The 57671-nt window shown below is 35.6% G+C and carries 48 protein-coding genes and 1 tRNA gene (1 of these 49 running past the window's edge); 32 read left to right on the plus strand and 17 right to left on the minus strand.

The window, feature by feature from the left end:
* Positions 1-449 precede the first annotated feature (449 nt).
* Positions 450-1121 carry a DUF4294 domain-containing protein gene (locus tag SK086_RS12820; RefSeq protein WP_324692123.1) on the minus strand — a complete coding sequence of 224 codons (672 nt, stop codon included), beginning with the start codon at positions 1119-1121 and terminating at the stop codon, positions 450-452.
* Between the two features lie 80 nt (positions 1122-1201).
* Here SK086_RS12820 and SK086_RS12825 point away from each other — a divergent pair, with 80 nt between their 5' ends.
* Positions 1202-2290 (plus strand): M42 family metallopeptidase, encoded by a 1089-nt coding sequence (locus SK086_RS12825; RefSeq protein ID WP_290876805.1) that lies wholly within the window; start codon positions 1202-1204, stop codon positions 2288-2290.
* 66 nt (positions 2291-2356) lie between these two features.
* On the opposite strand, the gene SK086_RS12830 is transcribed toward SK086_RS12825, so the two are convergent.
* The 3 genes from SK086_RS12830 to SK086_RS12840 form a co-directional block, all read right to left on the minus strand.
* A complete protein-coding gene (locus SK086_RS12830; RefSeq protein ID WP_290876807.1) occupies positions 2357-2833 on the minus strand; it encodes a hypothetical protein in 477 nt (158 codons plus the stop codon).
* Between the two features lie 388 nt (positions 2834-3221).
* Entirely contained in the window at positions 3222-4169 is a 948-nt protein-coding gene (locus tag SK086_RS12835) for a phosphoribosylaminoimidazolesuccinocarboxamide synthase (RefSeq protein ID WP_290876809.1), read from the minus strand.
* Positions 4170-4412: 243 nt separating this feature from the next.
* Positions 4413-5366, minus strand: a complete 954-nt coding sequence (locus tag SK086_RS12840) for a PhoH family protein (RefSeq protein ID WP_324692128.1) — start codon at positions 5364-5366, stop codon at positions 4413-4415.
* 123 nt (positions 5367-5489) lie between these two features.
* Between SK086_RS12840 and SK086_RS12845 the strand changes: the two genes are divergently transcribed.
* The 5 genes from SK086_RS12845 to dnaN all read left to right on the plus strand — a co-directional run bounded on the left by SK086_RS12845 (position 5490) and on the right by dnaN (position 10289).
* A complete protein-coding gene (locus SK086_RS12845; RefSeq protein WP_324692130.1) occupies positions 5490-6314 on the plus strand; it encodes an SAM hydrolase/SAM-dependent halogenase family protein in 825 nt (274 codons plus the stop codon).
* Positions 6315-6322: 8 nt separating this feature from the next.
* The gene (locus SK086_RS12850) at positions 6323-6619 is read left to right on the plus strand and encodes a putative quinol monooxygenase (RefSeq protein ID WP_295334525.1); all 297 of its coding nucleotides are present in this window, start codon (positions 6323-6325) and stop codon (positions 6617-6619) included.
* Between the two features lie 81 nt (positions 6620-6700).
* Complete coding sequence (gldF, locus tag SK086_RS12855; protein WP_324692134.1) at positions 6701-7426, plus strand: gliding motility-associated ABC transporter permease subunit GldF; 726 nt, start codon at positions 6701-6703, stop codon at positions 7424-7426.
* The gene (gene gldG, locus SK086_RS12860; RefSeq protein WP_290877387.1) at positions 7426-9108 is read left to right on the plus strand and encodes a gliding motility-associated ABC transporter substrate-binding protein GldG; all 1683 of its coding nucleotides are present in this window, start codon (positions 7426-7428) and stop codon (positions 9106-9108) included. Before gldF ends, gldG begins: the two co-directional genes overlap by 1 nt.
* Before the next feature lie 62 nt (positions 9109-9170).
* A complete protein-coding gene (gene dnaN / locus SK086_RS12865; protein WP_290877390.1) occupies positions 9171-10289 on the plus strand; it encodes a DNA polymerase III subunit beta in 1119 nt (372 codons plus the stop codon).
* A 52-nt stretch (positions 10290-10341) separates the two neighbouring features.
* Here dnaN and SK086_RS12870 read toward each other — a convergent pair whose 3' ends face one another.
* Complete coding sequence (locus SK086_RS12870; RefSeq protein ID WP_324692137.1) at positions 10342-11175, minus strand: universal stress protein; 834 nt, start codon at positions 11173-11175, stop codon at positions 10342-10344.
* A gap of 134 nt (positions 11176-11309) precedes the next feature.
* Here SK086_RS12870 and mnmE point away from each other — a divergent pair, with 134 nt between their 5' ends.
* Together mnmE and SK086_RS12880 are read left to right on the plus strand one after the other, a co-directional pair.
* On the plus strand, positions 11310-12710 hold the full coding sequence (gene mnmE, locus SK086_RS12875; protein WP_324692139.1) for a tRNA uridine-5-carboxymethylaminomethyl(34) synthesis GTPase MnmE: 1401 nt from the start codon (positions 11310-11312) through the stop codon (positions 12708-12710).
* 69 nt (positions 12711-12779) lie between these two features.
* Entirely contained in the window at positions 12780-14747 is a 1968-nt protein-coding gene (locus SK086_RS12880) for a PAS domain S-box protein (RefSeq protein WP_324692141.1), read from the plus strand.
* Positions 14748-14796: 49 nt separating this feature from the next.
* Here the strand turns inward: SK086_RS12880 and SK086_RS12885 are convergent, their stop codons facing one another.
* A complete protein-coding gene (locus tag SK086_RS12885; RefSeq protein ID WP_324692143.1) occupies positions 14797-16758 on the minus strand; it encodes an endonuclease in 1962 nt (653 codons plus the stop codon).
* A gap of 205 nt (positions 16759-16963) precedes the next feature.
* On the opposite strand from SK086_RS12885, the gene SK086_RS12890 reads away from it, so the two are divergent.
* The 9 genes from SK086_RS12890 (at position 16964) to SK086_RS12930 (ending at position 25149) form a co-directional block, all read left to right on the plus strand.
* Positions 16964-17749 (plus strand): sulfite exporter TauE/SafE family protein, encoded by a 786-nt coding sequence (locus SK086_RS12890; protein WP_290876559.1) that lies wholly within the window; start codon positions 16964-16966, stop codon positions 17747-17749.
* A gap of 64 nt (positions 17750-17813) precedes the next feature.
* The gene (locus SK086_RS12895) at positions 17814-19226 is read left to right on the plus strand and encodes an MBL fold metallo-hydrolase (RefSeq protein WP_324692145.1); all 1413 of its coding nucleotides are present in this window, start codon (positions 17814-17816) and stop codon (positions 19224-19226) included.
* Between the two features lie 82 nt (positions 19227-19308).
* Positions 19309-20052, plus strand: coding sequence for a DUF4369 domain-containing protein (locus tag SK086_RS12900; protein ID WP_324692147.1), 744 nt, complete (start codon positions 19309-19311; stop codon positions 20050-20052).
* A 5-nt stretch (positions 20053-20057) separates the two neighbouring features.
* On the plus strand, positions 20058-20465 hold the full coding sequence (locus tag SK086_RS12905) for a peroxiredoxin family protein (protein WP_324692239.1): 408 nt from the start codon (positions 20058-20060) through the stop codon (positions 20463-20465).
* A gap of 153 nt (positions 20466-20618) precedes the next feature.
* A tRNA-Tyr gene (locus SK086_RS12910) sits at positions 20619-20700 on the plus strand.
* 273 nt (positions 20701-20973) lie between these two features.
* Positions 20974-22209, plus strand: coding sequence for a site-specific integrase (locus SK086_RS12915; RefSeq protein ID WP_324692149.1), 1236 nt, complete (start codon positions 20974-20976; stop codon positions 22207-22209).
* A gap of 149 nt (positions 22210-22358) precedes the next feature.
* Complete coding sequence (locus SK086_RS12920; protein ID WP_324692151.1) at positions 22359-23234, plus strand: helix-turn-helix domain-containing protein; 876 nt, start codon at positions 22359-22361, stop codon at positions 23232-23234.
* A 66-nt stretch (positions 23235-23300) separates the two neighbouring features.
* Positions 23301-24773: a MauE/DoxX family redox-associated membrane protein gene (locus SK086_RS12925; RefSeq protein WP_324692153.1), complete on the plus strand. Its 1473-nt coding sequence runs from the start codon at positions 23301-23303 to the stop codon at positions 24771-24773.
* A gap of 109 nt (positions 24774-24882) precedes the next feature.
* Positions 24883-25149: a hypothetical protein gene (locus SK086_RS12930; protein WP_324692155.1), complete on the plus strand. Its 267-nt coding sequence runs from the start codon at positions 24883-24885 to the stop codon at positions 25147-25149.
* Between the two features lie 39 nt (positions 25150-25188).
* Here SK086_RS12930 and SK086_RS12935 read toward each other — a convergent pair whose 3' ends face one another.
* From SK086_RS12935 to SK086_RS12945, 3 genes are read right to left on the minus strand one after another with little or no spacing between them, the layout of a single operon-like run.
* A complete protein-coding gene (locus SK086_RS12935; protein ID WP_324692157.1) occupies positions 25189-27738 on the minus strand; it encodes an alpha/beta hydrolase family protein in 2550 nt (849 codons plus the stop codon).
* Positions 27738-29132: a RagB/SusD family nutrient uptake outer membrane protein gene (locus SK086_RS12940; RefSeq protein WP_324692159.1), complete on the minus strand. Its 1395-nt coding sequence runs from the start codon at positions 29130-29132 to the stop codon at positions 27738-27740. Before SK086_RS12940 ends, SK086_RS12935 begins: the two co-directional genes overlap by 1 nt.
* A 17-nt stretch (positions 29133-29149) precedes the next feature.
* Positions 29150-32191, minus strand: a complete 3042-nt coding sequence (locus SK086_RS12945) for a SusC/RagA family TonB-linked outer membrane protein (protein WP_324692161.1) — start codon at positions 32189-32191, stop codon at positions 29150-29152.
* A 936-nt stretch (positions 32192-33127) separates the two neighbouring features.
* Here SK086_RS12945 and SK086_RS12950 point away from each other — a divergent pair.
* The 3 genes from SK086_RS12950 to SK086_RS12960 all read left to right on the plus strand — a co-directional run bounded on the left by SK086_RS12950 (position 33128) and on the right by SK086_RS12960 (position 35202).
* Positions 33128-33376, plus strand: a complete 249-nt coding sequence (locus SK086_RS12950) for a helix-turn-helix domain-containing protein (RefSeq protein WP_324692163.1) — start codon at positions 33128-33130, stop codon at positions 33374-33376.
* A 253-nt stretch (positions 33377-33629) separates the two neighbouring features.
* Positions 33630-34154, plus strand: a complete 525-nt coding sequence (locus SK086_RS12955) for a hypothetical protein (RefSeq protein WP_324692165.1) — start codon at positions 33630-33632, stop codon at positions 34152-34154.
* A gap of 178 nt (positions 34155-34332) precedes the next feature.
* Complete coding sequence (locus tag SK086_RS12960; RefSeq protein ID WP_324692167.1) at positions 34333-35202, plus strand: hypothetical protein; 870 nt, start codon at positions 34333-34335, stop codon at positions 35200-35202.
* A 76-nt stretch (positions 35203-35278) separates the two neighbouring features.
* Here the strand turns inward: SK086_RS12960 and SK086_RS12965 are convergent, their stop codons facing one another.
* Positions 35279-35824 (minus strand): hypothetical protein, encoded by a 546-nt coding sequence (locus SK086_RS12965; protein ID WP_324692169.1) that lies wholly within the window; start codon positions 35822-35824, stop codon positions 35279-35281.
* Positions 35825-35826: 2 nt separating this feature from the next.
* Positions 35827-37020, minus strand: a complete 1194-nt coding sequence (locus SK086_RS12970) for an ImmA/IrrE family metallo-endopeptidase (protein ID WP_324692172.1) — start codon at positions 37018-37020, stop codon at positions 35827-35829.
* Between the two features lie 1285 nt (positions 37021-38305).
* Between SK086_RS12970 and SK086_RS12975 the strand changes: the two genes are divergently transcribed.
* The 7 genes from SK086_RS12975 (at position 38306) to SK086_RS13005 (ending at position 43374) form a co-directional block, all read left to right on the plus strand.
* Positions 38306-38827, plus strand: a complete 522-nt coding sequence (locus SK086_RS12975) for a hypothetical protein (protein WP_324692173.1) — start codon at positions 38306-38308, stop codon at positions 38825-38827.
* Positions 38828-38829: 2 nt separating this feature from the next.
* A complete protein-coding gene (locus SK086_RS12980; protein ID WP_324692175.1) occupies positions 38830-39219 on the plus strand; it encodes a helix-turn-helix domain-containing protein in 390 nt (129 codons plus the stop codon).
* Between the two features lie 116 nt (positions 39220-39335).
* Positions 39336-39671 (plus strand): hypothetical protein, encoded by a 336-nt coding sequence (locus SK086_RS12985; RefSeq protein ID WP_324692178.1) that lies wholly within the window; start codon positions 39336-39338, stop codon positions 39669-39671.
* 530 nt (positions 39672-40201) lie between these two features.
* Entirely contained in the window at positions 40202-40702 is a 501-nt protein-coding gene (locus SK086_RS12990; protein ID WP_324692180.1) for a hypothetical protein, read from the plus strand.
* 166 nt (positions 40703-40868) lie between these two features.
* A complete protein-coding gene (locus tag SK086_RS12995; protein WP_324692182.1) occupies positions 40869-41558 on the plus strand; it encodes a hypothetical protein in 690 nt (229 codons plus the stop codon).
* Positions 41559-42166: 608 nt separating this feature from the next.
* Positions 42167-43075, plus strand: coding sequence for a hypothetical protein (locus tag SK086_RS13000; protein WP_324692184.1), 909 nt, complete (start codon positions 42167-42169; stop codon positions 43073-43075).
* 26 nt (positions 43076-43101) lie between these two features.
* The gene (locus SK086_RS13005; protein ID WP_324692186.1) at positions 43102-43374 is read left to right on the plus strand and encodes a hypothetical protein; all 273 of its coding nucleotides are present in this window, start codon (positions 43102-43104) and stop codon (positions 43372-43374) included.
* A 521-nt stretch (positions 43375-43895) separates the two neighbouring features.
* Here the strand turns inward: SK086_RS13005 and SK086_RS13010 are convergent.
* From SK086_RS13010 to SK086_RS13030, 5 genes are read right to left on the minus strand one after another with little or no spacing between them, the layout of a single operon-like run.
* Positions 43896-44780: an HNH endonuclease gene (locus tag SK086_RS13010; protein WP_324692188.1), complete on the minus strand. Its 885-nt coding sequence runs from the start codon at positions 44778-44780 to the stop codon at positions 43896-43898.
* Between the two features lie 33 nt (positions 44781-44813).
* Complete coding sequence (locus SK086_RS13015; RefSeq protein WP_324692190.1) at positions 44814-46235, minus strand: DUF2971 domain-containing protein; 1422 nt, start codon at positions 46233-46235, stop codon at positions 44814-44816.
* A 20-nt stretch (positions 46236-46255) separates the two neighbouring features.
* The gene (locus SK086_RS13020; protein ID WP_324692192.1) at positions 46256-48262 is read right to left on the minus strand and encodes an ATP-binding protein; all 2007 of its coding nucleotides are present in this window, start codon (positions 48260-48262) and stop codon (positions 46256-46258) included.
* Positions 48259-49437, minus strand: a complete 1179-nt coding sequence (locus SK086_RS13025; RefSeq protein WP_324692194.1) for a hypothetical protein — start codon at positions 49435-49437, stop codon at positions 48259-48261. Before SK086_RS13025 ends, SK086_RS13020 begins: the two co-directional genes overlap by 4 nt.
* Positions 49430-51304: a hypothetical protein gene (locus SK086_RS13030; protein WP_324692196.1), complete on the minus strand. Its 1875-nt coding sequence runs from the start codon at positions 51302-51304 to the stop codon at positions 49430-49432. The genes SK086_RS13025 and SK086_RS13030 overlap by 8 nt, the downstream gene beginning before the upstream one ends.
* A gap of 375 nt (positions 51305-51679) precedes the next feature.
* Between SK086_RS13030 and SK086_RS13035 the strand changes: the two genes are divergently transcribed.
* The 5 genes from SK086_RS13035 to SK086_RS13055 all read left to right on the plus strand — a co-directional run bounded on the left by SK086_RS13035 (position 51680) and on the right by SK086_RS13055 (position 56968).
* Entirely contained in the window at positions 51680-53860 is a 2181-nt protein-coding gene (locus SK086_RS13035) for an AAA family ATPase (protein ID WP_324692198.1), read from the plus strand.
* Between the two features lie 274 nt (positions 53861-54134).
* On the plus strand, positions 54135-54431 hold the full coding sequence (locus tag SK086_RS13040; RefSeq protein ID WP_324692200.1) for a hypothetical protein: 297 nt from the start codon (positions 54135-54137) through the stop codon (positions 54429-54431).
* The gene (locus SK086_RS13045; RefSeq protein WP_324692202.1) at positions 54421-55164 is read left to right on the plus strand and encodes a zeta toxin family protein; all 744 of its coding nucleotides are present in this window, start codon (positions 54421-54423) and stop codon (positions 55162-55164) included. The genes SK086_RS13040 and SK086_RS13045 overlap by 11 nt, the downstream gene beginning before the upstream one ends.
* A 21-nt stretch (positions 55165-55185) precedes the next feature.
* The gene (locus SK086_RS13050) at positions 55186-55803 is read left to right on the plus strand and encodes an HD domain-containing protein (protein WP_324692203.1); all 618 of its coding nucleotides are present in this window, start codon (positions 55186-55188) and stop codon (positions 55801-55803) included.
* A 274-nt stretch (positions 55804-56077) separates the two neighbouring features.
* Entirely contained in the window at positions 56078-56968 is an 891-nt protein-coding gene (locus SK086_RS13055) for an RteC domain-containing protein (protein ID WP_324692204.1), read from the plus strand.
* 150 nt (positions 56969-57118) lie between these two features.
* Here SK086_RS13055 and SK086_RS13060 read toward each other — a convergent pair whose 3' ends face one another.
* Positions 57119-57671: the 3' portion of a hypothetical protein gene (locus SK086_RS13060; protein ID WP_324692206.1), read on the minus strand. It continues 176 nt past the right edge of the window; 553 of the gene's 729 nt are visible here — the last part of the coding sequence; its start codon lies off the right edge, out of view; it ends in the stop codon at positions 57119-57121.

The raw sequence follows: 57671 nt of genomic DNA on the forward strand, positions 1-57671 counted from the left end.
TGTTATTACTTGATTTTCAAAAAATAAGGGTAGCTAAGATAATTGCTTTTATTAGTTCCCACAAATTTTTTGTAAAAAATCTTGTTTCTTCCTTTTCAAAAAAACTTAAGAACGATGCTTATATTTACTTTAACTGTTGTAATAACTTTTTCAGTAAACAGCCTGTATGGCTTGATTGCGGGTGCAAAAGTACTACAGTTTTCGGCTTTTGCAAATGTTTTCAAATCATTTTTTGAAAGTTTTTTGCAAGTCGTTGGTTTAATGATTTTTGCGGCGAAAGATTTTTTCGGGAAGGTTGCTAAAAGAGACGACCTTTTCTGTTTTAGCCCCGATTGCAGTGGAAATCCTTTTTGGATTCCCCGGCAGCGTAAGCAGATGAGGAATCCAAAAAGATTGAAACGGAAAGCGGGAACAAGGTTTACCGACATGCACTGCCGCTTCGCTCCCTTTTATTTCTTTTGGGCTTTTTGCTCCCAATATTCGGTAAGTTCGTCTATATCTATGGGAGTTGCCGGTTTTTGGCGGGCTAATCTTCCTCGGTTGAAAGCGCGGTCGAGTATAGACTCTATGAGGAAATCTTCGTTTACCTCGTAAGGCTGGTATTTTGCTTTGAGATTTATGTCGAAAAGTTTGGCTGTATTGTTGGACCAGAAGGCTTTCCAACCACTCTTATAATCTTTAATTAATTCGAAAGTGGTAAACCCGGTTTGGCGGTGGATTAATTTGACCAAGATTTGACCTTGTTTGCGGGATAATTTTTTGAGCTGGTCGGTGAATTCACCTTCCATATAGTTTTCGACCAACTTGAAGTATTTCTTTTTTTCTTTATTGGTTTTCATTTTATCCATGTTTTTGTTTAGTGCTGTTAAGCGATCGGCAGCTGTTTTGGCGTAAGGATACACTTTATAGACTCTATTTTGAAGCAAGAGGAATTGTTTTTTTTCTTCCGGACTTAGTTTGCTTCGGTAAACGACTACTTCTTCTAATAATATAGGATCTTTAACCACAGTGTCGTTTTCCTCTTCCGAGAATTCTTTCTTAGCAATAGAATCGGTTGAAACTTGAGCAGTAACCTTAACTGTTAAAAGTAAAATGAAGGTGAAAAAAAATAACTTTCTCATGGATTAAAAATATTAGGGTAAAAATATAGAATATCCTTTACAACTGTAATGCCAAATTTATATTTTAGCAAAAAAAAGATATGGCAACAAAAAGTATATTGAACAAGGCTTCCTTGACCTTTTTAGAAAGTTATTTGAATAACGCATCGCCAACCGGTTATGAATCGAGCGGGCAAAAGCTCTGGATGAATTACTTAAAACCTTATGTAGACACCTTTATAACGGATACCTACGGAACAGCTGTTGGCGTTATTAATCCCGACGCTCCCTATAAAGTAGTGATTGAAGGACATTCAGACGAGATTTCGTGGTATGTGAATTATATTACTGACAACGGTTTGATTTACGTTATTCGAAATGGTGGTTCTGATCATCAAATAGCGCCTTCCAAACGCGTTAACATACATACGAAAAACGGGATTGTTAAAGGCGTATTCGGATGGCCGGCGATTCATACGAGAAATCGCGGTAAAGAAGAATCGGCGACACTCCACAATATTTTTATTGATTGCGGTTGTGCCACCAAAAAAGAAGTTGAAGCATTAGGTGTTCATGTAGGTTGTGTGATTACTTACCCGGACGAATTTATGGTGTTGAACGGCAACAAATTTGTGTGCCGTGCCATTGACAACCGCATGGGCGGATTTATGATAGCGGAAGTAGCTCGATTGCTCAAAGAAAACAAAAAGAAACTACCGTTTGGCCTATACATTACCAACTCAGTTCAAGAAGAAGTAGGTTTGCGTGGTGCCGAAATGATTACCAAAACCATCAAACCCAATGTAGCCATTGTTACTGATGTTTGCCACGACACTTCTACTCCAATGATTGAAAAGAAAATTGAAGGCGATTTGGAAATGGGAAAAGGTCCGGTAATAGCTTATGCGCCTGCGGTACACAATACTTTGAGAGATTTGATTGTACAAACGGCCGAAGACAAAAAGATTCCGTTTCAAAGACATGCCACTTCGAGAGTAACCGGAACAGATACCGATGCCTTTGCGTATAGTAATGGCGGCGTTCCATCGGCTTTGATTTCATTGCCATTGCGCTATATGCATACTACGGTTGAAATGGTACACCGAGAAGATGTGGAAAATGTAATCAAACTGATTTACGAAAGTTTACTGAAAATTGAAAACAACGATTCCTTTTCATATTTCAAATAAACCAACATAAAAAAAGCATCCTAATCAGGATGCTTTTTCATTTGTAGACTAATTAACCCAAAAAAACTACAATTTAATATCAACCGGTATAGCAGTATTATTCAAATTAACTTTGATGCAGGCTGCTGTGCGATTGATTTTCTCAAAATCTAAAGGAAATACTTCTTCTGAAATTGTACTTTCGATGATTTGATTGTCTTCTTGAATTTTATCCTGAACGGACATTTCCAAACACAACGGTTGGTATACTTCTTCATTTGCTTCGGTGATGAGTTTATTCTCTTTCACCGTTTCTTCTACCGTTTTAACCGATGTGGTTTTCAATACTGACTCCGGATTAAAAACAGCGGTGTCTCCGGTGTTATCAATTGTTGCACTTTTTGAAGATTGGACATTGTTAAAAATCAAATCCGCTTTTTGACTTGTTACTGAATTAACTGCAACAGCATCTTGTTGTAATACTTCTTGTTCAAGTAATTGATTTGCTCTAGTATTGGTAACCGTTAATAAAGCAAGGCCTAAAAAAATAATTGTTGATTTCATAATGATTGATGATTTATTGATGATGATTTATTTTGTTATTAATATTCTATGCAAATATATATCTAAAAACAGGTATCTTGTATTGCATAGTACTTAAATTTAACATTATTTTAACTTTTAATATTTTACAAACCATTGTTTTTCAGAAATTAAACTATATAAAGAATTCAAATCAATTAAATATTCAGAAATAACACTTCGGTTTTCAGAAGAATAAAAAGGGTTACTAATAGTATAATTTGGATTCATTATGCTAACAAATGTTTGTTTGACTGATAAGACGACAACAAGCAAACTTTCGTTGCATGAGAAACTGACTATAACAAAAGTTTAACATCGAGCAAAAAAAAAGCCGCGAAATACGCGGCTTTGTATAGGTTTTACTTGTTTATCTTTTTAAAAAATTCAAAACATTTTGCTCAATCCTTTGGTGAATATCGGAAATATCAGCCTTAACGAAAGTTTCTCCGATGATATTTTCGTAGAGTTCTATGTATCTTTCGGAAACAGTTTCAATATAGTTATCAGACATATCAGGGATTTGTTGTCCTTCTTTACCCTGAAATCCATTTTCAATTAACCATCTTCTAACGAACTCTTTGGAAAGTTGTTTTTGTTCTTCCCCATTATTTTGTCGCTCTTGATACCCTTCAGCATAAAAATAACGTGAGGAATCTGGGGTATGAATCTCGTCAATCAAAACAATTTTGCCGTCTTTGGTTTTTCCGAATTCATATTTAGTATCTACTAAAATCAATCCTCTGGCTGCAGCGATTTCAGTGCCGCGTTGGTACAAAGCTCGAGTGTAATGCTCTAGTACATTATAATCTTCTTCAGAAACAATGCCTTTCGCTAAAATGGCTTCTCTTGAGATGTCTTCGTCGTGAGAACCGTTATCTGCTTTGGTGGTCGGTGTTATAATTGGAGTTGGAAACTTATCGTTTTCCTTCAACCCTTCCGGCATGGTAACGCCACAAAGTAGTCTTTTACCACTGGCATATTCTCTGGCCGCATGACCGGACAAATAACCTCTGATGACCATTTCTACTTTAAAAGGTTCGCACAAATGACCTACCGCTACGTTTGGATCTGGTGTAGCAATTAACCAATTTGGAACGATATCGGCCGTGAGTTGCATGAACTTGGTGGCAATTTGGTTTAAAATCTGGCCTTTATAAGGAATTCCTTTGGGCATGACTACATCAAAAGCCGAAAGCCTGTCGGTAGCTATCATAACCAATAATTCATCATTGATGTTGTAGACTTCGCGGACTTTCCCGCGATAAACAGATTTTTGACCGGGAAACCGGAAATTCGTGGCAGTAATTGTGTTCATCGTGTTGTGGTGTTTCTCTTTGATAAACAAAGAATAAATTGTTGTGGTGCAAAAGTAAGGCCTTCTGTTCGTTTGACAAAAAAGAAAATCAATTCAGTCTTTCTTTAATAACTAAATACAGTAAACGAGGATAACTTTACTTTAATTACAAGTAACTATAAAATGCACATTAAAAAAGCGAACAGATAGGTATTAGTTTTACTATAACCAAACTATTCGCTTACTATAAATTTTTGTTAGAATCTAATAATCGTTATTTTCAATACTCTTGTAAGCATCAATTACCCTTTTCACCAATCGGTGTCTTACAATATCTTTATCATCTAAATAAATGATTCCGATGCCATCGATATCTTTCAAAACCAATAGCGCTTCCTTTAATCCGGAAATAGTGCGGCGCGGTAAATCAACCTGGCCCGGATCACCGGTGATGATGAATTTGGCATTTTTTCCCATACGTGTTAAAAACATTTTCATTTGGGAATGCGTGGTGTTTTGAGCTTCATCCAATATTACAAAAGCATTATCCAAAGTTCTACCGCGCATGAAGGCTAATGGTGCTATTTGAATGATTCCTTTTAAAATGTAATCTTCTAAAGTTTGCGGCGGAATCATATCACGCAAGGCATCATATAAGGGTTGCATGTACGGATCAAGTTTCTCCTTCATATCTCCGGGTAAGAAACCTAAATTTTCTCCGGCTTCTACGGCAGGACGTGTTAAAATGATTCGTTTTACTTGTTTTTCTTTTAAAGCTTTCACCGCTAAAGCCACTCCGGTATATGTTTTCCCTGTTCCCGCAGGTCCAACGGCAAATACCATATCATTTTTATTGACAAATTCAACCAGTTTTTGCTGGTTGGGTGTCATGGCCTTGATCAGTTTTCCGCCCAAACCGTGAACCAAAATTTTATCGTGATCCGGCATGCGCTGCTCTTCGCTTGAATTGCTTTGAATGACTCTATCAATAACATTGGCATCAATATTATTGTAACGTGTAAAGTGCAACATCAATCGGTTAAAACGGTTTTCAAACTCATCCAATTCTTCTTTTTCTCCAAACGCTTTCAACGTAGTGCCGCGAGCCACAATTTTGAGCTTCGGATAGTATTTTTTTATGGTTTCAAGATGAGTGTCTTGCGCGCCCCAAAATTCTTTTGGAGCTATGTCGTGTAATTCTATGATACGTTCGTTCAAAAGCAGTAGTTTTAAATTAAAAAAATCGTTGGAGAATTGTTAGCTTTGTATCCAAATTTAGTCAATTAAAAGGTTAGGTTTTATTATTTTTGAGCCCAATTTCAATCAAGTTATAAACAATCTATGTCAATAATTACCTTAACTACCGATTATGGATTAAAAGACCACTTTGTCGGTGCTTTGAAAGGTAAATTATTGTCTGAACATCCCGAGGTTACTGTGATTGATATTTCGCATCACATCGATCCTTTCAACATAGCCGAAGCCGCGTACATCATTGGCGCTGCTTACAGTAGTTTTCCGAAAGGCACAGTGCATCTGATAGGCGTTGATATCGAATTAAATGAAAACAACCAACATATCGCCATGCAATGGAATGACCATTACTTCATTTGTGCTGATAACGGTATCCTGAGCATGTTGGTTCAGAAGATTGTTCCCCAAAAAGTAGTGACCATCAACATCCACGATCGATTGCCGATTGAAGCCACCGATTTGGATGTATTTGTTAAAGTAGCTTGCCATTTGTCTAAAGGCGGTTTGCTGAATGTTATCGGGAAAGAAATCAAAACGATAAAAGAAGTCACCGAATTACAAGCCTTGACGCAAGACAATTTGATTAAAGGTTATATCATTTACATTGATCATTTGGGCAATGCCGTGACCAATATTTCCAAAAAACTATTTTTGGAAATGGGTAAAGGCCGACCTTATGAAATCAAGTTTAAAGGACAAAGTATTAAAACCATATTACCGAAATATTCCGACATCGTAGTGTCTGATAAATATACTTGGAAAGATTATGAAGGTGAAAAACTAGCCCTTTTTAACGAAGCAGGTTTTCTGGAAATCGCCATATTCCGAAGCAATCCGGACACTGTTGGTTCCGCCAGTTCGCTTTTAGGATTACAATACCGAGATTTGATTACCATTGAATTTAAAAATTAAAACGAAAAATGTTTGTCAGAATAGTTAAAATGAGCTTTCACGCCGAAAATATTCCGAAGTTTTTGGAAAATTTCAATTTAATCAAAGAAAAAATACGAAATGCGCCCGGAAACCGTTTCTTAGAATTGTATCAGGACAAAAATAATCCTGAAATCTTCTTCACTTACAGTTATTGGGAAACCGAAGCAGATTTGGAAAACTACCGTCAATCGGCTTTGTTTGATGAAGTTTGGACCTTTACCAAGCAATTGTTCAACGGCAAACCCGAAGCGTGGAGTGTAGATAAAATAGTAAGTTTAAAATAGTTTTAGGTTGTAAGTTCTATGTTGTAAGTCATTACTTTTGCGCAACATAAAACCTACAACTTACAACCCACAACAAAGAATATGAAATCAATCGCATTACGAGAAATAAAATCCTTTTTCGGCTCACCAATCGGCTATTTGGTGATTGCCATCTTTTTGCTGCTCAACGGACTTTTCCTTTGGGTTTTCGATGGAGAATACAATATCCTGCAAAGCGGATTTGCCGATTTGAGTCCGTTTTTCACTTTAGCGCCATGGATTTTAATCTTCCTCATTCCGGCAGTGACTATGCGCAGTTTCTCGGATGAAAAAAAGCAAGGGACTATCGAGTTATTGCTGACCAAACCTTTATCGATTTGGCAAATCGTAAACGGCAAGTTTTTAGGGTCATTTTTATTGATTGTAATCGCCTTACTGCCAACCTTGGTTTACGTTTATGTGATTGCTTCCTTAGGGTCGCCCGAAGGCAATATCGACATGGGAAGCACTATGGGTTCGTACTTCGGATTGCTGTTTTTAGTAGCCTCGTATACCGCCATCGGTGTCTTCACTTCTACCCTTTCGGAAAATCAAATTGTGGCTTTTCTGATAGCGGTAATGCTGTGTTTTTTGTTCTATTACGGCTTTGAAGGCCTATCAAATTACGTTAGCGGTTTTGAAGATTTGGTTGCCAAATTCGGCATGGATTACCACTTTAAAAGTATGGCCAGAGGCGTTTTAGACACTCGTGATATTCTCTATTTTGTTAGCGTTGCTTTCGTATTCTTGTCGTTCACCGTATACCAATTAAAATCTTTGAAATCGTAATGAGTAAGCCGAAAAACAACTTCAAGAACATAGCACTCACTGTACTTTTTGTAATTGTGCTCAACTTTGCCGGTCATTTTGTGTTTCACCGATTTGACTTGACGGCGGATAAAAGATATACGCTATCCGAAACGTCTTTAACCATTGTAAATGAAGTTAAAGAACCGTTGTATATTGATGTTTTTTTGGAAGGCGAATTCCCGGGCGAATTCAAAAAATTGCAAACGGAAACCCAACAATTATTGGAAGAATTCAAAGCGCAAAACTCGAATGTTATTTTCCAATTTGTAAACCCTTTAGAAGAGGAAGAACAACGTGAAAATACCATTCAATCTTTCTTAGAACGGGGCTTGACTCCGGTTAATGTAACCGTAAACGATAAAGGACAGCAAACTCAGGAAGTGGTTTTCCCATGGGCTGTGGCGACTTGCGGTGATCGCTCGGTCAAAGTGCCTTTGCTGAAAAACATGATGGGCGCTTCTACAGCCGAAAAAGTAGTGAGTTCAGTACAACACCTGGAGTACGCTTTTGCTAATGCTATCAATACGGTTGCGAAAGAAAAACAAAAGAAAGTGATTATACTGAATGGCAACGGCGAATTGGAAGATCGTTATATCGCCGACTTCATCAAATCGGTTAGGGAAAATTATTTTATTGCGCCTTTCACCTTAGATTCGGTTCCAACCAATCCGACCGGAACTTTGGAACATATCAAAAAATACGATTTGGCCGTTATTGCCAAACCTACCGAAGCTTTTAGTGATGCCGAAAAACAAGTACTCGATCAATTTATCATGAATGGCGGTAAGACGCTATGGCTGGTAGATCAAGTGGCCATGGAAATGGACAGTTTATACAACGAAACCGGCGCCAACCTAGCCTTTCCGAGGGATTTAGGATTGAACGACATGTTCTTCAAATACGGGATTCGCATGAAGCCGGACTTGATTTTCGATTTGCAAAATACACCCATAGCTTTGGCCACCGGCGAGCAAGGAAGTGCCACGCAATACACCCAATATCCTTGGTTTTATGCACCCCTGATTTATCCAACCAGCAAAAACCCGATTGTTACCAATTTGGACGGCATTAAATTTGATTTTGCCGGTCCGATTGAGCTTTTGGGTAACGATATTAAAAAGACTGTTTTACTACAATCCTCCCAAGTTTCCCGTTTGGTTGGCACACCTACAGAGGTGAATTTAAACATCGTTTCACTGCGCCCTGAACAAAAAGAATTTGCCGGCAAAGGCAATTATCCGGTAGCGGTTTTATTGGAAGGAAATTTTCATTCGATGTACGAAAACCGCATTTTACCATTTAAAGAGGCAAACTTCCAAAAAACAGGCAAAACCAATAAAATGATAGTCGTTTCCGACGGCGATATCATCAAAAACCAATTTGACAAAAACGGAACTCCATTGGAATTGGGTTTTGACAAATGGACGAATAATTTATACGCCAACAAAGAGTTTATGATGAACTGCGTGAATTATTTGATGGACGACAGCGGACTTATTAACATTAGAAGTAAAGAAGTGAATTTACCGATGTTAGACAAGCAGAAAGTCTACGACAATTACACCAATTCACAAATCGTAACTGTAGCAATGCCAATAGTAATCTTATTGTTATTCGGCATTGCCTTTACCCTTTTGCGCAAGCGAAAATACAGCCGCTAATGTTAATAAAAAACTTTTTGAAATCTGTTAGTTTAAGATATATTTGTAAAAAATAAAACAAAATGAAATTCATTGTATCGAGTTCATATTTATTGAAACAATTGCAAGTGTTGGGAAGTGTCATCAACAGTAGTAACACCTTGCCTATTTTAGATAATTTCCTATTCGAATTAGATAATAAATCGTTAACTGTTTCTGCTTCTGATTTAGAGACTACCATGTCGGCTACTTTAGAAATCGATTCAACCAGCAAAGGCAGCGTTGCAGTTCCTGCGAAATTGTTGTTAGATATTCTAAAAACTTTTCCCGAGCAACCGTTAACTTTTACCGTAGAAGAAAACAGCACTATCGAAATCAGTTCTAATTCCGGTAAATATGCCATTGCTTACGCTCCTGGAGAAGAATTTCCTAAAGCTGTAAGTTTAGACAATCCGTCTTCTACTTTAGTCCCTGCCGATGTATTGGCAACCGCCATCAGTAAAACCATTTTCGCTGCCGGAAACGATGATTTGCGTCCGGTAATGAGCGGTGTGTTTTTCCAATTTTCTCCGGAAGGCTTGATTTTCGTAGCTACAGATGCCCACAAATTGGTTAAATATGCGCGTACCGATGTAAAAGCGTCTCAAGTGGCCGATTTTATCATGCCGAAGAAACCTTTGAACATCTTGAAAAACATTTTAGGCGCTTCGGAATCGGAAGTGACTATTGAATACAACGATTCAAACGCTACGTTTTCATTTGACAGCTATGTGTTAACTTGTCGTTTAATCGACGGAAAATACCCGAACTACGAAGCGGTAATTCCAAAAGAAAATCCGAACAAATTAATGATTAACCGAGTGCTTTTATTGAACTCTGTGCGTCGTGTGGCGATTTTTTCCAATAAAACTACACACCAAATTCGCTTGAAAATTGCCGGTGCCGAATTGAACATTTCAGCAGAAGATATCGATTACTCGAACAAAGCGGAAGAGCGTTTGACTTGTGATTACCAAGGTGATGACATGCAAATTGGATTCAACTCTCGCTTCTTATCGGAAATGTTAACCAACTTACAATCCGACGAAATTATGTTGGAAATGTCGATGCCGAACCGCGCCGGTATCTTAACACCGATTGACGGTTTAGATGAAGGCGAAACCGTAACCATGTTGGTAATGCCGGTGATGTTGAACAACTAAAATACACTAACCTTTATACCGAAAAGCGTCTCCTTAAAAAGAGACGCTTTTTTTATTCGTGGAAAGCCAAAATCGGGGTTTTCAAATGATAAGACAAATGTTGTGTAGTGGTTGTGGTGAACAACTCTACAAAGAAATTGCGCTTGTAGGTTAACATCGCTAACATGTCGATTTCTTGACTAACCAAAAAGTCTTCTATGGTTTCTTTTACGCCTTCATTCGGAATAACGAAAAACTGTAAATTGGTTTCGTCTTCAAAATGGGATTGCCAACGACGAATGGTCTCATCAGTCACATCGGAATTCGGCGTTTTCACATATAAACATTTGACTTTCGCATGGAATCTTTTGGCAAAAAACAACACTTTGATTAACGCTTCTATGTCTTTTTTACGGAATCGTGTAGTAAATGCAATAGTATCAATTTTTTGAAATTGCGCTCCGGCAGGAACACTTAACACCGGCACAGAAACTCCGGCAATAACAGAACCTGTATTGGTTCCTATTACACTGTCCCACCAACCTTCGGCACCATGGGTTCCCATAACCACCATATCAATATTTTCCTGAGCAATCACTTTTTTGATACTCAACAACAAATCGCCGTCCATCATAATATGACTCATCGGAATATGATTTAGGTTGCGTTCTTCAGCTATGGTGTGCAACTTGGGCATTTTCTGCTTGAAATGCTCAAAATTGGCCAGCTCAATACTATTATAAATGGTTGCATAATTAATCGGCATCGCCTGACTGTCGACAATCGGGAGTTCAAAAGTATGCAACAACACCAACTCGGCTTTCAATCGCTTGGCCATTTCCAAAGCATAAACAAAAGCATTATCCGAAGTTTCGGAAAAGTCTATGGGAACAAGTATTTTTTTCATACCTAAGGTTTTAATTTTCTCAAAGTTACAATGGAATTCGATGGTTTTAAATGACAAATATCATTCGGTCATCTATTTAACCTAAAGAAAATATACTTGATAAGTTTTATTAACTTTGCCGAAAATAGACAAAGATGATTTCTCAGGAAACTATAGTGGCTTTAGCTTCTCCATCGGGCGCCGGTGCCATTGCTGTAATACGAATATCAGGTAAAGAAGCCATCAGCATCGCCGAGCAAGTATTCCAATCGGTTTCCGGAAAAAGTATCAGTCAACAAAAAACGCATACCATTCATTTAGGACATATCGTCGATGAAGGAAAAGTGTACGACCAAGTTTTGCTGTCTATCTTTAAAAATCCACATTCGTATACCGGCGAAGATGTGATTGAAATTTCCTGTCACGGTTCGACTTTCATTCAACAACAAATCATCCAATTATTGTTGCGTAAAGGTTGCAAAATGGCGCAAGCCGGTGAATTCACTTTAAGAGCTTTTTTAAACGGGAAACTCGATTTGTCGCAAGCGGAAGCGGTAGCCGATTTGATTGCTTCGGATAACGAAGCCAGTCACCAAATTGCCATGCAGCAAATGCGCGGTGGATTTAGCAACGAAATAGCCAAACTGAGAGCCGAACTTTTGAATTTTGCCTCATTGATAGAACTCGAATTGGATTTTGCAGAAGAAGACGTAGAATTTGCCGATCGCACACAATTCAAGGAATTACTCAATCGCATCGAATTTGTACTAAAACGTTTAATCGATTCATTTGCTGTGGGTAATGTGATTAAAAATGGTATTCCGGTAGCGATTGTTGGCGAGCCTAATGTAGGAAAATCGACTTTGCTCAATGCCTTATTAAACGAAGAACGCGCTATTGTCTCTGACATAGCCGGAACGACTCGCGACACCATAGAAGACGAATTAGTCATTAACGGCATCGGTTTCCGATTCATTGATACCGCGGGGATTCGCGATACAAAAGACGTGGTAGAAAGCATCGGCATCAAAAAAACCTTTGAGAAAATAGAGCAAGCACAAGTGGTGATTTATTTGTTTGATAGTTTAAAATTTCAAGTTTCGGGTTCAGAATACATCGCTGAAATAGAAAAAGTAAAGAACAAATATCCTTTAAAATCTATTGTCATTGTTATAAATAAAGTGGATTTGATTTCTCAAGATGAAGTTTCCAGCATGAGTCAAAAATTGGAAGCTTTAAACTTGAAACCAATTCTAATGAGTGCCAAGGAAAAGCAGGGCATTGACGAACTTAAAAATTTACTTTTATCGTTTGTCAATACCGGAGCGTTACGCAACAATGAAACTATTATTACTAATTCACGCCATTACGATTCGCTGATTAAAGCTTTGGAAGAAATTCAGAAGGTTAGTTTCGGATTGAATAGTGGACTGTCTTCTGACCTAATGGCCATCGACATCAAACAAGCGTTATACTATTTTGGTGAAATAACCGGTGAAGTAACGAATGATGAGTTGTTAGGAAACATTTTCGCTAATTTCTGCATTGGGAAATAATTGAAAGAAATTATTTCTTACATCTATTTTTTTCCTATATTTAGCTATCTCTAACCCTAACCCTTCTTTATGGATTTCAAAAAACTATTGAAAAGAGTTTCTTATTGGGTTTTTACGAGACCAAAAACAACAGGCTTCATTAGCTTTTTAATGATGCTGCTTCTGTTGGGTTTCTTGGTGAAAATGAGATACGAAATGGTAAAAGAGAATGAGCGCCGGGAAATGAATAATGTTCTCGGTGTTGTTCGACAAAACTTTGAACAGGTCTTAAAAAGCAGCTATACTTCTGCGCTTACCATGGCCATGACTATTAACGACGATGGCAAGCCCGAGCATTTTGACAAAATAGCCAAGCAGTTGTTAGACAACAATCCTTCGATTGATGTAGTTCAGCTGGTGCCTGATGGCGTTATTAAATATGTTTATCCTTACGAAGAAAACAAAGCCGTAATCAATTACAATATATTAAGTAGTCCGCAAAACCGATTTGAAGCCCGAAAATCCATAAAGTCAAAACTGATGTTTTTTGCCGGACCACTCAAGTTAAAGCAAGGTGGAATTGGTGTAGTGGGCAGATTACCGGTGTATAAGAATAATCGTTTTTGGGGTTTCTCCGCTGTTGTTATCCGTTTAGAAACCTTAATCAAAGAGTCGGGTATTAATAGCATTGATAACACCAAATACTATTTCCAATTCTCTAAAATCAATCCTGTAAGTTATAAAGAGGAGTTCTTTTTACCAGAGAAACAGGAATTCAAACACAAACCTTTGCTCAAAGTAACGATTCCGGATGGAGAATGGAATTTGTACCTCATCTCCAGAAATCAAAACATTGTAATTAAACAATTGTACACTTCTGTTTCCTTAAGCCTTTTATTGTCGATTATTATTGGTTTATGGGTAACTACTTTAATAAAAAAACCGGCCGAACTCCAAAAGTTAATTGAAGTTCAAACTAAAAAAATAATTAAGAGAGAAGCAGAATTTAGGGCTATATTCGATCAGGCTCCCGTAGGTATAGCCAAACTTGATACGCTTACCGGGAAGTTCATAACCGTTAACAAAGAATATTGCAAAATTGTTGGTTACTCTTTGGAAGAACTGTTAAAAACCGATTTTCAATCCATAACCCACGAGGAGGATTTACAAGAAGATTTGGATAATATGGAGCAATTGCGCAATGGGCTGATAGATGATTTTAGTATGGAAAAGCGGTATATCCATAAATCCGGAAAAATTGTTTGGATTAATTTAATTGTAGCCAGTTTATGGAAAGAAGCGAATAAAGTCCTCAATCATATTGCCATTGTTGAAGACATCACTGATAAAAAAAGAGCGGAAGAAGAACTAAAGCAATCCTTTGAATTGGTATCGGAACAAAACAAACGCTTGCTTAATTTTTCCTATATCGTTTCTCATAACCTTCGCTCTCACACCAGCAATATCGAGTTGATTTCCGGCTTAATGGAAGGCATTAAAAGTCAAGAAGAACAAGCAGAAATGGTTCACTTGCTACAAAAAGTATCGAAATCGTTAGATGATACTATGAGAAATCTTAACGAAGTAGTCAACATTAGAACTAATCTTAATATTACCATAGAGCGTTTAAATCTGCACGACTATATTGAAAAAAGTGTAGCAGTATTGGAAAAGCAAATCAGAGACAAAAAAGCTGATGTACAAAATTTAGTTCCTAATCACATCAACATTGATTATAACGCTGCCTATTTAGAAAGTATTTTATACAATTTCATCTCTAATGCAATACGCTACAGCAACCCTAAAAAGAAGCCGTTAATTGTATTGCAATTTGATGAAGAGAAGAAAGCCTTGAGTATTACTGATAATGGTATCGGAATTGATTTAAAGCGTAACGCTGAGAATCTTTTCGGAATGTATAAAACCTTCAACAACAATCCGGATGCCAAAGGAATTGGCTTGTTCATCTCCAAAAATCAAATCGATGCTATGGGTGGCCGAATAGAAACAAAAAGCGAAATAGACGAAGGCACTACATTTACCATTTACTTCAAATAAAAAGCCCGATGTATCAACATCAGGCTTTGAAATGTAGGGTATAAATTTATTATTTTATAATAATTTTTTTGGTAATTGATTGGTTATTCTTTGATATATTAATCAAGTAAATTCCCGGCGCTACCTGAGGTTCAAAAGTTGTTTCTCCGCTGAACTCTTGCTCATAAACCTTCATCCCAAGGCTGTTGAATAAGAACAAAGTGGCTTCTGAATCCATGCCGTAAACGGTGAAACGCTCTGAGGTTGGGTTTGGATAAATACTGATGGAAACAGCAGTATTTTCATTGGTTGACAAAGAAGCATACCAAGGCTGACCGGCATTGGTTCCCCAAATATAATCTGCTAAATTCGGATAATCAATAAACGGATTGCGGTTGTATTGCCAGGTATAAATATAGTTGTTGCGATTCATCTCGAAATCGTCGCTCGGATCGGTATGATTCCACGTTAACAACGAAGCTAAATCACCTAATTGTCCCACTGTAGTGTCCGGAATATCACCATTAACAACACTGAGCGCATTGTAGCGAACCGCCATGTAAAAAACAGAGCGCGCCACATCGCCTTTCCAAGAACCTTGATTACCAACAGGACCGTTATATCCGGTTAAACCGTAATCGCGATTGCTTCTGGAGGTGTTTTCCGGACCGTCTTCGGCACGAATATGATGGGCATCACCGTGACCGGTGGCAATATCATCAGCATTGGTAGGCAACCATACATTAATGCCATCAGGAATATCATCGGTAGCATTGGCAAAACCGCCACGAGATTGCGGATAAATATGCTCTCTGTTCCAAGAACCTACATTACTGGAAGTGGTTTGGAAATCCAATTTAGCACGCGGTGTTTCCACATACATCAACCAAACCTGATTGCTGTTGAGCGGATTTTGATCGGCTACTTTTAAAATATCAGTTACGTCACCATAATTGTGCGCTCTGACTACAGCGGGATTGGCAATAATATTCTGCAAAGCTTGCTTCAAAGCGGCTCCCGATAGTCCTTCTAAACTATCATAATATCCGGCTGGTGCAGTACTACTAACATTGCCGTAGGTAGGATTCAATGGTGTGCCGAATGGTAAAGTCGTAAAATCATTGTCTACTACTCTGATTTCAATGTTGTCATTGCGGCGATTAAAACCTGAAGGCAAAGCGCCGAATTTGATTTTCAGCACTTCATCACCTTCATCCAAAGTATCATCTGTAAGGGTAATAGTAGTAGAAAAACTATTGGAGCCGGCCGGAATGGAAACTGAAGTATTCCCGGTAAAATCAGCTGTATTAAAACCGCTGTTGTTCAGCGAAAAAGTAAAATTCAACGCCGACGAAACAACACTATCGGAAGTAAATGTAATGGAAAAACTATCGCCTTCGTTTTTGTGATTGGTATTAACCGTAATCGTAATGCCATTATAAATAAAACCGCTACCATCATTATTTACACCAGGTGTTGGTGCTTTTACTTCCCAAGTACCATCGGATTTGCGTTGGATGGATTGCGTTGTTCCTGAACCGTTGGCATTTTCATTAACCTGAGTAGCAACCCCTAACAAAGTTTGTAAAGAAGGTACTAGTGTATTGTTATTAGAATGCACTAAAGCATCTATCAAATTAACCGTGGTGGCTGTTGTACCAGCCGGAAAATCGGATGTCGAACCCAAATACAAACCAACACCGTCTGGACCATTTTGAATGGAACTATTGGTAAAAATACGTTCAGGCACAGGAGAAACTAAATTGTTACCAATAAGAACCAAACCATTCACATCAGTAGTCAAACCGTTTAAACTGATGGTGTAATAACTCTTATCGGCTAACGAACCTGTACCGTTAAAAAACACCAATACATAACCGTTAAGTGAAAAGTTTGGTGTAGCCGATTTTAATTCGATAAATTCCTTATCATCGGTACTGGGATTATCCGAATCGAATTCGTTGATAATCACCTGAGCTTCTATCATTGATGTGGACAGCACCAATAGATAGCACAATATTTTTTTGAACATTAACTGAAATTTTGCTCAAATTTATCGATATGAAAACTGTAAAAAAGTGAAAATCTACATTTTATGATTAGTTTAATGACTGAGTTAATCTTTTCAAAGATAAAATCTTACTTTTTAAAAAGATGTTACAGAAATTTACCACACAAAAAACAGCAACACTTTTGAATTAAAAACACTATTTTTACTCAGTCATTATCAAACAAACATGATTGAATTTTTAGGATACCTCGGCGCTCTTTGTATCGGAATAGTCCTAGGCATCACCGGTGGCGGTGGTTCTATACTGACTGTCCCTGTACTGGTTTATGTACTGCAATTGAATCCGATAATTGCCACAGCTTATTCCCTTTTTGTGGTAGGGACTACTTCGGCATTTGGCAGTATTCAAAATTTTCGCAAAGGATTGGTTGACATCAAAAGTGCTTTGCGGTTTGCGGTACCTTCTGTGTTGGGTGTATACTTAACACGAAAGTATTTGGTTCCTGAAATTCCGGATCCGGTATTTTATTTTGCCTCATTACAATTGACCAAAGCTACTTTCCTTATGGTCCTTTTTGCCATAGTAATGTTTTGGGCTGCCATTGCCATGCTGAAAAGCAAAAAAGACAATCCTGTACCAGAGATCACAAATAAATACGGAACCATAGTTCAACTTTTCTTCGTAGGTGTTTTAATCGGTTTAATTGGAGCCGGTGGTGGGTTTTTAATTGTACCTGCCTTAACTAAACTAGCCCGACTGACCATCAAAAAAGCCATAGCCACTTCGCTTTTGGTGATTACTATAAATTCCTTAATCGGTTTTTCAGGCGATTTACAGAACATTGAAATTGATTGGTTGTTTCTGTTAAGCTTTAGTGCTTTTTCCATTTTAGGAATATTCATTGGCCTTTATCTTCAGAAGTTTATCAATGAAAAATTATTAAAAAAAATATTCGGATTATTTATCTTACTCATGGCTTTCATCATTCTTTATAAAGAACTGTTTTCCTAAAGTATTCTAAAGAAGCAACGCTTTTGAGCACTAACCTTATACCTTTGTAACAAATTATTGTCTTATGAAAATTGAACAAATTTACACCGGATGCATTGCACAAGCCGCTTACTACATAGAAAGTAACGGAGAAGCCGCTATTTTCGATCCTCTGCGTGAAGTGCAACCTTATTTAGACAGAGCAGCCAAAGACAACGCTACCATTAAATACATTTTTGAAACACACTTTCATGCCGATTTTGTATCCGGGCATTTGGATTTGGCTCAGAAAAGCGGTGGAAAAATTGTTTACGGACCAACGGCTAATCCGGCGTTTGAAGCCATTATAGCCGAAGACAACCAAGTTTTCAAAGTAGGCCTATACACTATAACCGCTATTCACACTCCGGGACATACTTTAGAAAGTACTTGTTATTTGTTAACTGATGAAAGCGGAAAACAACACGGTATAATTACGGGAGATACTTTATTCATTGGAGATGTAGGTCGCCCTGACTTGGCGCAAGCACTGACAGAAGAACTCACTCAGGAAAAATTGGCGGCTTATTTATACCATTCATTACGCAACAAGATTATGCCGTTAAGCGACGAATTGATTGTTTATCCAAGTCATGGTGCCGGAAGTGCTTGCGGAAAAAACATGAGCAAGGAAACAACGGATACCTTAGGCAATCAAAAAAGAACCAATTACGCTTTAAGAGCGGATATGACCAAAGAAGAGTTCATCAAGGAATTGCTTGATGGATTAGGAGCACCACCAGCCTATTTTCCACAAAATGTGATGCTGAACATCAAAGGTTACCAAAGTCTTGATACCGTTATGCAAAAAAGTAAGGTACCACTTTCCCCTGAAGAATTCGAAACCATTGCCAACCAAGACGATGTGGTGGTATTAGATGTGCGTCATGAAAACGATTTTGTAAAAGCGCACATTCCGAATTCCATTTTCATTGGTATACAAGGAAATTTTGCCCCTTGGGTAGGTTCGCTTTTGAGAGATGTGAATCAAAAACTGTTGTTAATTAGCCCTGAAGGCAAAGAAGAAGAAACCATTACGCGCTTATCACGCGTTGGTTTTGATTATGTTTTAGGCTATTTAAAAGGAGGAATCTCAGCATGGGAACAAGCCGGATTTGAAACCGACAGCATAGCTTCTATCAGTCCGGAAACCTTTGCAGAAAGATTGCATTCTGACAGTTTGGTTGTCGATGCCAGAAAACCAAGTGAATACGAAGCTGAACATGTGGAAAATGCAGTAAATATTCCTTTAGATACTATCAATGAAAACTTCCAAAGCGTACCAAGAAACAAAGAATTCTTCCTGCACTGTGCGGGTGGTTATCGCTCGGTGATTATGGCATCCATTTTAAAGTCGAGAGGTATCCATAACCTGATAAACGTCGAAAAAGGAATGAATGGTATCAAACAAACCCAAGTGCCGTGTACGCAATTTGTATGTCCGTCCACCAAAAAATAAATCAGTAAAAAATCAAAAAAAAACAAGCTATAGTATTGCAATTTAAATACATTTGCAGTCATTAAAATTTAAACCAACAATAATGAAAAAAGTAATTCTTCTAGTAGCCTCGGCCGTTGTATTGTTTTCTTGTAACAAATTAGCTGAAGGGGAATATATCATAACCGGTAATGTTAAAGGTATGAAAACCGGGTTAGTTTATTTGGAAAAACAAGGACCAATGGGCATGGGATTCATGGCTATTGACACCGTGAAAATTGAAGACGGAAAGTTTGAAATAAAAGGGAAAGCATCAGAACCTGAAATTCATTTTATCCATGTTGATAAAGTAAACGGTAAATTACCTTTAGTATTAGAAGGCGGAGAAATTGAAATTGCGTTTGACAAAGACAGTTTAGCAAAGTCAAAAATTTCAGGAACTTACAACAACGAAGAATTCAATAAATTCAACGAAGAATCAGAAAAAATTCAAAAGAAATTAAAAAGCAAAATCGTTGATTTCCAACAACGCAATAAAGTAGCTATAGAAAATGCTCAAAAGAGTAACGATACTGTGGCTATGAACAAATTGAGAGCAGAATACGATTTGATTCAGAAAGACATTACCGATTATACTTTCGGATATCCTAAAACACATCCAAAATCATTTATCAGTGTTTTGATTCTACAAATGATGGCTAGCAATCCTAAGTTTACTCCGAAAGAAATCGAAACCATCTACAATGCTTTTGACGAAAGTTTAAAGAAAACCAAACCGGGAAAAGCCATCAAAGAAAACTTGGATGCTTTAAAAAAAAAGCCGACAGCCAGTCAACCGTCCAACTAAATCAAATAGCACCCGACTTTAAAGCACCGACTCCTGAAGGAAAAATGGTGTCTTTAAAAGAAAGCATGGGTAAAGTTACCCTGATTGATTTTTGGGCTTCATGGTGTATGCCTTGTCGCAAAGAAAATCCTAAAGTGGTAGCCTTGTATAATGAATTTCACAGCAAAGGATTTAACATCATCAGTGTTTCATTAGACGGTGATGCCGGAGATTGGAAAGAAGCTATTGCCAAAGACGGTTTAACTTGGACACAAGTTTCCAACTTAAAAGAAATGGATGATCCTATTGTAAAAAGATACGGTGTTACTTTAATCCCAACCACCTTTTTGCTGGATGCTACCGGAAAAGTAGTCGGAATTGATTTACCGCAGAGCGAAATGAAGCGTAAAATTCAGGAACTTTTACAAAAATAAGAACCGATTATCCCCTATATTCTTAAAAAATCTCCTTCGGGAGATTTTTTATTTCATTTACTACCAACGGCTTAAAAAAAGAGTGATGAAATATCTGCTTTTTTGTTTGTGAAGCCCAAAACAGTTTTTATATTTGCAATCGCGATAAGCGTTGGGGAGATACTCAAGCGGCCAACGAGGGCGGACTGTAAATCCGCTGACTAAGTCTTCGCAGGTTCGAATCCTGCTCTCCCCACAAATAAAAAAACAAAAAGTCTCAAAACCCTGCAAATCTTAGGATTTTCAGGGTTTTTGTTTTTCTACAACCGCAAAATTATTCATTCAATCTTAAAACTTAAGAGGCAAAATCGAGACCCTAAGAATTATCAAGACCTAGGGTCTCGATAAATCTTCTTAAGCCTAACAAACACAGTACTTTTAACCTGTTCACTTACATGTTCAAAAGCTGTACATCTTGTTTGTTATTTCTCAGGAATTTAAATTGAATCATAATTAAAAGGTCACCACCATGAAAACAAAAATCACACTACACTTCTATGCCAAAAGCACTAAAATGAATGCTGATGGTAAATTACCAATCTACATTCGATTAACAGTTAATGGTCAAAGATTAGAATTTAGTTCCAAAAAGTTTATTGAAAAATCTAAATGGTCTCCAGAGATGACAAAAATGAAAGGACAATCAGAGGAGGCTCGTTCAGTTAATAGCTATCTCGAAATGATTAGATCAAAGGTCTTAGGGGCAGAACTTGAACTACTCCATAAAAATGAAGATCTTACAATTGAAAATTTCCAAGCAATCCTTTTAGACAAAAACAAAGCAAACAGAATGCTTGTTTCTATATTTCAAGACCACAATAATAAAATGAAAGAACTATTAGGAAAACAATATGCTCCTGGTACTCTCCAACGCTTTGAAGTCACTTTAAACCACTTAAAAAACTTCTTGAATTGGAAATATAAGGTAACTGACATACGAATTGACAAAATAGATTTCGCTTTTATAACTGACTTTGAATTTTATCTTCGAAGCATTAAAAACTGTGCGAACAATACAGCTGTCAAATACGTTCGAAACTTCCGTAAAATAATTAATATCTGCCTGAATAATGATTGGATTGAAAAAAACCCTTTCAGTAAATATGAAGGCAAAGTCTATGAGGTAGATAAAGAGTTTTTAACAGAAGAAGAAATAAATAAAATTTACAACAAAACCATTACCAATACACGCCTTGAGCAGGTAAGGGATATTTTTATCTTTTGTTGCTTTACTGGTTTAGCTTATATCGATGTGCAACAGTTGAGAAAAGACCACTTGGGAATAGGTATTGATGGTAATAAATGGATATTTAAAAACAGGCAAAAAACAGATACTCGCTCTAAAATTCCTTTATTGCCTGTTGCTGAAGAGTTAATAGAAAAATATGCAACACACCCAAAATGTAATAATGAAGATAGATTGTTACCTGTCTTGAGTAATCAAAAAATGAACAGTTATCTAAAAGAAATTGGTGATGTCTGTGGTATTCAAAAAGAAATAACGTTTCACATGGCACGTCATACCTTTGCTACTTCAGTGACATTATCCAATGGTGTCCCTATTGAAAGTGTTAGCAAAATGCTAGGACATAAAAGTCTCAGAACAACACAACACTATGCTAAAATAGTAGATAAAAGGGTAAGCGATGACATGGCTATTTTAAAGCAAAAACTACAGCACCAAAATGTAGCAAAAAGTTCCTAGTTACACCTTTCAAACACTGGAAAATTTGATAAAAATTATAGTATTCAATTCCCGAATCGCACACTATATTGTTTGATTCGGGAATGCTACTGCTATAGCTTTGCTATTATATTCCTCTCTGTATGCAAAGCCAATCCTACCATCAACGGATGAAAAATGTTTACCAGATGCTATTTGAATTAGCTACTGGTAACTTGGCATTTAGAATAGAACCAACAGAGTCGAATGATGAAATAGAGGAACTAAGTAGCGTACTCAATATCTTGGGACTCACACTTCAAAACACCACCGCAAAATCAGGCTATATTATCCCCTATTACAATTATCAAAGTGTTATTCAAAATGCATTTATTCTGAGCAAAGATTACAACATCAAAAGCTTTAATGCTTTAGCCATTAAAAATCTCGGTTACAGTCCAGGTAAACTTAATGAAATGATATTTGATGACATAATTGCTAAACAGTCATCAGATGCTTGGCAAAGTATAAAAGAGGAAATTCAAAATAATGAAGAGTATCATTCTACCGTTCAATTAGTTTTAATAAGTGGTAATAAAAAGCTACTCCCGCTTCACTTTACAATCTCTAAACTACTTAATCACAATGAAATAATATTAACTTCATTGACAACTGTCCTTCAAGATTCTCTAGGTGATACTTTTAATTCAAACTACAAACTTACTCCACGCCTAAAAGATTCGGAAATAATTCAAAACGTTTACAACTACATAATTAATAATCTAGAAGAACCACTTCCTTCTGTCAAAGCTTTAGCCAAAATGTTTGGCTCAAATGAATTCAAATTAAAAGAGGGATTCAGACACTTTTTCAACACAAGTATTTATAAGCTTTATAATGAAGAACGTCTTAAAAAAGCACACAACTTGATAGAAAAAACAGATTTATCCTTAAAAGAAATCTGTTTTATGTGTGGTTTCAACTCATACCTAAATTTTTATAAAGCTTTCAAAAAGAAATACCGTTACTCTCCCAGTGAACTCAATAGACCATCAAAAATGGAATAGTATTACTACATTTTTGAATATCCCTAAGTAATTGTTTTTAAGAATTTTACATAAAAACAATGTAGAATGAAACTTCAAATTACTAAATCGAACATCATACAAACAGTAGTCGTACTCAACATCCTACTCTTCACTTATGCGGCCGTAAGTAAAGCACTAGACTTCCATAATTTCCAAATCCAGTTGGGTCAGTCACCACTTTTAAGTGCTTTTGCAGATTGGGTTGCTGTTGCAGTTCCTTTGATAGAATTTATTATTGTCCTGCTCTTACTTACCAACAAATATCGTTTGCTAGGACTCTATGGTAGCTTTGCTTTAATGACAATGTTCACGGCTTACATAGTAATTATTCTCAACTTCAGTTCTTTCACCCCATGTTCTTGTGGTGGCATATTAGAAGAAATGACTTGGACACAACACCTTATTTTTAATATTGTTTTCGTGGTATTATCGGGTTTGGCAATTTTATCTAACGCCTTCAACAGATTTGTGATTGGCTATTTATCTATCCTTGCCACCTCTGCTATTGGTCTTGTAGTTGCACTCTTTTTAACGTCTGAAGACATCATCCAACATCGCAACAACTTTGTCCGAAGACTACCGGCACAATTCTCAAAACAACACGAAATCGACCTTGGATATAATTCATATTATTTCGCCGGAATTGCTAAAGGAAAAATATACTTAGGTAACACTACTGCCCCATTATTGCTAACTGAAATCGATACCTCTCTAAAAAACAAAAAGGAATTGGTAGTGAAATTAAACAATCTAAACCTGCCATTCCGTTCTCTCCAATTGCAAGTTTATGCTAAGAATTTCTATGCCTCCGATGGCACAGTCCCGGCGGTATTTCGCGGTAAAACAGGGCAATGGTATGCCACCCAAATGCCGCAAGTAAAAAGTAAGTTTTCAAATCCTGTATTTACCGATTCAACCTCGTTTGCATTTCGTACACACAAAGCCAATGCTGAGAATGTTTTAGCCCGCTTTGATGAAAAGCAAAGTAAAACAACCACTAACCCATCTTTACTTCAAAAACAAGTTGACGGCATTTTCGATACCGATGGCATCCTTAACTACGACCCTAATACCAACCTTTTGGTCTACCTGTATTACTACCGCAATCAATATATTGTTTGCGACGCTAAGCTCAACTTAATCCATCGCGGCAACACCATTGACACCACAAGTAAGGCACAAGTCAAGGTGGCATTCAATAAAAACCGCAATGAAAAGAAACTCGCTGCACCGCCTTTGACCGTAAATAAAAACGCCTACCTACATCGCGGACTACTATTCGTTAACGCTGCACTGATGGGGAAATTTGAAGATGAAAAAATGTGGCAACAGGCTAGCCTGATAGATGTTTACGACGTAAAAATTCGCTCCTACATCGTAAGCTTCTATGTTTACAACATTGATGGCAAACGACTAAGCCGCTTTGCAGTGGATGGCCATACGTTTTACGGAATCATAGGTAATCACCTAGTAAGCTACAAAATGAGTTATCTGATACATAAACGACTTTCACTTTAGATTTTGGATAAGTGTAAAAAAAGACACCAAAAATATAATTAGCTAATTATCAGGGATAAGGTCGAAAACCTGTAAATAGAGTAGACCGATAATTTTAAATATTTTAACGATGAAAAAATTCAGCAAATTCATTCCTATGGCTGCACTAGCTTTAGGATTGGTTGGCGCTCTTAGCTCGTTCACTACAAGCACTGAGGCCAAAGACGCCATCAACATCCAAGGGTATCTTAAAGCGAACCCTTTCGGAACGGTGTGTAACACCTCTATCATGTGTTCTGATGATGGCCTACAGTTATGTACCGTTGGCAGCACTCAAGTTTGGGGCAAGGATGCCAGCGGTAATTGTGTGGTTGAATTGAGACGCAACCACCAGTAACCAAAAGCAAAGCAGTTCCGTAGGGAACTGCTTTGTTATTTAAAAAGTATCTGGAGTAAACCAATCCGGCTTAGGAGCTCCTTTCAAGTAATAGTCCCACCACTGACTCATGCGTCGAGTTATATCAGCTTGATGTTCAGCTTTGGTCAAACCGTGTCCTCCTCCTTCATAAAGCAACAATATATTAGGCTTTCCAAGCCTGCGCAAGGCCAAATGGAATTCGAGGCTCTGTCTGTAGTCAATAGCGCTATCATCAGTACCTGTCCAAAGCAAAAATGGCGTGTTCACCTTGGGCGCAAATGTAACTGGAGAATTTTGCAGGTACCGTTCAAAATTATCAAAAAGCGGTACACCCATCCTAAGCTGATTAAATTCGTAGCGCCAAGTATCCTGCTTTTTATTGTTTAATCCTACACTCAGATAACTACTGATAAAGTCATTAAAACCAGCACCGGAAATGGCTGCGGCAAACAAATTTGTCTGTGTTACGATAAAGCTGGTTTCGTATCCGCCAAAAGAGTGACCAATCAGGCCAATACGCTTTTTATCTACCGATTCATGAGCCAATACCTCATTTATGGCAGCGGTCACACAATCCACCGCCGACACACCCGGCTTTCCCTCTTCATAGGCAATATCGGGCAGCAGTACAAAGTATCCCTGCGTAGTCAGGTTACTAATATTGAATCCATCCTCATTCTGCAGTGTAGGGTTTACATATTGGTTATAATACTGCGATAAATGCTCGTAAATATGCACCACCATTGGATAGCTTTTAGTAGCATCATAACCTGCTGGGTAAAAAAGAGCACCGCGAAGCGGTTGTACCTTAGAATTCTCATACGAAAAGCGTTTTGAAAATCCCCAAGCATAGTATTTTTGCTGCTCATTACTTTGACCAATTACTTTAAACTTACCGCTAGGCTGTTTTACTATCAACTGCGGTGATAAATGGTAATGCTCCCTAATAAATATACTAACACCGGTATTGGTTCTTTTAAAACCACTAATCCTATTCGGTTCAAAAACTATTGGCTGTGCACCACTTTTTGAATTCCAGCTAAAATAACCGCTTTTATCAGGAGTTACCGCCTTGAGCACTATCCCTTTTGTCAAATCTACTACCTTGTCTGTTGGTGTGCCAATGGTTTTATAGTCCTTTTGCGGAACAAGTCTAAATACAATGCCTTCTTCCTTACCCCTGGTGAGTCTTACAGCACTGCTACCATCAGTCTTTAGGCTCCAAATATCATACGCATCATACACCAAAACAGCATCATCGTTAGCTGTCCATCCGGCAACACTCCATACCCTTTCATCTCCCGAACGGTCATAAGAGTGGTCTACAAAGGAATGCCCCAGTAATCCTGTCAGATTCCGGTGGGTATCTCGCTTGATATCATAAATCCACCAGTCTTTGTCTTTAAAATAGGCTATATAGTCTCCTTGCGTTGAAACTCCCATTTTGGTCCTATCAGGACTTTGCTTCGCCAAAACTAACCTTTGAGAACCGGTAACAACATCCTGCAAATAAAAATCAATAGGTGCATCATAGTCAAATTGGGGTTCGTGTGTCATAGGGTCATACACCAAGGCCAGTTGCTGTCCGGGTAGCAGTTCTTGATAGGGGAAAGTTACAGTAGTCAACATTCTAAATTGTTGTTGTAGTGGTAACCAAACAGCTAGTTTTGCCCTATCTTTCCAACCATTAATGGCCAATTTTCGGGGAAATGGCAACTTATCTGCCGTATTCCACACTTGCACACCACCATTATCCACAGCTACCTGTTTTGGTTTAACGCCAAAAAACACCCTTTGCCCATCATCCGATATGGATAACTCGGTCACAGAAGCATTATACAGTTCACCGTCTTTAGGGAAATCTACAAACTGCTTTTTATCAAAAATGAAATGCTTCTTTTCCGCAAGTTGATAATATCCAACGTAAGCGTCAGGACCATTTGTCAAATAAGCCACCGAAGCGCCATTAGACTGCCATACTGCAGAATGGTATTGTTGCGGCTTAGATTCAATTAGTATGGGGTGGTCTAAATGGTTAAGATCCAGCAATAATAATTGCCCATCATAATCACACACTACTTGGTCACCCACCGGACTCACCAAAAACAATGTAGTTCTTGGAATCCTTTTCAGTACCTTCCCACCCATGGTTACTACCAATAAATCGCCGGCTGCTGTACCAAAGTTCTCATGCATTACTAACAAACCAGTATGCAACGCAAGTTTATAATTGCCAATGTTTGGGTGCTTAATTGATGTACCGGTCTTAAGGTTAACCACTACCACTGCTCCATTACCGTCACGATATACAAAGTGGTTGTTGGCGGCAAAGCGTCCATCAGTTCCACCGGCAAAAGTGTAAGCCTTGGCTTTTTGGGTATGTTTTACAAACAAGGTGTCCTTACCACTTGCATAAGTAAAGCTATAACTCACCCAGTTACCATCCTCCGATAACTGCTCTTGCTCCAAGGTATGCCACAAAGAGTAATCTGCCTCTGTCAACTGTTTCTTTGCAACCTGTGCCCATACCGGGCAGGCCGCCAATAGTATTAAAAGTAACTTTTTCATTAGTAGCCTGCGTTTTGGGGTTCTAAATTGGAATTAAGCAACAACTCATTTTGCGGCAACGGGAACAAGGCTTCATGAACATCCCAGCCGGGTTTTACAACATCAAGCACAGTAGTAACTTGACCCGTGCGTTTCAGGTCTAAAAAGCGGTGGCCACTCTCGGTAAAGAATTCAACCCGACGCTCCTGTAAAATGGCGCTAAGAAGTTCTTCCTGGCTTGAAGCGGTGGTATCAGGCAAACCGGCCAAGTTGCGAATCACATTCAAATCATCCTGCGCTCCGCTCAAAAAACCTTGCTTGGCCCGTGCTTCGGCCCGAATCAAATACAGTTCCGACAAACGCAAAACTATAGAGTATTCCGAGCTACTTCCCGCAAAACTTTGCTGCTTATATTTGTAGGCATGGTACCACGTATCACTGCCATTGCTAATAGCCCTCACCCAATGAACCCTGCGCAAATCACCCGGCTCAAAAGCAGTTACTAAAGCACTACTTAACGCCACAAAAGGAGGTGGTCCGTAGTTAAAAATAAAATTAGCACCCTCACCTGTGCTGGCACCATTATTTTGAGGAATAAGCTGCCACAAGGTACTCGGACTGTCTTTCAAAAAGGCACTGTCAAAATCAGTCACCAAGGAATAGGTTCCGGTTTCATTCAATACTGCCGAGGCTTCATTTGCAGCTTCAGCATAATTGCCATGGTAAAGGTAAACTCTGGCCAGTAAAGCAGTAGCCACCCACTTATTAGGACGCACCCTGCTGCCACTAAAATCATAATCCGGTAACAACGCCTGCGCCGCTGTTAAATCGGCTATACAACGGTCATATACTTCCTGTGTTGTAATTTTATTAACTATTTGATTTTGTTCATAATTAGTAGTAGTGATATAAGGTACTGCTCCAAACAAATTCGTTAAGCTAAAATGCACCAACGCTCTAACAAACAAAGCCTCACCCATCAACTGGTCTTTATCGGTTTGAGCCAGTTTAGTGGAGTTATTTACACCTTCATAAACCGTATTGGCAGCGTAAATTTGGTTATAGCTTCTACTCCACCATTCCGTCACCACACCATTCGTTGGCAACACTGTATTGGTGTATAAAAACTGTGTCTCACCGGTGCTAATGCCGTAGTAATCCAATTCATCGGCATAAACACCTAAAGCAACACTCATACCCGAGGCATTGCCCGAAAGCAACCCGTTATCTCGTAATTTAGCGTAAATATTAGTCATGGCAGCGTTAGCCGTGGCGCGCTCTTCAAAAACAGTACCGGAGCTAAGTTGTGAATTCGGAAGTCCAACATCCACAAAGGAATCACAACCAAAAGTCATGGCAACTACTACCATAAGCAGTAGTGACCGCATTACAATTGTATAATTAAGGTTTTTCATAATCAAATCGTTTTAAGTTAAAAGCTAAACTGCAATCCTGCCGTAAACACCTTCAAGGGTGGCAAGTATCCATAAGTAGTAAATTCGGGGTCTCGACCCTCATAGGAGGTAAACGTCAACAAGTTCTGTCCCTCCAAGGTAACCTTGCAACTGGCACCAAATAGCCATCGCTCAGGAACTTTATAAGTTAAGGCAACATTCTTTAAGCGCACAAACGAGGCATCACCAATCAACGCATCGCTTTCATAATAATTGAAGTAAGCATCCACCGCATCGCCGTTATACCCGGCCGTGTAAACCTGAAAACCTGCGGTATCACCCGGTGCTTGCCAGTGCTGCAATACAGCCGTAGGCTGGTTACCCATGGTGCCAGGCACTCCGGTCATAGCTGCCGCAGTATAGTTGTCTTGCTTCACAAATTGAAACATCACATCAAGGGCCCAGCGTCCATAAGTAAACTGGTTGCTCAATCCACCAAAAAAACTAGGGTTAAAATCTTTCACAACTTGTCGGTCCAATCCCGATAGTACCCCATCTCCATTCATGTCCTCAAACGTAAAAACACCCGTCTGAGGGTCTAAACCGGTATAGCGATACACCTTTTGGATATTCAAAGCCTCTCCTATCACAAACTGATTGCGGTAGGTAGAAGTAGCTAAATCCGGAAACGATAACAATTTGTTTTTCGAAAAGGAAATATTAAAATTCGTGGTCCAACTAAAATTCCCATTTTGAAAATTCACAGTCCTAAGGGTGATTTCAGTACCACGGTTTTGTACTGTGGCATTAAGATTCCCTTGCAACGAAGGAAATCCCGTAGTTGCCGGCATCGGAATCCCAACCAATTGGCTCGACGAACGATTATTATACCAACCCAACGTCAAGAAAATGCGGTCTTTAAAAAAACCGGCCTCTAAAGCCAATTCCAGCTTTTTATTAGTCTCCCAACCAAAATTCGGATTGTTCAACCGCGTAGGCTCCAAAACTATCACGCCATTATAACTAACACCCGACGACAAAAAGGTATCCAAAAACTGGTAATCGCCTATCAAGTCATTACCGGTAGTCCCATAACTACCACGCAACTTACCAAAGCTTAGGATACTTTTGTCTTTAATAAACATCTCCTCGCCAAACAGCCAAGCGGCTCCCACGGCTCCAAAAGTCGCAAACTGATTGCCAGGCCCAAACCTACTACTGCCATCCCTACGACCGGTCAAATTCAAGATATACTTGTCTTGATAGGAATAGTTAAACCTCCCAAAAAAAGCTTGGTACTTGTAATCGGTCTGTTGATCCTGTAAAGTATTTACGCTAAACGCAGAAGCCAAATTATAAATAAGGCTGTTGCTCACAAACCCATTCCCCTGCTGCACCAGTCGGGTGCCTTTCTGTTGTTGGAAAGTCCCTCCTGCCAATAATTCAGTTTTACCGTAGCGCCATTGTTGCGCCCAACTCAGCTGTGGTTCGGCTATCCACGAACGGCGATTTACAGTATTTACTATCAAACTCGAAAATTCAGGTCCGGCACCATACACAGGGTCGTATATTGTCGAGGGTGTTGTGCGGGTTTCATCATGCTTGGTATCGGTAATCCCAAAGGCCGACTTGAGTTCCACTCCGGGAAGCAGCACATAACCTATCGTTCCATTGGCTATAACATCATAGGTTTTAGTCCGGTATTTACCGGCCAACGCCGCCAGTGGATTTTCCCAAGTGCTACCTTCCCAATTCAAACTACCGTCATCATTATAAAGCGCCGGAGCATTAGGAGCCAACAACATCGCGGTACGAGACAGGTCTACGGCCGGTTGGTCGTTATCCTGCACCGTGTAGGCAGTCGATAGGGATAATCGAAACTTTTGGTTCTCACTGGCATGGTTCAAATTACTGCGCAGCACGCCTCTTTTATACCCAAAATCACCCGGGAACACCGTGGTCTCATCGTGAAACGTCCCACTAACCATAAACTGCGTTTGGGCACTACCACCACTCACACTGGCATTGGCATCTTTGTAAGTGGCGGTACCGCCAACTAATTCTTTTTGCCAATCGGTATAACGGTTAGGGTCCCAAGTACCATTCACGTCAAAATCCATAAAGGATGGCGCAAATCCATCATTGGCAAACGCCTCATTCCGCATGGCAAGGTATTGCTCAGTATTCAAAAGCTTCATAAATTGGGTAGCATTGGCCACACCCTGCGATACACTCATGGTATAACGCGTCTTGCCTTGCTTGCCTTTTTTGGTGGTAATCAGCACCACCCCATTAGCACCACGAGAGCCATAAATGGCAGTGGCATCGGCATCTTTCAATACCTCTATACTTTCTATATCCAGCGGATTAATACTGTTCAGCGGATTGGCCAGGGTAGGCATCACACTGGTGGTTCGAGAATTCCCTACCGATTCCGACGAATAAGGCACGCCATCTATCAAATACAACGGGCTATTTCCTTCCGCCCGCAAACTGTTCTGTCCCCTAATCTTTAGGTCAAAACCACCACCGGGAACACCGCTGGTTTGCGTTATACTAACACCGGCCATCCTACCCTGCATGGTCGATAACACGTTAGTCACCGGTTGTTTCTCTATGTCTTTAGAGGTAATTTTCGAAATGCTACCCGTCCGCTCTTTGTCTTTCACAGTATAATACCCCGCATTCACCGTCACTTCTTTGAGAGTTGTGGCATCTTCTTGTAGCGTTACATTAATTACATTACTATTGGTTACTGTTACCTCCAGCGTTTTATAACCTATGTAACTAAAAACCAATACATCATCAGTTTTAGCTGCAATAGAAAACTTACCTGTTTCATCTGTTATTGCATTGATATTTGTGTCTTTAATAGCAACTGTCACTCCTGGTAACACTCCATTACTATCTGAAATGGTTCCGGTAATTATTTGTTGTGTTGTAATTAATAGAGTAGAAAAATCTTTTCCCTTATCCCTTATCCCTTTTGACTCACTCAATTCATCTGGATAAGCAATTTGTAAACAAAGGCAGCACAGTACAAGGTACCTCCGCCCTTTCACATATGAAATCTTATTCATAATTTTGGTTTGGTTTAAATTGAACAATAGTTTGTTTAAGCTTCGGCTTCCTATTCTAGTTTGGCGACGAGGTAGGAAGTCTTTTTTTGTTTGTTTGTTTGTGCATTGTAACCCCGAGCAAGCCTGTCCTGAGCGGAGTCGAAGGATCGAGGGGACAATTAGTGTAGTCATGTTGTTTATACCATAGGCATTTATGTTTTGTGGTTAATAACTCTGCGTTGTTACGGCCTTAGAATCTGGAAGCGAGTGTCAAATATTCGAAGTATTCTTAAAATGAAAATCTGTTTGAGGCAACGCCGAGTTATTTTCATTTAGAATGCGAGAATCAATTTGACCGCTGAAGATTCAGAGCCTTGACCTTTTGTTTCTTTTGGGTCAAGCCAAAAGAAAAAGAACGTGTAAATAAACCTGCGCTGAGTATAGCAAATAACCCAACTCAATAAACTCAACTAAACTCACACGCAGGCTGTATAAGTAGTTGCTTAAAAAAATAAATAGTGTAAGTCGAAGCCGGAAAAACTACCCGAGCCAAATGGCGAACGGAGCGAATCTAATCCCTTTTCCCTCTTCCCTTATCCTTAAAATAATGATGAATCTAATAAGCCGGAGAACCCGTTTTAGTCTTAATACTCTTTTTATCGCTTTGCACAAAAAAAAGGCGCGGAACTCAGCTTAAACGCTCCAAGGTACTGGTATACCCGCACACGAATAAGTGAGCCCACGCCCTAGGAGCGTGAGCATTGGCACTTATCATCTCGCGTGCTAAAAATTACCAGTTTTTGGAACGAGATTCAAAGCGAATGCTTCAATATTACTATATGAAGAATCGCAAATTTAATAATTCAATGCGAATATAAGAAAATATTTTCAATTGTGGTGTACTTTACCTACATTATTTTTTACAAATGTTTTGAAATTGCCTTCAAGTATTAACTAATGGCAAAAAAACAAACTAAAACAGCATTTCAAGTTGCATTCGGAAAGCACCTTGAGAAACTCAGAACAGAGCGAGATTTGAGCTATAGACAATTAGCACAAAGATGTGACGTGGACTTCAGTAATATCAGCAAAATAGAAAAAGGAGAAATTAACATCCAATTATCATCAGTACTTCAACTTGCAAAAGGATTAAATGTTAATCCTAAGCAACTTTTTGAATTTGAATTTGATTTGGATAAAGAATAACTATTCTAAAAGTAATTTAATTTTTTACCATTTATACCACATTAAAAGATGCTTACGAGCGTCTTTTTTTTATACCTTTATTCTTATGAAATGGTATGAAATTCTAATCGCAATTCCTGTAATACTCATTGGGGTTACCTTGGTATAAAACTCAAAGAGTTTAAAAAGAATATATATTATAATGACATTTGGAAAAGTAGAAAAAAGAATAAACTAGTATGTTTGGGTATATTAACCAGTTAGCTAAAATAAAATGACACATAAATATAAAAATACAGACGAGCGAAAGAAAGAAGTATATTTCTATTTAGGATTACTATCTACACTCTTTGCCAAAATGGAATCAAAATTACTCGATATACTAGGAAAACATATCACTTCAGATTTTGTACTTGCAAATACACTTTTCGAGAGAAACACATTGTATCAGAATATTGAAATGTTGAAAAGCATTAACAGCTTGAAAGACTTTGAAGCTGAAACTGTGAAAAAGCTCATTCAAAAAATTTCAAATGTTAGAAAAACCAGAAATTTATTCATTCATGGTGTTTGGGACGATCCGATTGAATTTGATAATGACATTTTAATTGTCTGTAGAGAGTCAAAACTTGACTACTCAGAAGAAAAAGAAAATGGAAAAATAATAAGTCAACAGTGGACTTCTAAAAGAAATACAGAATTCAGATTATCTTACATCAGAAAGTTAGTTGAAAATGTAGAAGAAATATTGCTGATAGAAGATTATCTTCTTAGAAAATTAGAAGATTATGATTATTAGAAAGATTTGTAAGTTAATGCAGCTAACAGCGGTTTTAAACTATAGATGGTTTTTCTCGAGTCTTACTTATTTCTACAGGAAAACATTTACCTTCGCGAACTGTCTACAGTTCGCTGGCTAAGATATGGTTTGTAAGCACCGAAACTTTTGCGATCATACCTCAAACCCCAAAAAAAATATGAGTAAATTTGATATTGAAAATCAGCGTGGAAGAAACATTTGCATAAACATGACTTGTTTAGAGTGTCATGAAGAATTTACAACAGAGCTTGACACGAATTACTCAATTGAAAATCTTCCTTTTTTTAATGATTGTAATTTGTATTGTATTTATTGTAATACTTCATTTGATTACACTATTAAAATTGACCAAAATGTTGTAGAAATCTCATTCAAAAAGGAAAATATTTTTGGAAATCTGGAGTATTCGGACACAATTGAACCTGAACTAATAGATTATTATGCTGATACAACTCCATCCGACTCGAAAAAATACTATTACTTACAAATAAAAAGGTTAGAAGAATTACTAAACATAAAAACTACAGAATATATTGTCAAACAGACATTGAATAGATTAATTTATTCAGGTGTTATAACATCTTTAGAAACTTATTTAAATGAAATTTTGTTAGCTGTAACATTAGATTCAAATGAAACTTTAGAAAAATTTGTTAGTAATTATGAACCTTACAAAAAAGAGCAATTCACATTGAGCGAAATCTACTCAAAACATTGCGGCTTGAAGAACAGAGTTAGAAATGATTTGAATAATTTATTGTATCACAATATTGCTAAAATTATTAGTATATTCAATATTTTCAACTTTGAGTTAAACAAATTTGTGAAGGTTAATTCAATCGCTAAAAGTATTCAAAAACGACATAATTTCATTCACAAGAGCGGTCTTGATGAATACAATAACTCCACGGTCATTACAGAAAATGAGATAATGGAATTAATACAAGATACAAATTTACTTATTGAGTATATTGATAAGAAAATTGAATACAAGTGCTACGACGACAATGTCGATATACCCTTTTAGAAATACTATAAACAGTAGTTTCAGGTAGATTATTGAAAAAACATTGTGTGTAATTGAAAATTCACAATTATATCAACTACTTATCATTCAACTTCATCATTGCTTTTGCGACTTCTGCTGTTGACTTATCATATTCTTCATGTCCATATCCATGTTTCTCATTTAAATCATAAAATGACTTATACAAAACAAAGGGATTTTGTGAATTTCCAACCCATTCAACAATAATATCAAGTATCTCGTTCATGACAGGCTGAAAAGTCATACGTCCATCAGATTTTCGAATGCCATTATTATCGGATTTTCTCTTACCAAGATTTAAGAAGATATTTTTTTCATCATAAATTATATCACGAACTTCTTTAAACTCTTTTCCTTTTGGTAAAAAGCTCATCAACAATCTTCTTATGCCATTATAGTATAGATTATACTTTTCTTCAGGATTATCAAACTGCTTTCCAACAAGTTGTCGTAATTCATCAATTTCTTCTAGATTTCCTGTATCAGGATTGATTGACAACTGACGGCCTGCTTTTTCATTAGCTCTTTGTAAAAGCTCCATTCTTTCAATGTCAGCTTGAGATAGCTGTTGATCCTTTTTAATTTCCTTATTATTATCCATTTTTATTTAATTTCTAAGATTGATTTAATTTTTTCACTTGCCTGTACAATACTTTGCTCATTCCAAGTTATGGGGTTTAACTTTTTTATTGCCTCGCTATACTCCGGATAAAATTCCTTAAATGCTGCATGATAATTTTTCCCATATAGTTTTTTCTGATACCAGGTAAAAAAAGAATAAACCATCGAAGAGTGAATTTCATTCTCCTTGGCAAATTTCGCGACCATATATGGGTTATTAATATAGGTTTTAATGAAATGAAACTTATCCTCGGAGAAGAAAAATTCTCTCCCGAAGGAATCTGCTTTGTCTTCAATTAAAAATAGATCATCATCTCCTGTCAAATGAAAACTATTAGTTTCTATTAATTCAAAATCAAATAAGACATGATGAAGCTCATGCAACAAAGTAAACCACAATGTAGAATACATCTTATTGAAATCGGTTATCACAATGCAAGGCTTTCCGTTTATGACAAAAGTTGCTCCACGGACTTGTGTTGTAGATAGATAGCTTTGAAAAATCACAGTAACACCAACGTTATACAACGCTTTGCAAACAGTAACCAAACCATTATTTACATCTTGTGAATAAGGCTTAATTTTCACAATCAAATCTTTCAATCTTTCTCGATCGTAACGATTAGGATTATCGATTACTTTGAAAGTTTGATATGCTGACTTTATCCAGAAATCTTTCATCTTATCAGAAAAATTTCGTTTCACACGACTATACAATGGCTGATCAAGTTGCTCCTCATATTCTTGTATTGATGAATAACCAAAAAAAGATAATACTTTTTCAACTAAAGTATCAACAGCGTCATCACGGTCAAAAAAACCAAGTTTCGTCAGCATTTTAACGTCGAAATTCTTTAGGAGGAAAGTTGCTTTCCTTGCGCTTTCAATCGAGCCAACATTTTCAGAATTTTGATTTTTTAAAACTACTCTTATAAACTCATCAATATTCACATTTAAAAATTCAGCAATTTTAACGACATGAATCAAATTTGGTTGTTTTGCAGAACCATTAATAATCTCTTCAAAAACATCTTTATCTATGTTCAGTAATTTCAAGGCTTTAGTTTTACTAATGCTATATTCAAGTAGCTTAGTTTCAAAAACCTCTTTAATATTAAAATTTAACTCTTCATCAAAGATAGATTTTAGCAGTGTATCAATATCATTTTTTTTCATTTTGGAAGAATTTACCCTGCAAATATAAGCTATTTTTTAATATAATAAAATTTTAAAGGGAATTTACCCTCGATTTTTCAATAATGATATTGTGACAGCGATTTCTAGTATTTGTCATAATTTCTTGTCTTCTACTCCATTTCTCAAGTAATAACATTATCTCCATAATTAGTTAACAGTTCGCTAGCTTAACCTTCTGCCGAACGAATCCTTTCGTGTGTTATTAGCAATCTATTTAACTGCCCCGCTACCGCACGAATCCTTTCGTGTGGTATTAGTAAGCATTTTACATATTCATCCCCTCCCCCGCTGCCCCCCGCTACCGCACGAAATGCAATTCGACGCAGTCAATCCTTTCGTGTGGTATTATCAAGCAACATTACTATTTCTTAGTACTAATGCACTTCTACCCCCGCTGCCGCACGAATCCTTTCGTGTGGTTTTAGTAAGCAATTTGCCTATTCTGCATATTTAAACACTTCTACACCGTATGATGTGTGTTTACGAACCTATTTTATCATTCCAAAGCGCAAATTTAAAACTCCTTTTTAGCATAACGATTACTACTAAATTGCATACAACTTTAAAATACTATTCAATACATTGAGTTGAGCCTTTTTAAAATCAAATCTATGGAATGGTATGAAATAGTAATTGCAATTCCGGCTATCATAATTGGAGTTTACCTTGGTATCAAATTAAAAGAATTTTGAAACGGTATCTTTCATATTGACAGCTGGAGGAATCCCCCGCTACCGCACGAATCCTTTCGTGTGGTGTTAGTAAGCATTTTGCATATTCTTCCCCTCCCCCCACTACCCCACGAAATGCAATTCGACTGAGTCAATCCTTTCATGTGGTATTTTAAGCATATTAGCCATTTCTAAACACTCATGCACTTCTATGGCCTCGCTTCCTCACGAAATGTAATTCGACGGAGTCAATCCTTTCGTGTGGTGTTAGTAAGCTATTTACCTAATTATGGATACTATTACACTTTTACCCCGATGGTGCGGATTTGCAATCCGTGCCCAACAAAATACTAAGCCCTTAGAAAATTGCTCCATATCGCTCTATCCTTACCTCTTTCTTATAAAAAAGTGAGTTACATTAAATCTTTAAAAAATACAATTTCATTCAATCTACTAACAACTTAGTTAATAAAATTTTCGGCATTGTAAGTAAATAAACATAAATTAAACTAATATTGTAACCTCTGCCACCTTAAGTTAAAATACTAATGTTAACTTAAAAGTGAAAAAAAAATTTGGTAGTTAACTTATAAGTGAATACTTTTGCACATATAAAACACATAGGAGCATATGATAAAGTGTCATATTACTCTGTTGTAGTAGAAAATGATGAACATTCATTATTTGAAGATTTCATAGCCCAACATAAACATACTAACAAGGAAAAACTTTACCATATAGTAAAGTGGTTAGAGGTTATAGGAAAAAAATATGGCGCACAAACCAATTTATTCAGACCCGAAGGAAAAAATGCAGATACTTCAGCATTGCCTCCTGCCGAAAACAGGAACCCTTCTTACATTGAAAATGGAAAGAAAAAAGCAAATGCATTACGATTGTATTGTTTACGAGCAAACAGCAACGTCGTGTTCCTTTTTAATGGAGATATAAAAACCACTCAAAAAGCACAAGATTGCCCCAATGTCAGTAAACATTTTAAATTGGCAAATCAAATTTCAAAAGCCCTGAATCAAGCATTTATTGAAAAAGATATTCTTTGGAATGAGACACTTACCGATATTGTGTTTCAAACCGACTTGATGATTCACTTTTAACTATGAAAAACAATCAAAACAACATTATCTCCGATTGGTTACAAAAAAACCAAAATCCTCAAATAGACAAAGTAGTGGAAAAAAATCTGGCTATTGCCAACAAAATTCACGAACTACTCGAGGAAAGAGGATTAAAGCCTGCTGACTTAGCCAGACTGTTAGACAAAAAACCTTCTGAAATTAGCAAATGGCTTACCGGTACACATACCTTCACTACCAAGACGATCGCAAAAATCGAAATAGCTTTGGGAATTGATATCATCCACATCGAACCTCAAAAGGAATACATCTATTTCAAAGTAATGTTAAATGACAATGTGATTCCGGAATCATTAGAATTTGAGCAATCTTTAGTAGCTAAAACTAAGGAAAACTCCAAAAAAGCTATTTAATAATGGCAAATAACGTCATCCCGGAAAAAATTCACCTTTTGCAAATAAAGTGGGTGAAGCAGCATAATGTTATCTTAAAAAACAAGTTAGCAAAAAATCCCTCATATAATTTTCAGATGGCGCACAACATGATGCACAATCTTCAAAGGGAAGTGGTGAAAATTCGGTTATTCCTGGATATGAGTGGTGAAATAGAGGGTAAAACTATAAATCAAGGAGGGAATTACGAAATAGATTTCCTATTTCGAATTGACGATTTGAAAGACCATTATAATATTGTTGATAACAAACCTGTCTTCAGCGGTGTATTCGTATCTACACTCTTGGCAATAAGCTTCTCTACTATGAGAGGGATGCTGTTCATGCTATGGAACGATACGGTATTACAACAAGTTATCCTACCGGTAATATCGCCACCCGAATTATTAAAGAGCACTAGAATGATAACGTAACGGCTTTAAACCTCTACCACTATCGCTCGAAATGCAATTCGACATAGTCAATCTTTCGTGTGGTGTTTATATGCAATTTGCCTATTATGCATATTAATAGCCTTCAACATCCTATGGTGTGGTTTCACAACCCTAATTATATCATCCTAAAGCGCAAATTTAAAACTCCTTTTTAGCATAACAAATACTCCCAATTGCATACAATTTGAAAAAACAACTCAATAAATTGAGTTTTTTAAAAATCAAATCTATGGGATGGTATGAAAAAGTAATTGTAATTCCGGCTATCATAATTGGAGCTTACCTTGGTATCAAATTAAAGGAATATTGAAATACTATCTTTCATAATTAAAGTTGGAGGAATCGTAAGAAATAAAATCCGCAATAAATGTTTATAATAGAAATCTTAATATATTTGAGTTTACAAAATTACAGTACAGTAGCGGTTATAGAACCAAATAAGAGGTTGATAATTTGTATCGAATAACGAATATCTAATTGTTGTCTACAATACCCAAAGAAACAACTATATGCTTAAAATCAACAATTTTTACGAAGTTAAAACCGAAGGATGGAATTGGATTCCTGTAGAAATAATAAAAGAAGAAAATGGAATTTTTACGTTTAGAAATCTTCTCAACAAAGAAATTGGAAAAGAAAGCCAAAAATATTTACGAGAAATTGAAATTGAAAAAATTCATTTAGATAGAATCGGATTTAAAAAAGAGTTTTTTGGCAATATTGTAGCTAAGCGAATTGCTTTTATAATTGGAAATGATTTATCAAAATTAGAAATTGCAGAGTTTGGATATATTATATTTGACAAAAATAATATTGATTCCGTGACAGAACATATTGGGAAAATGGTTCAAAAAGTCAATTTAGTTTATAGTGAAAATCCAAGTTCAATACATACTCATGCAATCAAAGAGGAATGGCGAACAGTTTATAATTTGAATGATTTATTTGATGTTTTAACAAACAAATTTGGATTGTCTATTGACAAGGAAAATATTATAACTGGATTGTAAAGTGCTACAGCTAGCAGTGATTTTTCGCTATTGATGGATTTTCTCTAGCTGTACTGCTTTCTTCACGAAAAACCTTTATCATAAAAATAGCACATAATTATTTGAAATAGTCTAATCGGTGCTCATCCGCGTTATGCTATCAGCAAAAAGAAAACAATTAGTCAAGATGAATACCATATTTAAATATTGCGAAGAAAAATTCAACATCACCAAAGGATGCAATACATTGCAGTTAGGAACCCTGGAGTACTATCGCGATTTGGATCCGAGCTTTTCAATTACTGATTCAAACGAAGGCATACTGGGGGCTGAAGCAATCAACGGTCCGATTGTATTTGAACGTGGTGAAGCTCTAGGAACAGGTTTTGGTAATGGCACTTATAGAGGCAAATTGACCTTTGAAAAATCATTGAATATTAGTGCTCCGAATGTATATATTTTTTCAGCCACTTTAAATTCAGTAAATGAATTTTGGACGGAGTATAACTCTTTCTACATAATCAAAAATCTAAATGATTTTTGTGAGACAATAGTTTACATTTTAAGAAAAGCAATTACTCTAGACGACATAAAACAAACAAAATTCAGTCTTAATCAGCTAAATAGTTTGAGATTTGAGGTAATATGTAAACCTGTCACTTACATAAAAAAACCATTTGAGTTTACAAATGAGAACAAAATAGATGTAATGAATAAAGTATATAATCCGGAAAATATGTTTATGAAATGTGAAACATACTCTAGAGAACGAGAGATCAGAATTGCATTTATACTTACGGACGGTAAGAAAATTTATAGTGTAAATAAGCATCCAAAAATTATCGATTTGAACTTATTAAAAAGTTGTTTGTACTAGTATTATTGTAGTCAAAAATTATCAACTTTAACACCAAAATAAGCCCCCTCCGCTACCGCACGAAATGCAATTCGTCGTAGTCAATCCTTTAGTTTGGTTTTACCATGGGCTTTAGCCACTTATGTACTGTAATGTTCTTCTTTCCCCACTACAGCACAAGTCCCTAAATTGTATATCTAAAAACTCTTTATTTGCATATAGTAACAAAATCAAGTTAAGTACATTGATATTCAATTTCAATTATTTACGGCGATGCAATAGTAAGATATAACATTTATGGGTATTACCAATATTATTGGTATCAAAGTTCACAGAATCTATAAATAGTACCACAAAATACTGTCGTCATAACAATAGTTGAAAAAACAAGAAAAAGTAAGGATGTGAGAGGCCCTATTTATATTAAAACTCCCTCTAGTTTGAGCAATAAGTCAAAAGAAATCTCTAAACCCCAACAATCGAATATTTCGCATCTTGAAAGTTAAAAATTGTAATTTAACAGATATTTTCGCATTTTAACGATGGGGAAATACTGTTGTTGGGACTTTTTCTTAATTTCATTTGCATTGAAAATTCATCGCTTAGTTTATCTTTTAAACTTTTTTATTATGAAAAAAACAATACTCCTCTTATTATTACTTGGTATCAATTCATATTCTCAGGTTCTTAAAGAAGCTGAGAAACAAGTCATTACGTCATCACTTAAAGAAGCCCTCGAAGCAGAAGCAACCCGTGTTTCTGAAGCAAAGAAGGCAGCTGCAAAAAAAGAACCGATAAAGGCTGTAATAATGAAACTCGATACGATCGTCGATTTGGATATTTACTATAAAATTACCAATAGATTCATTCATTCGGTTGAAGTCAAAAATGGAGTTTATTATTTTAATTTCAAAGGTGATGTCCCGGCAGGTGGGCTAGTTGATAAAAAAACAATTGTTAATGCTGAAATAAAAGACGGCGCAGCTGATGATGTTGCAAGAACTATAAAAGGAGGTAAAGACCGGATTTTAGTTTTCGCTGAATTAGCTTATCCTAATAGCCCAGAGGTTATTAAGCAACGTGAATTTGGAATTGGACTAATGACTGTACCTTTCAAAGTTCGCGGACGTGTTAATAATTTACCTTCTGAATCAAGCGCAGACATTGATAATATTTGTCTGACTATGGGATATTTTTGGACTCGAGATAAGTATTATTATACAGGTAAAAAAACCAGATTCCGCTGGGGCGCAGTTGGTCTTGTAGGACCGTCTGTCGAAACTCTCAAGGCCTCAAACACAAACGGATTTATAACTGGTGATGCAACCACTAATCAGGTCTACCTAAGCCTTAGTGCCGGAGCAATGCTAACTGTTTATGATAAAATCAATATCGCTTTTCTTCCTATTGGTGCTGATATCGGATTTTCTGATACAGCGCAAAAATGGATTTACAATGGTCGGTATTGGTTTGGATTTGGTCTTGGCATTGATACTTCATTGTTTTACTTTTCAAGTAAACGGGTAGCAGACAAATAGAACTTAACTTACTTAATAAAAAAATTATGGCAGTACAAAGAACAATAAATGAAGAAGCTTTTTCTTTCTATAAGTACAAGGATACCGATGAAACACACATATTTAAAGGCAGATTTATTCCTACCGGATGTACTGCAACTCAAAATAGCATATGTAATAAATTAAATCGTAATAGTGATGATGCTGTGAGAATTATAACTTGCTTAAACGAAAATGAAGCGCGTACCCGTGCTGCCCAAATTGGAAGAGGTGTTTGTGGTATTTGTGTGAGTAATCTATACACTACATATGAAAAATAAGAAATACTGAAAGAAATCACCCGCTGCAGCACGAAATGCTGTTGAAAGGAGTATATTATTTCTTGTGGTGTTACAAAGCATTTTAGACAGTTCTGTGCTTTAATGTATTTCCAAAAGAATCGTCAATGAATGATTTCCAGAGTTAGGAATAGTCATAAACAATATAATGTTAAAAAGTTAATGTAGCAAAAGTAAAATTTATTTAGTGTAACATAAAAAACTATTAACAAGGTTCAAATAAAACTGGCTAACTCTCTGCAAAAATGAATAAAAACCAAATGGGTAATATTTTTTACGGAACAGTCTGCGGTCTTTTAAGTTCGGGGATATCCATGTTAACTGTCGAAAATAAATTCTTGGGATTGCCGCTGCTACACCTGGTTTTTTAAATGGTGTTCACGCAGCGCCAAAGATTGAAAAACCTGAAAATATTCTTGACCAAAGTGGTATGAAATATTTGGCCCTAGTAGATAAAAGATTACGAAAAAAAGGGTAATCAGATGGTTGCACAAATTATTTAACTAACCAAAAACTGTCATTTTTTCAACATCAAGCTCCATGTCAGGGATATAATTTTCGGGGGATCCAAACGATTTATAATAAATATTTTCATAAGGTTGACCATCATTAGCAAACTTGCAGTATATATGTGGCTCTGATGCATATTCATCACCTCGAGCTTCTATGGCTATAATGTTATTATAAGGAATCTGACCAATCATTTTTGTATCTAACCCAACATATTCAGAACTCTGTAATCTGGCATCAAATCTATCTTCCAGTAATTCCCAATAACCATTTTTATCAATAATTGCCTTTCTACCCTGTCCAGGGTCTAACCATAACTCAATTCCATTATGATAGGTATTATAAATCATTACCTTAAACCACCCGGTAATACCGGTATAATCTTCGGGATAAAACCTCGGATACATGACATCATCTACCGAACGAATAATAACTTTTAAAGAGATAAACATGTGAGAGGTATTATAAATAAAATAGCCAAGCTCTTGTTTGCGAACAAATTCATGATCAATTAACTCCTTAAAAACTTTTTGCTGCATTTTTAACTTGTAGTTGAGTTTTGAGATATTTCCTGTAATGCTTTTAATAGCAGGTAATATTTTATGTTCTCTAACAATCTTAAACCAAGCTTCTTTATGTTTGAGTAGTTCGTTTGGTGAGAATTTAATACCCTTTGGATGACCTGCAAAATAATGACCTGCATCGGCATGGCAATCAAAACAAAGGCAAATAGCATTTTCAATTATGTCGAGTCCACCTTGCTGTTTGGGTATAATGTGATGAACTTCTAATTTTACACCTTTTGATTTATGGCATACACAGCAGTGACGTGCCGACAATACTAAAATTTCTTCCTTTATTTTTTGAGAAAATGACATAACATTTTTACAATTAAATTATTAACAACACAACTATTGAGGCTTAAGTAAACGTAATAACTCATGTTCAATTTTTCCTGTTTCTCTCGAATAATAAGCCTGATAAAATTGAAAGTCCTTACGACCACTTTCTTTACATTTAGCTTCAATAATTTTTACAATTTTAGCTTTATTTTCAACCGAAGTCTTGATACCAAAGATAATTCCTTCCAAATCATTAAAATCATATTTTGCCTTACGCCTTTCAATTGTATCATATTCATGAAAAATATCAGTAAGAATCAATCGGTATTCATTCTCATACTCCCAGTCAGTAAGTTTAGTGGTAACACTGGTATAAAAATTGGCCCAATGGTAATCCATCCAACCTTTTTTCACCGAGGCATCATTGGCAATAGAATCTGCTACAGCACTCATGTTACCATTCGCATCAGTATACCACATCATCCTTAATAACCATACCGGATATTTCCCAATCGATTTAAAAAAATTTATGGCAACATGCTTATTTTGATAACTTATTTGACGAAACTTATGAGGTACCATATCTATTATTGGACCTTCACCATATCCGTAAACACGTTTTAAATCAATGTGCTGTTTATCTTCTTTAAAGTAAGTTTTAAACTTCAAACAAACTCCTTGATGTTTATCCCCGTAGTGTCCCCATACAGACGAGTTATTACAGTCTGACATAAAACAGGCAGTATACCACTTGGGATAAACCAACTCCTCAATTTTATTAATATACAACTCCGAGAAATTATACAAAACAAAAAACTTATTTTTAGACAACTCATGCTCATAATAAAGTTTTACAAAATCAATTTCTTTTACTGTCTTCATCGCAGCTGAGAAAAATTTACTGCTTATTTTTTTAAACATCGGGAAAGATCCCTCGGCATCAGCAACTAATTTGGCTAAGGAGGTTTTGTTGCTGGTGAATTTTATTAATGCTTCTATTCCGTTATCCTTTGAATGCATTTGAATTAAACCGTGTTTATGATAAACCCTCGTTATAGCCTCTATGGCAAAAGCATGTACGGTTTTTAAATAAATTAATAATTCATCCCTTCTTATTTCTGAATTTCTTCCGGCTAGGTCAATGGAGAACTGCTTGATATAGTCAAACCCAAAGAAATAATTTTCGATTTCCCCATAAACAGCCTTATACTCCTTAGTTGGAAATTGAAATCGATTTTTAAAAATTGGAATATCTTCAGTAGTTAACCGGTGTGTCTCACCCGAAAAACTGTAAATAAAAAAGACTCTTTCAAGGCAAATTAAATAATGACGCAATAAATTTTCCCAAACAATAGAGTCTCCCTTCCAAAAAACATCAAGCAGTCCTTCCATAGGATCATTTAAAACATCCGATGGAGCAAAGTATATTTCTTGTTTCTCAAGCTCTTGATGAGCACCCAAAAGGTTTTCTATTGTTCTAAATCTATACATCTTCAATTGAAGAAAAAAGATTAGGTTGCTTCTTTCTTATTCAGTACAACTTCATAACCTATTTCCTTACCAAGCCTCTCGATTTGTTCTTTTATTCTGTCTTCTCGTTTTATTTCAAAGAGGGTAGCATACATTTCTAGAAGCTTAGTCTTTATGATAGGCTCATCAATAATATCAATTATTTTCTTATGGAATTGATGTTTTGATTCATCAAAAATCAGTTTGTCTTTCTCCTTCAAGTCAAGCATCTCATTCAACCATTTAATAGTTTCCTTTATTTTTTTCTCAGCAAAAGCACCAATAGAGCCCTTTTTCATAAAAAAACCATTTTTTAATAAATCATGAATATTGGCCCCAAAGGTATATTCAATATTATTGATTTGTTCTGCAATATTATCTTCACCTGACAAAAACATAATGTTCTCTTGAGGTATATCAGATAAAATAAACGGAGAATGGCTAACAAAACAGAAATTAATCCCGGATATATTTTCAAACTCCATGTCAGCAATTCCCTCAAGTATAGTATCAATAAAAGTCCGTTGCATTTCCGGATGAAAATAGAGTTCAATCTCTTCTAATACAATATTTATATATTTATAAGCTGTTTTAGTCCTAGTATTTTTAACGGAATCAAGATAGGATAAATGATAAAGGATTGAACTCACAGAGTAAATCATTTGCTTTTCACCGGAACTTAACATCTTAAACTCTATGATTCCATCTATCTTATCTGATTCTAACAAGATATCTATGTTAAAAACAGGGGGTGGTAATAATTCAATTCTCTTAATATCTCTTTTTCTCTTATTTTTTTTTCGCAAATCTTCTATTTTAGTAGACATATTTTCTATGGACACTGTCTGCTCTTTTAATTCAAGATAATCTTTTTTAAATTGAAGATAATTTAAAGTTTGCTTTAATTTATAAGTAATATGGCTTGTATCATGAACTAACAAATGCTCAAAGAAATCATCCAACAAAACTTCATTAAAATTCCTGCTAGTTTTATCGAAATACTTTTCATAATCAACATAAGTCAAACATATATTGACTAATTTGTATAAAAGATAATCATAAACAATGGCATAATCATTTAGGTCCCTGTCTAAATAACTGAATTTGTAAAATCTATTTAATTTCTTAAAAATTATTAGCCGGTTAATACTCAAATCTTTTAATCTCACTTTTTCGATCTCATCTTTCAACACATTTCCTATCCTTTTTTCTCGAATTCTTTCTTCATAAAGTACCTTGTCGATTTTTGATTGATTGATTTCTATTCTTAATTGAGTAGCTGTCAAATTTTCTGTGAGTTTTTTAAAATCAACTTTATTGGTTGGTTTAAGTAAATTGGAAAGTAATCTTGCTTTTACTAAAAAATTTTCAACATTAATATCAAAATTACCTTCGGTTCGCATTGGATTTAAAACTAATGGTGTTTGATAGGCATCATTCTTATGAAACAATCCATTAAGCCAAGTACCGCTATCTCTCGTATTGTAAGCATAATGCGAATAATTGATGGCTATTGTGTAAAAGAAATTAGAAAGCTTAAACTTAGTGTCTTCCTTCTTATTGATTTTATATTCTTCCTTATTGGTTGTTTTTCGATATTTATAAATAGAAATAGTCCCATCATAAATCCTTATTTTATAGTAAAAATCTGTTTTGAAATAAAATTCAACACGGATATATTTTACATGCTCTAAATCTGCTTTAACATTTTTAGTATTCTTCTGTTCAGACAGATTGTTGATGGCAAGGAACAACAATTCAACAATAGTACTTTTACCTGATCCATTCTTGCCCGATATAGCCGAGATATTTATTTCAATTTGATTTTTGTTGGTGGTGTCAGTTTGATAAAGATCTAAAGGAGCGACAGGATTAAATACTATTGTATCATCATGATCAATAGTATATTCTTTATAAAACTTATACAACTCATCAGCTTTTAAAAGTTTTAGATAATCTTTGTTACATCCTTTGAGAGGTCTTATGCCTATTACTCTGAAATTTATCATTTAGTATGTTTTTTTAATGACCCAACACCAATAGCGATATCTTTAGTAAGTTTGGCCATAGGTCTTCTACCAAACTCTTCTTCTTTGTAAAAATTTCCGTATGCCAATCTATAAGCCTCTTCAAGGGTCAAATGAGCTCCTGGAAATGTTTTTTGAAGTGTCTCTATATAACTGTCATTAGAAATATGTCTTTTTCTAATTATTTCTTGTACTAAATCTTTGTGTTCATTAATAATGGCATCATATTCAAAAACTCTAATATTTCCTTTTATTTTAGTATCAATTAATGGATCTGAATTCACACCGGAAGTCTTTATAAATACTTTGATTTCATCAGTCTCTCCAATAGAACCTAGATAAGATTTAGGGAAATAATCATATTTAATAAATTCATGTTTTGCGTTTTTTTCATAGGGAGATAAATAATCATCATAACTAAAAGGTTGTTTCCCCTTACAATCTCTATTACAAATGGTACATGATGGTATCAGATTAAAAAAAGAAAGTGCAAGTAAAGGATTTATCACTTTAGGCAAAAAATGATCTAATTCTGGTCGGGTAATTTTATTGGCTCCCTTTGACAAGGTAAAAGTATATTGACGGTTACAATAGCAACATACTTTTAAACCTAGAGCATTAGTTAGCTGATAAGGTCCCCAAACATCATCGGAATCCCTTTTTAAAAACCATTCTTCATAATCAAATATTTTTTCAAGTAAAAATGCTATTGGCGTAAATTCAATTTTGACTTGATTATAATATGCTTGTGCTACTGAACTCCTGCTAGCCAAGTCTAAATCAATAATAGATTTATACCTTCTCTTTAGTAAATTTAACTTTTGAAGCACCAATGGTATATTTTGTGCCGGGATTTTTAACCTTGCTAAACTCTTAAGATTGTTCAATTTTGTTTTGTTAAAATCATTTGGATTTGAAAATATCAATCGGCTAAAAGGTATAATTTGACTAGGATGAATAAATCTGTCAAATGATGCTATCCTATTTTTTATAGTTATTAATCGAGTTCTTCTATAAAGTTGCAAATCTTGAAGGAGAGAAAATAAATTTTCATAAAAAACAATTCTTTTCTCAACCTCTGCAGACACAAAATTAAGATGCTCTATTCTCACCGCTTTCAACTTACTCGGTGAAATGCACTCGCGAATACTAATCATTTCTTATATTTTTTAAATTTCTTAATTCTTTTAAACGAGCCTCTACCCTGCTGATTTCATCATCAATTGAATAATTCCTATCAAATAAAGTATTATACATTTCAATCAATTTTTGTTGAATTATCGGTTCATCAATAATGTCAATTAACCTTTTCATACTATCAATTTCAACATCCGATATTTCTAGTACTTTGTTGGCTTGCTTTAATAAAAGATAACTATTCATCTTAACAATAACCTCTTCAATTTTCTTTTTTGCAAAATCTCCTATAAGACCATCTTTTATAAAAAAAGAGTCCTTAAATAAATCTGATACATTAGCTCCAAACGACTTGATTGTTAAATTGTCATGCAAATAGGCTCTATCGCCTTCTTTTTTAAGAAAGGTTATATTATTCCGTGGAAAATCAGAGAGTGTTAAAGGATCATGTGTGGTAATAATAATTTGTATGTTTTTATCGGGAAAAATTTGTGTAAAAACCTGCTGTATTACATTTATATATTTTTTCTTCCATTCAGGGTGAAAGCCCAAATCTCCTTCATCAAGAAGAATCAAAAAATTAGAACTAACATTTTGACGCTTATTAAAAATTGTATAATCGGTATGGATGTCATTTTCTATCCTAAACTTAAAATCATTAAAAACAGAAAATAAATCATACAGCCCTTTTTCTCCTGAACTCAAATTAACATAAGGTTTAAATTTCAGTAAAACCTTCCTGTCAAAAGCAAAATCATTTTTAAAAGCAAGTATGAATTCTTCATAAGATTTTAATATGCTTAAGGCTTCAGAAAATCCAACACTGAATTCAGTCCAATTTTCTATTTCTTTGCTTTCAGGCAAATGCAATATTATAGTTTCAATTAAATTCTTGATCTCATCAACCGGTAAAAAGACTTTTTTGCTTCTTTTAGTCAACTGAACATAAGCATTATCAAGAAACCAGTAAAAAGCATCTCGCGTGTTTTTGTGAGCTAAAAATTCTGGACTCTCAATAGTATAATTATCATTCAAAAAACCTTCTTCAAGGTATTTATTACCGGTACTTTCGAGTATATTTTGAACTTTTACTATAATTCGTTTAAGTACTTCTAACTCTAATCGTATTTTATGAGTTGCCCTGCTATTCCTTATGTCTTCAATCTTAGTTAATTTCAATCTATTTAATTCCTGCTGCTGTCTTCTGGTGTTTTCAGCATCTATCATTTCAATAAATCTGTTGAAAAAAGGGCGAAAACGATATGAGATTTGGTGTTCATCAATCCTGAAAAAATTTATTTTAATATGAATCTTATCAAAGATTGGTAATGAAATATCTTTTAATAAATCAATAGCATTATTGGATTCTATAAACTTTATCCATCTTTTTAAATTTTCTGAATCGTGTAATTGAAGTAAAGTTGACAAATCAAAGCTTTCAAGTTCAGTATCATCAATCATTAATGAGTATTTAGATAAATCCCTAAAGTTTTCATTCTCATTACCAACTTGATGAATATTGAAATGAGGCGAATAATAAAGAACATCACTTAAATCAGCATTAAAAAAAATTGAAAAATTATTAGTTTCTAAATCCTCATAGACAAAAGTACATGCAGACAAAGACGTTCTGAAAAGATCTAATATTGTTGATTTACCAACCCCGTTTTCTCCTACTATTGCAGACAAAAGGCAAATATTATTTTGCCAAAACCCATCAATAAATTGCGCATTAATTTGCCTGCTTTTAACAAATACTTTATGTTCAGTTTCTTCAAATACATATTGAAACTTCCCCCCTAAATTAATGGTTTGTCCCTCGTGATTCTTTCCGAATATATGTGGTAATTCGCCTTTTGAGATATAAATAGCAGCTAATCTAATCATGATTAGGAAAACAAAGTTACAGATAGAGATAAAAAAATACAAAAATCAACAATTTCGAACCAGATATTGTATTACAACTAGCTTATACTATTAGAAGTTATTGGCTGTAAATGTTAGATATGTTCAAACTAAAGTAAAAGATATTAAAATCTAGGTGAGAATTTATCGACAAAAAGCAAAACTAATCGTTAAAATCAACAAACAAACATTACTCTTCTCAAGTAAAACAAAAATTCCTAAATTGCATAAATCAGGCAATTCAAGATGTAACTTTTATAATTAAATTAGGACAACAAATCACCTTTTTAAGGTATTCAATATTAATCAAATACACATTCATTTAACCGATAAATTAGCATAAAAAAACGCACAAAAATGGATAAAATAGAAATTAACTGGGAAAATTGTTTCGGCATTGGTAAGTTAACCCATGAATTTAACTTTGAGGCATTAAGCTCAAATACGTTTATGATTTATGCTCCTAACGGAACTATGAAAACTTCATTCGCAAGAGTCTTTGATTTGGTTGCAAAAAGTAACCCAAATGATATGCCTTGTGATAGGGTTTATCCCCATAAATTACCAAAATTCGAAATCCAGTCCGATGGTTCTCCAATTTCGCCCGAAAATATTTTAGTAGTTAACGCCGAAGACAACGGTTTTGATGCGGCACATAAAATAAGTAGATTTTTGGCAAGCCAGGAACTAAAAGAGAAGTATGACGTAATTTACTTTGAACTGGAGGAAAGAAAAAGAGAATTTATAAAAAAGTTAAAAGCTGTCTCGCAAAGTACCGATTGCGAAGAAGAAATTGTAAGCACTTTTGCTGACCAATCAAAAGATACCTTTTTTGAAGTGCTATTGGATAATTCTAAAGATTTATCAGATACTACAATCAAATATAATTTCAAATACAATGATATATTTGATAAAAAAGATAACGTTAAAAAGTTTTTAGATAAAAATCAATCTCTTTTAAATCAATATGTGACCGACTATACAACACTTTTGTCTAAATCAAAATTCTTCAAGCAGTCCGACAATCCTTTTGGCACAGCGCAGGCAAATGAAATTATAAAATCCATTGAAGACAATTCATTTTTTGAGGCTGGACATAAATTTGTGTTAGAAGATGGAACTGAAATAACCGATGCGACTGTTTTGAAACAAATCGTACAGGAAGAGTTGAATAAAATTTTAACCAATGCAAAATTGGTACAGGCATTTGAAAAATTTGATAAAGCAATCGGAGCTAATGCCGAGTTAAGAGTATTCAAAAGAGCAGTTGAAAAAGACAATACTCTTTTGGTAGAATTAAGTAACTATAACGGTTTTCAAAAAAAAGTTTGGAAAAATTATCTTTCGGAAATCAAAACGGAATCCCTTGATTTGGCAAAACACTATGAAGATAAAAAAGTCAAACTGGAGAAAATAATAGCCGAAGCTAAAAAGGAAATTTCTCTTTGGATAAAAATCATAAAAACTTTTAACGATCGTTTTTACGTTCCTTTTGAAGTAGTTTTAGTGAACCAGCAGGACATCCTACTCAAGCAGGAAACAGCAAATTTAGAATTTGATTATATCGAAAAAAACGAAAGCCCGATACGTCAAAAAAAAGAAAACCTACTTAAAATTTTAAGCAAAGGAGAGCAACGGGCATTTTTCATTCTGCAGTTTTTATTTGAAATCGAATCACGAAAAAATAGTTCGGAAAAGCATTTAATAGTCTTTGATGATATAGCGGATTCCTTTGATTACAAAAACAAATTTGCAATAATTGAGTACATAAGAGATTTACATCTATCAAACGATTTCAGGTTAATCATTCTCACACACAACTTTGATTTTTATCGCACTATAGCATCAAGGATGGATTTACCCAGACCTGTAGTTTATATGGCTTCTAAATCCGAAAACAAAGAGATAACACTTCATACTGGACAATACCGAAATGAGATTTTTGGATATTTTGTCAAAAATTATAAAAAGTCGCGATTTTTCATTAGTCTTATTCCTTTTGTAAGGAATATTATCGAGTACACTGAGTCTATAGATTGCTATGATTATGGGACTTTAACAAAATCAATGCATCTAAAGATTGATTCAACTTCCTTAACGGTTCAAGATATTTTTGACGTATTTCAATCAAGATTAGTCAAATTAACCGGAAAATCTATTGATTTCGGGCATGAAAACCTAATAGAATATTTGTATAATACAGCAGATGAAGTTTTTAATGAACCTAACCTAAATGAAATCAATCTGGAAAATAAAATTACCCTCGCGATAGCTATTAGACTCAAAGCAGAGGAATACTTAATTGGAAAACTCCCTGAAGTAGATATAACAACAATTACATCAAATCAAACAAACCATCTTTTTCAAGCATATAAAACAAAATACCCTGAAAGTAATGCCATTTCAATTCTCGCTCAGGTAAATCTCATGACACCGGAAAATATCCACATAAATGCCTTTATGTTTGAACCATTGATAGATATGTCTGTAAACCATCTAAAAGATCTTTTCAAAAAAACCAAAGAACTACACTTATGAATTCACATTACAAAAAAGATACTTCAAAATTTCAATACAAACTCTTAAGAATTGATCAAAGATTTTTCTCTATCAAAGTCACACAAAACAAATTTTGGTGAAATTAAAATTTTGATTGACAAATTGTTGTTGTAAAATAAACAAATTAAAAAGTTTATTTCTCATAATTAAATCATATTTCGAGCATAAAAAGCTCTTTAGGGCACAATATTTGAATAATAAATATAGTATGCTCATGATTAAACTAGGGAAGAAAATGCAAAAAATCTACTAGTTGAAATACATTGAGTTTTTCATTACCTTTGTTATACCATTAAACCAAGTCGCTATGAGTGTTAAAAAGATATTCAGACAAGATTATAGTCAAACAAAATCCCTCGTCAGAGCAGCAAATATAAGTGGCCGTAATGCTGTACGTCGTTCTAAAGCCCTAGATTTAACCATTACCTATATTGAAGATGGAATTATTTATGAAGAACTGCCCGATGGTACAAAAAAAGCCATTGGAGAAGTAGAAAAGAAAGATGCCCAAGTAGTCTTAGTTAAGGGAATGGTGTTACATGGCAAGTAAAAGAGTTCGAATTTTTGCCGGTCCAAACGGTTCAGGTAAAAGTACTTTATTTGAAGAATTTCAAAATGAATACCATGAAAAAGCGGGATACTTTGTAAATGCCGACTTGCTTGAAAAAAAATTACTCGATGCTTCTTTAATTGATTTAAAATCTATTGGTCTTTCAGCGGTACAAGCAGACTTAGAAGAGTTCAAGTCATACCCTGACTCACAATCATTATTCCAAAAAGCCTCTCAAGACGGTCACAAGATAGATATTTATATAAAAGAGAATTGTATTGTCGATAATTCTCATGACTCTCATAGCTATGAAGGTTCTTTCATAGCTTCTTTCATCAGACATTTGCTTATCAAACAAAACAAGTCTTTTTGTTTTGAAACGGTTATGAGTTATCCGGCAAAAATTGATGAGATTAAAGAAATGTGCAAGCTAGGATACCAACCATATTTATATTTTGTTTGCATTGATAAACCGGAAGTAAACATATCTCGTGTAGCAAACAGAGTTGAACTTGGAGGACACAATGTACCGGAAAAAAAAATAAGAGAACGATACTATAAAACTTTAGACAATGTACATTTATTACTCCCACTATGCTACAGAGCCTATCTTTTTGACAATTCTGGAAAAAAACCCATCTTAATTGCCGAGCTTTATAAAAATGCTATGGAAATTAAAACCGATAAATTACCACAATGGTTTTTAGAGTTTGTAGTACCCTACTACAATTAACAAAGTACGCATAATACTATCATGCTCACGGATATCTTTTTACATCTCGTCAAACAATATTCTGCCGATCACGAATTAGCCAACAATATGTGGCTGGAAATATTTACTAAATATTCCGAACCCAAAAGGTTTTATCACAATATTGAGCATATCGAGGCTGTAGTAACCGAACTGAAAGAGGTTAAAGATAAAATCGAAGATTGGGATACAGTTCTTTTTTCCGTTTTCTACCACGACATCATTTACAAAGCTTCAAGCAATTCAAATGAGGAAGACAGTGCTAAATTAGCTATGCAAAGACTATCAGAAATTAAGTATCCGGGAGAAAAAATAGCCAAATGTGCTCAACTCATTATGGCCACAAAAAACCACCAATTTTCTGAAGATGCGGATACCAATTGGTTAACAGATGCGGATTTAGCAATCCTGGGCCAAAACCCGGAAATCTATCAGGCATATGCCGATAACATTCGAGAGGAATATACACTCTACCCCGACTTTCTCTATAATTCCGGACGAAAAAAAGCACTACAACATTTTCTACAAATGGACAGCATCTACAAGACTGAGCATTTCATCAACAAATACGAAAAACAAGCCCGCATTAACATTCAAAATGAGTTGATGTCTATTCAGTAGTTTTCTCTTTTAAAAAGCGCTCAATCTCTCTCAAAACATGTTCATCTGCTAACCTATCTTGCTCAAGATAATATTTGAAATCTTTTTTAATCTCTCTGCAGAATAAATAAATTAGAAGAACATATAAAACCAACATTGGTATAACCGCAACCATATCAAAACCATTAAATTATAGAACTAATTTTACTTTTAAACTTTAGTGTAAAATTGACATATAGTGAATAACTAAACTATAATATTCGGGAATACAACTATTCAATTCGTGAATGAAACAATGCTACTCTTGGTAGCCACTTATGGTAAACTTAGATTTGCTCAAACCCTAACCCAACCAGCTATGAAGTCATTTGCTGCATCATTGATGGCGGAACTCGAACAACAACTACTCAATATTAAAACCGAAAACAATTGCATCATAAAGCAATCCGAATGGAGTGTTAAAGCTACTATAAAAACAATAGAAAAACTGAAAACCAAATTTTATGATTTATCCTTCGAAAACAAATCAGAAGAAATTGAGTTCTTTAAAATGATAAAACCACAATTCGCAGCAAAACTGATTTTTTTCAATGAAATTTATAACATAGAGATCACTAAACCAATTGGCGCTGCTAAAAGTGCCAAAAAACATTATGAAGCATACTTACATAAACTGAAAAAATTCCATAAAGAAAATATCGAATTCTACAAGTATTATAAATCCGGGAACAATTCGCTTGATAAAAAATACTTCCTGAGAGGAAAGCACGATATCAAACTAACTTTAGACAGCTTTTATTTTCAATCAGATTTCAATTTTGCCACTTCACACGACTACAAAGTAGCGCAAATCATTGCCTATGAAACAATAGAAGAATACCTCAACTCTAAATTGAAGACTATTAAAAATCCGACTCATACTGCTAAAAATTTAACTTGGTCATCCTCCAAAGCATCATTAGTAGAACTAGTATATGCACTGCATGCAACAGGAACATTCAATAATGGCAACTGTAGTCTTAATGAAACCGTAACCGCTATCCAGTCATTTTTCAATATCGAACTAGGACAATTCAACCGAACATTTTTGGAAATCAAAAGCCGTAAAACTATAGAAAAAACACATTTTCTCGATACACTAAAAGAAAACCTAATCAAACGAATCGAACAGGGCGATGAAAAATAAATGGCTACTTGATTAAAGCAGCCATTTATGCAGTTTAGTGGTATAAGTAGTATTCTGAAAGTAAACTAAAACTAAGATTACTCTTGGTTACAACCAAAATAAGCTCAGTAAATTAATACCTCAGAACCTTTGATCAAATCATTTTCAAACTCACTTTGTGTTCTCCACAATCCCGGTAACCAATCCTCTCATAATGGCATCCTCAACACTATCATCCGCTCCATCCAATGCCGCAAAAATATTCCCAACCATATATTGCCACTCAGGATCTTTGTCTTTTTTGGGCTTCTTTTTCCTGGCATATACACCATGTCTGGTAATAGAGGTTGTTATGAGTATAGTTTGTTTGTCATGATCCGTTAAACCGGTATCCTTGTAAACGGCTTCCTCATAAGCCACTATTGAATCATAAAGCACGCTAAAATTGTCCTCTTCTTCACAAGCATGCAATAATTCAGTCACAAAGGTTTTAAAACTGGATCGTGCATCACTATCTTGTATTGATTCGTTTATGATGGCATCCTGAAATCCAACAGGCTGTGAAACAATATAAGTTACTCTGTCGACATATCCAAAGTGGTAAGGTGTGTTTTTAGTCAAACTCAAAAAGGAATCGTTTGCATTAGCAACAGTAGTTGCCGTTGTAATTATACCGGACAAAGTAAAAGGTAAAACATCAGCATTGTAATAGGTTGTTAATAAT

The sequence above is a fragment of the Flavobacterium cheonhonense genome (genome assembly GCF_035671315.1).
GTDB classification, from domain to species: domain Bacteria; phylum Bacteroidota; class Bacteroidia; order Flavobacteriales; family Flavobacteriaceae; genus Flavobacterium; species Flavobacterium cheonhonense.

Excerpts from the sequence above, each read along its gene's own strand:
- SK086_RS12820 (WP_324692123.1), bottom strand. The coding sequence starts at position 1,121 with ATGAGAAAGTTATTTTTTTTCACCTTCATTTTACTTTTAACAGTTAAG.
- SK086_RS12825 (WP_290876805.1), top strand. The coding sequence starts at position 1,202 with ATGGCAACAAAAAGTATATTGAACAAGGCTTCCTTGACCTTTTTAGAA.
- SK086_RS12830 (WP_290876807.1), bottom strand. The coding sequence starts at position 2,833 with ATGAAATCAACAATTATTTTTTTAGGCCTTGCTTTATTAACGGTTACC.
- SK086_RS12835 (WP_290876809.1), bottom strand. The coding sequence starts at position 4,169 with ATGAACACAATTACTGCCACGAATTTCCGGTTTCCCGGTCAAAAATCT.
- SK086_RS12845 (WP_324692130.1), top strand. The coding sequence starts at position 5,490 with ATGTCAATAATTACCTTAACTACCGATTATGGATTAAAAGACCACTTT.
- SK086_RS12850 (WP_295334525.1), top strand. The coding sequence starts at position 6,323 with ATGTTTGTCAGAATAGTTAAAATGAGCTTTCACGCCGAAAATATTCCG.
- gldF (WP_324692134.1), top strand. The coding sequence starts at position 6,701 with ATGAAATCAATCGCATTACGAGAAATAAAATCCTTTTTCGGCTCACCA.
- gldG (WP_290877387.1), top strand. The coding sequence starts at position 7,426 with ATGAGTAAGCCGAAAAACAACTTCAAGAACATAGCACTCACTGTACTT.
- dnaN (WP_290877390.1), top strand. The coding sequence starts at position 9,171 with ATGAAATTCATTGTATCGAGTTCATATTTATTGAAACAATTGCAAGTG.
- SK086_RS12870 (WP_324692137.1), bottom strand. The coding sequence starts at position 11,175 with ATGAAAAAAATACTTGTTCCCATAGACTTTTCCGAAACTTCGGATAAT.
- mnmE (WP_324692139.1), top strand. The coding sequence starts at position 11,310 with ATGATTTCTCAGGAAACTATAGTGGCTTTAGCTTCTCCATCGGGCGCC.
- SK086_RS12880 (WP_324692141.1), top strand. The coding sequence starts at position 12,780 with ATGGATTTCAAAAAACTATTGAAAAGAGTTTCTTATTGGGTTTTTACG.
- SK086_RS12885 (WP_324692143.1), bottom strand. The coding sequence starts at position 16,758 with ATGTTCAAAAAAATATTGTGCTATCTATTGGTGCTGTCCACATCAATG.
- SK086_RS12890 (WP_290876559.1), top strand. The coding sequence starts at position 16,964 with ATGATTGAATTTTTAGGATACCTCGGCGCTCTTTGTATCGGAATAGTC.
- SK086_RS12895 (WP_324692145.1), top strand. The coding sequence starts at position 17,814 with ATGAAAATTGAACAAATTTACACCGGATGCATTGCACAAGCCGCTTAC.
- SK086_RS12900 (WP_324692147.1), top strand. The coding sequence starts at position 19,309 with ATGAAAAAAGTAATTCTTCTAGTAGCCTCGGCCGTTGTATTGTTTTCT.
- SK086_RS12915 (WP_324692149.1), top strand. The coding sequence starts at position 20,974 with ATGAAAACAAAAATCACACTACACTTCTATGCCAAAAGCACTAAAATG.
- SK086_RS12920 (WP_324692151.1), top strand. The coding sequence starts at position 22,359 with ATGAAAAATGTTTACCAGATGCTATTTGAATTAGCTACTGGTAACTTG.
- SK086_RS12925 (WP_324692153.1), top strand. The coding sequence starts at position 23,301 with ATGAAACTTCAAATTACTAAATCGAACATCATACAAACAGTAGTCGTA.
- SK086_RS12930 (WP_324692155.1), top strand. The coding sequence starts at position 24,883 with ATGAAAAAATTCAGCAAATTCATTCCTATGGCTGCACTAGCTTTAGGA.
- SK086_RS12935 (WP_324692157.1), bottom strand. The coding sequence starts at position 27,738 with ATGAAAAAGTTACTTTTAATACTATTGGCGGCCTGCCCGGTATGGGCA.
- SK086_RS12940 (WP_324692159.1), bottom strand. The coding sequence starts at position 29,132 with ATGAAAAACCTTAATTATACAATTGTAATGCGGTCACTACTGCTTATG.
- SK086_RS12945 (WP_324692161.1), bottom strand. The coding sequence starts at position 32,191 with ATGAATAAGATTTCATATGTGAAAGGGCGGAGGTACCTTGTACTGTGC.
- SK086_RS12950 (WP_324692163.1), top strand. The coding sequence starts at position 33,128 with ATGGCAAAAAAACAAACTAAAACAGCATTTCAAGTTGCATTCGGAAAG.
- SK086_RS12955 (WP_324692165.1), top strand. The coding sequence starts at position 33,630 with ATGACACATAAATATAAAAATACAGACGAGCGAAAGAAAGAAGTATAT.
- SK086_RS12960 (WP_324692167.1), top strand. The coding sequence starts at position 34,333 with ATGAGTAAATTTGATATTGAAAATCAGCGTGGAAGAAACATTTGCATA.
- SK086_RS12965 (WP_324692169.1), bottom strand. The coding sequence starts at position 35,824 with ATGGATAATAATAAGGAAATTAAAAAGGATCAACAGCTATCTCAAGCT.
- SK086_RS12970 (WP_324692172.1), bottom strand. The coding sequence starts at position 37,020 with ATGAAAAAAAATGATATTGATACACTGCTAAAATCTATCTTTGATGAA.
- SK086_RS12980 (WP_324692175.1), top strand. The coding sequence starts at position 38,830 with ATGAAAAACAATCAAAACAACATTATCTCCGATTGGTTACAAAAAAAC.
- SK086_RS12985 (WP_324692178.1), top strand. The coding sequence starts at position 39,336 with ATGGCGCACAACATGATGCACAATCTTCAAAGGGAAGTGGTGAAAATT.
- SK086_RS12990 (WP_324692180.1), top strand. The coding sequence starts at position 40,202 with ATGCTTAAAATCAACAATTTTTACGAAGTTAAAACCGAAGGATGGAAT.
- SK086_RS12995 (WP_324692182.1), top strand. The coding sequence starts at position 40,869 with ATGAATACCATATTTAAATATTGCGAAGAAAAATTCAACATCACCAAA.
- SK086_RS13000 (WP_324692184.1), top strand. The coding sequence starts at position 42,167 with ATGAAAAAAACAATACTCCTCTTATTATTACTTGGTATCAATTCATAT.
- SK086_RS13005 (WP_324692186.1), top strand. The coding sequence starts at position 43,102 with ATGGCAGTACAAAGAACAATAAATGAAGAAGCTTTTTCTTTCTATAAG.
- SK086_RS13010 (WP_324692188.1), bottom strand. The coding sequence starts at position 44,780 with ATGTCATTTTCTCAAAAAATAAAGGAAGAAATTTTAGTATTGTCGGCA.
- SK086_RS13015 (WP_324692190.1), bottom strand. The coding sequence starts at position 46,235 with ATGTATAGATTTAGAACAATAGAAAACCTTTTGGGTGCTCATCAAGAG.
- SK086_RS13020 (WP_324692192.1), bottom strand. The coding sequence starts at position 48,262 with ATGATAAATTTCAGAGTAATAGGCATAAGACCTCTCAAAGGATGTAAC.
- SK086_RS13025 (WP_324692194.1), bottom strand. The coding sequence starts at position 49,437 with ATGATTAGTATTCGCGAGTGCATTTCACCGAGTAAGTTGAAAGCGGTG.
- SK086_RS13030 (WP_324692196.1), bottom strand. The coding sequence starts at position 51,304 with ATGATTAGATTAGCTGCTATTTATATCTCAAAAGGCGAATTACCACAT.
- SK086_RS13035 (WP_324692198.1), top strand. The coding sequence starts at position 51,680 with ATGGATAAAATAGAAATTAACTGGGAAAATTGTTTCGGCATTGGTAAG.
- SK086_RS13045 (WP_324692202.1), top strand. The coding sequence starts at position 54,421 with ATGGCAAGTAAAAGAGTTCGAATTTTTGCCGGTCCAAACGGTTCAGGT.
- SK086_RS13050 (WP_324692203.1), top strand. The coding sequence starts at position 55,186 with ATGCTCACGGATATCTTTTTACATCTCGTCAAACAATATTCTGCCGAT.
- SK086_RS13055 (WP_324692204.1), top strand. The coding sequence starts at position 56,078 with ATGCTACTCTTGGTAGCCACTTATGGTAAACTTAGATTTGCTCAAACC.